Annotated in this window: 51 protein-coding genes (2 of these 51 only partly in view); 17 read left to right on the top strand and 34 right to left on the bottom strand. The window is 67.4% G+C overall.

Annotated features, from left to right (window positions below; translation table 11 throughout):
• The 19 genes from HND92_RS03215 to rfbB form a co-directional block, all read right to left on the bottom strand.
• Positions 1–795: the 5' portion of a glycosyltransferase gene (locus tag HND92_RS03215; RefSeq protein WP_011804014.1), read on the bottom strand. 255 nt of this gene lie to the left of the window's left edge; the window shows 795 of its 1,050 coding nt (coding positions 1–795); it begins with the start codon at positions 793–795; its stop codon lies off the left edge, out of view.
• 36 nt (positions 796–831) lie between these two features.
• Positions 832–1,509: a response regulator transcription factor gene (locus tag HND92_RS03210; RefSeq protein ID WP_041835869.1), complete on the bottom strand. Its 678-nt coding sequence runs from the start codon at positions 1,507–1,509 to the stop codon at positions 832–834.
• Positions 1,510–1,686: 177 nt separating this feature from the next.
• Positions 1,687–3,567 (bottom strand): HAMP domain-containing sensor histidine kinase, encoded by a 1,881-nt coding sequence (locus HND92_RS03205; protein ID WP_172205800.1) that lies wholly within the window; start codon positions 3,565–3,567, stop codon positions 1,687–1,689.
• Entirely contained in the window at positions 3,564–4,508 is a 945-nt protein-coding gene (locus tag HND92_RS03200; RefSeq protein ID WP_011804011.1) for an ABC transporter substrate-binding protein, read from the bottom strand. Before HND92_RS03200 ends, HND92_RS03205 begins: the two co-directional genes overlap by 4 nt.
• A gap of 11 nt (positions 4,509–4,519) precedes the next feature.
• Complete coding sequence (locus HND92_RS03195; protein ID WP_216662903.1) at positions 4,520–6,481, bottom strand: TonB-dependent siderophore receptor; 1,962 nt, start codon at positions 6,479–6,481, stop codon at positions 4,520–4,522.
• Positions 6,482–6,880: 399 nt separating this feature from the next.
• Entirely contained in the window at positions 6,881–8,032 is a 1,152-nt protein-coding gene (locus HND92_RS03190; protein WP_172205796.1) for a DegT/DnrJ/EryC1/StrS aminotransferase family protein, read from the bottom strand.
• A 282-nt stretch (positions 8,033–8,314) separates the two neighbouring features.
• Entirely contained in the window at positions 8,315–8,698 is a 384-nt protein-coding gene (locus HND92_RS03185) for a GtrA family protein (RefSeq protein ID WP_011804008.1), read from the bottom strand.
• Entirely contained in the window at positions 8,695–9,660 is a 966-nt protein-coding gene (locus HND92_RS03180; RefSeq protein WP_011804007.1) for a glycosyltransferase family 2 protein, read from the bottom strand. The genes HND92_RS03185 and HND92_RS03180 overlap by 4 nt, the downstream gene beginning before the upstream one ends.
• A gap of 8 nt (positions 9,661–9,668) precedes the next feature.
• A complete protein-coding gene (locus HND92_RS03175; RefSeq protein ID WP_011804006.1) occupies positions 9,669–11,117 on the bottom strand; it encodes a DUF2142 domain-containing protein in 1,449 nt (482 codons plus the stop codon).
• Between the two features lie 39 nt (positions 11,118–11,156).
• Positions 11,157–11,807, bottom strand: a complete 651-nt coding sequence (locus HND92_RS03170) for an acetyltransferase (RefSeq protein WP_011804005.1) — start codon at positions 11,805–11,807, stop codon at positions 11,157–11,159.
• Positions 11,804–14,254: an ATP-binding cassette domain-containing protein gene (locus HND92_RS19530; protein WP_011804004.1), complete on the bottom strand. Its 2,451-nt coding sequence runs from the start codon at positions 14,252–14,254 to the stop codon at positions 11,804–11,806. Before HND92_RS19530 ends, HND92_RS03170 begins: the two co-directional genes overlap by 4 nt.
• Complete coding sequence (locus HND92_RS03160; protein WP_255580517.1) at positions 14,244–15,152, bottom strand: ABC transporter permease; 909 nt, start codon at positions 15,150–15,152, stop codon at positions 14,244–14,246. The genes HND92_RS19530 and HND92_RS03160 overlap by 11 nt, the downstream gene beginning before the upstream one ends.
• Complete coding sequence (locus tag HND92_RS03155) at positions 15,100–16,458, bottom strand: hypothetical protein (RefSeq protein WP_049756444.1); 1,359 nt, start codon at positions 16,456–16,458, stop codon at positions 15,100–15,102. Before HND92_RS03155 ends, HND92_RS03160 begins: the two co-directional genes overlap by 53 nt.
• 21 nt (positions 16,459–16,479) lie before the next feature.
• Positions 16,480–19,368: a glycosyltransferase gene (locus HND92_RS03150; protein ID WP_172205792.1), complete on the bottom strand. Its 2,889-nt coding sequence runs from the start codon at positions 19,366–19,368 to the stop codon at positions 16,480–16,482.
• A 45-nt stretch (positions 19,369–19,413) separates the two neighbouring features.
• Positions 19,414–20,307 carry a glycosyltransferase family 2 protein gene (locus HND92_RS03145; protein WP_231403457.1) on the bottom strand — a complete coding sequence of 298 codons (894 nt, stop codon included), beginning with the start codon at positions 20,305–20,307 and terminating at the stop codon, positions 19,414–19,416.
• A gap of 100 nt (positions 20,308–20,407) precedes the next feature.
• Complete coding sequence (gene rfbC, locus HND92_RS03140; protein WP_011803999.1) at positions 20,408–20,956, bottom strand: dTDP-4-dehydrorhamnose 3,5-epimerase; 549 nt, start codon at positions 20,954–20,956, stop codon at positions 20,408–20,410.
• Positions 20,957–20,963: 7 nt separating this feature from the next.
• A complete protein-coding gene (gene rfbA / locus HND92_RS03135; RefSeq protein WP_011803998.1) occupies positions 20,964–21,848 on the bottom strand; it encodes a glucose-1-phosphate thymidylyltransferase RfbA in 885 nt (294 codons plus the stop codon).
• Between the two features lie 8 nt (positions 21,849–21,856).
• Positions 21,857–22,735 (bottom strand): dTDP-4-dehydrorhamnose reductase, encoded by an 879-nt coding sequence (gene rfbD, locus HND92_RS03130; protein WP_172205790.1) that lies wholly within the window; start codon positions 22,733–22,735, stop codon positions 21,857–21,859.
• Complete coding sequence (gene rfbB, locus HND92_RS03125; protein WP_172205788.1) at positions 22,732–23,793, bottom strand: dTDP-glucose 4,6-dehydratase; 1,062 nt, start codon at positions 23,791–23,793, stop codon at positions 22,732–22,734. Before rfbB ends, rfbD begins: the two co-directional genes overlap by 4 nt.
• A 188-nt stretch (positions 23,794–23,981) precedes the next feature.
• On the opposite strand from rfbB, the gene HND92_RS03120 reads away from it, so the two are divergent.
• On the top strand, positions 23,982–24,455 hold the full coding sequence (locus tag HND92_RS03120; protein WP_172205786.1) for a phasin family protein: 474 nt from the start codon (positions 23,982–23,984) through the stop codon (positions 24,453–24,455).
• 92 nt (positions 24,456–24,547) lie between these two features.
• Entirely contained in the window at positions 24,548–25,210 is a 663-nt protein-coding gene (locus tag HND92_RS03115; RefSeq protein ID WP_047350084.1) for a TetR/AcrR family transcriptional regulator, read from the top strand.
• 21 nt (positions 25,211–25,231) lie between these two features.
• On the opposite strand, the gene HND92_RS03110 is transcribed toward HND92_RS03115, so the two are convergent.
• Positions 25,232–26,008, bottom strand: coding sequence for a type III pantothenate kinase (locus HND92_RS03110; protein ID WP_011803993.1), 777 nt, complete (start codon positions 26,006–26,008; stop codon positions 25,232–25,234).
• 156 nt (positions 26,009–26,164) lie between these two features.
• Here HND92_RS03110 and lysM point away from each other — a divergent pair, with 156 nt between their 5' ends.
• Positions 26,165–26,653, top strand: a complete 489-nt coding sequence (gene lysM / locus HND92_RS03105; protein ID WP_172205784.1) for a peptidoglycan-binding protein LysM — start codon at positions 26,165–26,167, stop codon at positions 26,651–26,653.
• 93 nt (positions 26,654–26,746) lie between these two features.
• Here lysM and HND92_RS03100 read toward each other — a convergent pair whose 3' ends face one another.
• From HND92_RS03100 to HND92_RS03045, 12 genes are all read right to left on the bottom strand, one after another.
• Positions 26,747–27,196: a rhodanese-like domain-containing protein gene (locus HND92_RS03100; RefSeq protein ID WP_370567729.1), complete on the bottom strand. Its 450-nt coding sequence runs from the start codon at positions 27,194–27,196 to the stop codon at positions 26,747–26,749.
• A 29-nt stretch (positions 27,197–27,225) separates the two neighbouring features.
• Complete coding sequence (locus HND92_RS03095; protein WP_172205782.1) at positions 27,226–28,146, bottom strand: M48 family metallopeptidase; 921 nt, start codon at positions 28,144–28,146, stop codon at positions 27,226–27,228.
• 1 nt (position 28,147) lies between these two features.
• A complete protein-coding gene (locus HND92_RS03090) occupies positions 28,148–28,897 on the bottom strand; it encodes a 1-acyl-sn-glycerol-3-phosphate acyltransferase (RefSeq protein WP_012655569.1) in 750 nt (249 codons plus the stop codon).
• Positions 28,898–28,974: 77 nt separating this feature from the next.
• Entirely contained in the window at positions 28,975–29,550 is a 576-nt protein-coding gene (gene gmhB, locus HND92_RS03085) for a D-glycero-beta-D-manno-heptose 1,7-bisphosphate 7-phosphatase (RefSeq protein WP_012655568.1), read from the bottom strand.
• An 84-nt stretch (positions 29,551–29,634) separates the two neighbouring features.
• Positions 29,635–31,890 carry a glycine--tRNA ligase subunit beta gene (gene glyS / locus HND92_RS03080; RefSeq protein WP_172205780.1) on the bottom strand — a complete coding sequence of 752 codons (2,256 nt, stop codon included), beginning with the start codon at positions 31,888–31,890 and terminating at the stop codon, positions 29,635–29,637.
• A gap of 30 nt (positions 31,891–31,920) precedes the next feature.
• A complete protein-coding gene (gene glyQ, locus HND92_RS03075; RefSeq protein WP_011803986.1) occupies positions 31,921–32,874 on the bottom strand; it encodes a glycine--tRNA ligase subunit alpha in 954 nt (317 codons plus the stop codon).
• 106 nt (positions 32,875–32,980) lie between these two features.
• The gene (gene fabB, locus HND92_RS03070; protein WP_172205778.1) at positions 32,981–34,204 is read right to left on the bottom strand and encodes a beta-ketoacyl-ACP synthase I; all 1,224 of its coding nucleotides are present in this window, start codon (positions 34,202–34,204) and stop codon (positions 32,981–32,983) included.
• Positions 34,201–34,725, bottom strand: a complete 525-nt coding sequence (gene fabA / locus HND92_RS03065; RefSeq protein WP_172205776.1) for a 3-hydroxyacyl-[acyl-carrier-protein] dehydratase FabA — start codon at positions 34,723–34,725, stop codon at positions 34,201–34,203. The genes fabB and fabA overlap by 4 nt, the downstream gene beginning before the upstream one ends.
• A gap of 183 nt (positions 34,726–34,908) precedes the next feature.
• Complete coding sequence (lnt, locus tag HND92_RS03060; RefSeq protein ID WP_011803983.1) at positions 34,909–36,507, bottom strand: apolipoprotein N-acyltransferase; 1,599 nt, start codon at positions 36,505–36,507, stop codon at positions 34,909–34,911.
• A complete protein-coding gene (locus HND92_RS03055; RefSeq protein WP_041835866.1) occupies positions 36,507–37,385 on the bottom strand; it encodes an HlyC/CorC family transporter in 879 nt (292 codons plus the stop codon). Before HND92_RS03055 ends, lnt begins: the two co-directional genes overlap by 1 nt.
• A gap of 93 nt (positions 37,386–37,478) precedes the next feature.
• Complete coding sequence (locus HND92_RS03050) at positions 37,479–38,207, bottom strand: GNAT family N-acetyltransferase (RefSeq protein WP_172205774.1); 729 nt, start codon at positions 38,205–38,207, stop codon at positions 37,479–37,481.
• Positions 38,208–38,387: 180 nt separating this feature from the next.
• A complete protein-coding gene (locus HND92_RS03045) occupies positions 38,388–38,873 on the bottom strand; it encodes an Lrp/AsnC family transcriptional regulator (RefSeq protein WP_011803980.1) in 486 nt (161 codons plus the stop codon).
• 185 nt (positions 38,874–39,058) lie between these two features.
• Between HND92_RS03045 and hppD the strand changes: the two genes are divergently transcribed.
• From hppD to phhA, 3 genes are all read left to right on the top strand, one after another.
• A complete protein-coding gene (hppD, locus tag HND92_RS03040) occupies positions 39,059–40,177 on the top strand; it encodes a 4-hydroxyphenylpyruvate dioxygenase (protein WP_011803979.1) in 1,119 nt (372 codons plus the stop codon).
• A gap of 90 nt (positions 40,178–40,267) precedes the next feature.
• On the top strand, positions 40,268–41,236 hold the full coding sequence (locus HND92_RS03035; protein ID WP_172205772.1) for a tripartite tricarboxylate transporter substrate binding protein: 969 nt from the start codon (positions 40,268–40,270) through the stop codon (positions 41,234–41,236).
• 85 nt (positions 41,237–41,321) lie between these two features.
• Entirely contained in the window at positions 41,322–42,161 is an 840-nt protein-coding gene (phhA, locus tag HND92_RS03030) for a phenylalanine 4-monooxygenase (protein ID WP_172205770.1), read from the top strand.
• 18 nt (positions 42,162–42,179) lie between these two features.
• Here the strand turns inward: phhA and HND92_RS03025 are convergent, their stop codons facing one another.
• Positions 42,180–43,091, bottom strand: coding sequence for a triacylglycerol lipase (locus HND92_RS03025; protein WP_172205768.1), 912 nt, complete (start codon positions 43,089–43,091; stop codon positions 42,180–42,182).
• 140 nt (positions 43,092–43,231) lie between these two features.
• Between HND92_RS03025 and HND92_RS03020 the strand changes: the two genes are divergently transcribed.
• The 7 genes from HND92_RS03020 to HND92_RS02990 all read left to right on the top strand — a co-directional run bounded on the left by HND92_RS03020 (position 43,232) and on the right by HND92_RS02990 (position 51,143).
• Entirely contained in the window at positions 43,232–44,917 is a 1,686-nt protein-coding gene (locus tag HND92_RS03020; protein WP_047350070.1) for an AMP-binding protein, read from the top strand.
• Positions 44,918–44,951: 34 nt separating this feature from the next.
• Complete coding sequence (locus HND92_RS03015; RefSeq protein ID WP_172205766.1) at positions 44,952–45,878, top strand: MBL fold metallo-hydrolase; 927 nt, start codon at positions 44,952–44,954, stop codon at positions 45,876–45,878.
• A 250-nt stretch (positions 45,879–46,128) separates the two neighbouring features.
• Positions 46,129–48,435: a TonB-dependent siderophore receptor gene (locus HND92_RS03010; RefSeq protein WP_172205764.1), complete on the top strand. Its 2,307-nt coding sequence runs from the start codon at positions 46,129–46,131 to the stop codon at positions 48,433–48,435.
• A gap of 52 nt (positions 48,436–48,487) precedes the next feature.
• The gene (locus HND92_RS03005; protein ID WP_172205761.1) at positions 48,488–49,585 is read left to right on the top strand and encodes an alpha-hydroxy acid oxidase; all 1,098 of its coding nucleotides are present in this window, start codon (positions 48,488–48,490) and stop codon (positions 49,583–49,585) included.
• Entirely contained in the window at positions 49,579–50,262 is a 684-nt protein-coding gene (locus HND92_RS03000; RefSeq protein ID WP_103738538.1) for a Fe2+-dependent dioxygenase, read from the top strand. Before HND92_RS03005 ends, HND92_RS03000 begins: the two co-directional genes overlap by 7 nt.
• A 58-nt stretch (positions 50,263–50,320) precedes the next feature.
• Positions 50,321–50,590 carry a PepSY domain-containing protein gene (locus tag HND92_RS02995; protein WP_011803970.1) on the top strand — a complete coding sequence of 90 codons (270 nt, stop codon included), beginning with the start codon at positions 50,321–50,323 and terminating at the stop codon, positions 50,588–50,590.
• Positions 50,571–51,143 carry a cytochrome b/b6 domain-containing protein gene (locus HND92_RS02990; protein ID WP_172205759.1) on the top strand — a complete coding sequence of 191 codons (573 nt, stop codon included), beginning with the start codon at positions 50,571–50,573 and terminating at the stop codon, positions 51,141–51,143. Before HND92_RS02995 ends, HND92_RS02990 begins: the two co-directional genes overlap by 20 nt.
• A 74-nt stretch (positions 51,144–51,217) precedes the next feature.
• Here HND92_RS02990 and HND92_RS02985 read toward each other — a convergent pair whose 3' ends face one another.
• Positions 51,218–53,200 carry a lytic transglycosylase domain-containing protein gene (locus tag HND92_RS02985; protein WP_172205757.1) on the bottom strand — a complete coding sequence of 661 codons (1,983 nt, stop codon included), beginning with the start codon at positions 53,198–53,200 and terminating at the stop codon, positions 51,218–51,220.
• A 14-nt stretch (positions 53,201–53,214) separates the two neighbouring features.
• On the opposite strand from HND92_RS02985, the gene HND92_RS02980 reads away from it, so the two are divergent.
• The 4 genes from HND92_RS02980 to HND92_RS02965 form a co-directional block, all read left to right on the top strand.
• Positions 53,215–53,787, top strand: a complete 573-nt coding sequence (locus HND92_RS02980; RefSeq protein WP_011803967.1) for a 5-formyltetrahydrofolate cyclo-ligase — start codon at positions 53,215–53,217, stop codon at positions 53,785–53,787.
• A gap of 129 nt (positions 53,788–53,916) precedes the next feature.
• The gene (locus tag HND92_RS02975) at positions 53,917–54,603 is read left to right on the top strand and encodes a glutathione S-transferase family protein (RefSeq protein WP_047350066.1); all 687 of its coding nucleotides are present in this window, start codon (positions 53,917–53,919) and stop codon (positions 54,601–54,603) included.
• A gap of 17 nt (positions 54,604–54,620) precedes the next feature.
• Positions 54,621–55,388 carry a metallophosphoesterase family protein gene (locus HND92_RS02970; protein WP_172205755.1) on the top strand — a complete coding sequence of 256 codons (768 nt, stop codon included), beginning with the start codon at positions 54,621–54,623 and terminating at the stop codon, positions 55,386–55,388.
• Positions 55,389–55,693: 305 nt separating this feature from the next.
• Positions 55,694–56,464, top strand: the 5' portion of a protein-coding gene (locus tag HND92_RS02965) for a multifunctional CCA addition/repair protein (protein ID WP_172205753.1). Its footprint extends 507 nt past the window's final position; only the first 771 of its 1,278 coding nucleotides appear in the window; it begins with the start codon at positions 55,694–55,696; its stop codon lies off the right edge, out of view.

Below are 56,464 nucleotides of genomic sequence, written 5' to 3'. Positions count from 1 at the left end.
CACCTGCAGCAGTTGCGCCGGGGGCAGGCGCAGGTAGTGGCGCAGAACGTCGGCACGCTCCCAGGCGTCGCGGCGCACCACCTCGGGCCGGGCGCCGCTGGCGTTTTGCTGGCCGCTGCGGATGCGAAACGCGGTGAGCGGCTCGGGCAGCACGTGGATGTCGTAGCGCATGCACACGCGTATCCATTGGTCCAGGTCGGGCACCTGCGCCAGCCGGGGGTCGTACAGGCCCACGTTCTGGTAGACCTCGCGGCGCAGCAGCGCCGTGGGGTGGCACAGGGCGTTGCCCTGGTCGAAGAAGTGGCGCAGCCATTGGTGGCGGCCGCGGTTGGGCTGGTGGAAGACGGCGTGGTCCTTGTGCGCGGGGTCGTGGAAGGGCTGGCCCTGCTCGTCGATGAAGCTGGGCCAGCCGAAGACGGCGCCGACCTGCGGGTTGTGCTCCAGGAAGTCGATCTGGCGCCGCAGCTTGCCGGGCAGGAACAGGTCGTCGGAATTGAGCACGGCGATGTAGCGGCCCCGCGAGCGGCGCAGGGCGTCGTTCATGGCCAGGCAGGCGCCGCGGTTCTGCGCAAAGGCGTGCAGGTGGATGCGGGGGTCGCCCAGGGCGGCGACGTGCTGGGCGGTGGCGTCGGTGGAGCCGTCGTCGGTGACGAGGATTTCCAGGTCGTCGATGCCCTGGCTCAGCGCGCTGCGCAGGCAGTCTTGCACGAAGGGGGCGTGGTTGTAGCTGGCCACCACCACGCTGACCAGGGGCGCGCGCGCGCGGCGCCGCAGAAGTTGGGCAAACAATGACATCGGACTGGCCCGCAGGATGCCGGGCACGGGGTTGCTTCAGTGGTCCGCGGCAGCGGCCTGCCGAGGCGTGGAGGGAGACGGGCTCAACATGCCGTATTTGGCGATCACCTCGGCGCGGCTGCTCACGCCCAGGGTGCGCAGGATGCCGCGCACATGGATCTTGACGGTGGGCTCCGCCAGGTCGAGTTCGCGGCAGATCTGCTTGTTGGACAGGCCTTGCAGCAGCAGCCGGAACACGTCGGTCTGCCGCGCGGTGAACCCCAGGGACGCAATGGAGACCGGGGCCTGGGGCCCGGCCGCGGCGGGGCGGGCGGCCGGCTTTTGCAGCGCCTCGGGCGGCACGTAGACGCCCCCCGCGGCCACGAGCCGAATGGCCGATACCAGCACCTGGTTCAGCGACGACTTGGGCAGGAACCCACGTGCGCCCTGCTCCAGCGAATGGAGGACGATGCCGGCGTCGTGGTCTGCGGAGAGCATGATCACCGGCAGCTGCGGCAACCGCTGCGTGAGCTCTTCGAGCAGGCTCAGGCCGCTGACATCGGGCAGCTGGATGTCCATCAGCACGAGGTCGATGTCGGCATGCTGCTCCAGCTGCTGCCACAGCGACGCGGCGTCCCACGCCTGCACGCACTCGGCGAGCAGCTCGGAGCGGCTGAGGATGGCTTGCAGGCCCTCCCGGACAAGGCCATGGTCGTCAACGATGAGGATCTTCACGAGGCGCGATATTACAGGCACTCGGCGCCCGTCAATCCCTGGGCGGGGTGGCGGCGCCCCCGGCGCGCCACAGTTGCACCAGCACCTGGCGCAGCTCTGCCGGCTTGACGGGTTTGTAGAGCACGCGCAGGCGCTCGGTGCCCGACTGGCCCAGCGCGGCGTCTTCGGTGTCGCCGGTCAGGATGACCGCCGGCAGCTCGGCCGCCCAGTGGCGGCGCAGCGCGTCGATGAGCTGGCGGCCGTTGAGCGCGCCGCCAAGGCGGTGATCGGTGACGATGAGGTGCGGGCGCCAGCCGTCCTGGCCCAGGGCGGTGAGCACCGCGTCGGCGTTGGCGTGGACGCGGGCCTCGCCCCCCACAGCTGCAGCAGGCGCGCGTAGCCGTCGCGCACCAGGGCATCGTCTTCCACGAGAAGGATGCGGCAGCCCTCCAGGCCGGGCGATGCCGGCGTGGACGCGCCGTGCGGCGGCGGCACGCCGGGCGCCGCCGGGGGCGCGACTTCGCAGCGGGGCAGCTGGATGTGGAAGGTGGCTCCGTGCCCCAGGCAGGAGCGCACGCCCACGGGGTGGTCGAGCAGCCGGGCCAGGCGCTGGACGATGGCCAGGCCGAGCCCCAGCCCCTGGCTGCGGTCTCTTTGCGGGTTGTGCAGCTGCACGAATTCCTGGAACACGGCCGCCTGTTCGTCGGGCGCGATGCCGGGGCCGTTGTCGCGGACCTGGATCACGCAGTGCGCGCCGCGCAGGCGCACGGCCAGCAGCACGCAACCTCCCGGCGGGGTGTAGCGCAGGGCGTTGGAGAGGAAGTTGCCCAGGATGCGCTCCAGCAGCAGGGGGTCGCTGCGCACGCAGGCCTGCGAGCCGTGGATGACCAGCGCAATGCCCTTGCGCTCGGCCTGGCGCTCGTAGGTGTCGCGCAGGCGCAGCAGCAGGGGCTGCAGCTGCAGCGGGGCGCGCTGCAGGCGCACGGTGCCGGCGTCCAGCCGCGAGATGTCGAGCAGGGCGTCGAGCAGCGCGCTCATGGCCTGGCTGCTGGCCTCGATGCGCTCCAGCAGCCTGGCGCGCTCGTCACTACGGCTTTCCTGCTTCAGGGCCTCCAGCAGCAGGTTCAGGGCGTGCATGGGCTGGCGCAGGTCGTGGCTGGCGGCGGCCAGGAACCGGGTCTTGTCGCGGTTGGCCTGCTCGGCGGCATCGCGCTGCTCGCGCAGGGCCTGGGTGGCCTCGAGGACGCGCTGCTCCAGCCGTTGGCGCGACTGTTCGAGTTGTTCGGCCATGCCGTTGATGTCCTGCGACAGACGTGCGAACGAGGGGATGGCGCTGGCGGGCAGCCGGATGCCGATATGGCCCGCGCCGATTTTTTGCGCCGCCTGCACCACGGCCTGGATGCGCTGGTCGAGGCTGGTGCTGATGCGGCGCGCCATGACCCAGCCGCTGAGCAGCACCCCCGCCAGCAGCACCATGACGCGCAGCCCGAAGTCGAACAACTCGGTGCGGATGCTGCGCGTGCTCACTTGCACGATCACATGGCCTTGCGGGGGGGCGTGGCGCTGGGGATGCGCCGCCTCGGGCAGGTCGTCGACGTCCAGCAAGGGGGTGCGCACCGGCTCCAGGTGGGCCACCCAGTGCGCATTGTGTTCGCTGACCCCGCCCCCGCCGCCACGCCTGGAGGCCTCCAGCATGGCCTGCAGCTGGCCGGGGGGGATGGCCTGGCCCTGGGCGGGCGCATGGCGGGTGGCCAGCACCCGCCCGTCAGCAGCGATGATGGTGGCCGAGATCACCGAGGATTCGCGCAGCACGCCCAGGGCGATGTTGTCCAGCGCCGCCTGGTTGAAGGAGAAGATGCCGTAGTCCGCCGCCACCGCCAGTTGCCGCGCCAGCAGCTGGGCGCGCTGCTGCAGCTGCGCCGCCAGGTCGGCGTCGCGCTGGCGGATCACGTAGCTGCCCCAGACCACCGCAAACACCAGCACCGGGAGCATGGCCAGCCACATCAGGCGCCCGCGCAGGTCCATGCGGTGCCACGCCAGCGGGTGCAGCAGGCGCGCGGCGATGCGCCCAGGCGTCATTCGCTGCTCTCCAGCGCTTGCAGGCGCTGCTGCACCGCGGCCTCGTCGGGCAGGTTGAGCCCCAGGCTCTCGGCCAGCGGCCGGTTGATGGCGATGCTGAAGTTGCGCGGATAGCGGGGCGTGGGCAAGGCCCCGCCGCGCCACAACTGGCGCGCCACCTGGGCCGCCTCCTGCCCGATCTGGCGCGGTGTGCTGTAGGCCGCGGCCAGCGCCCCGGCGCGCACGTAGGCGGCCGAGTAGCCGATGACCGGCACCCGGAACCGGAAGGCGGTGAGCAGCAGGTTTTGCGCGGTGGATACGTTGATGACGTAGGGGTCTGGCAGCGCCAGCAGCACGTCCGAGGACCTCAGGACGGACTGGAGCGCCGGGTACAGCTCGGTGTCGCGCGCGGCCTTCTCCGTGACCAGCGCCAGGCCCTTGGCGGTGGCCAGCGCGCGGATGGCGTCGAGGTCGCGCTGGTGGGTCGGTCCCACCACCAGGCCCACGTTGCGGGCGCCGGGCAGCAGGGCGCGGATCAGCTCCACCTGGCGCTGCGGGGGCTGGTCGATGTAGATGGCGGAGAGCCGCCGCGCATTGCGCGGGGGCGGATTCAATGCCTCGAAGGAGGCCCGGGGCACCATGACGCTCAATAGCGGCCAACGCGCATCGGCCGGTGCCAGGGCCACGGTGCGGCGCGTGGCCTGCAGCCCCACGGCCAGCACCATGAAGGTGTCGCCGGGCAGCGGCAGGGCGCTGGCCTCGGCGTCGAGCCCGACCAGCTGGATTTTCAGCCCCGGTACGGATTTCAGTTCCTGGCGCACGGCCTCGACGAACTCATCGTAGGCCGCGCCCTGCCCGCTGGTGACGATGCCCAGGGTGTTGGCCTGCACACCCAGGCAGAGCAGCAGGCCGGCGGCGCCCAGGATATGCCTGAGCAGGGCGCGGACGATTGCGCGGGCCATGAGCGTGCGCCTCAGTATTCCAGGCTCACGGCAAGCCACAGTTTGCGCCGTTCGCGCTGCAGCTCCCGGAATTCGTCGGATTGCCCGAGCGGCTGGAACCAGCGGACGGCGACATGCACATGCGAGCCGTTGACGCGCAGGGAGCGCGCCACGCGCAGCGAGGCAAATCGCTGCGCGCCGACCTGCGTGGGCTCGCCCAGCCAGCGCAGGGAGCTCATGCTGGTGTAGCCCAGCCCCGTGGTCCAGCCCCGGGGCCAGGCATGCGAGACCAGCAGGCCGGTGCTGCGCCGCGCGATGGTCTGCGCGATGACCGCGGGCGAGGCCTGGGGCCGGGCAAAGTACTGGTTCCAGCTTACGATGGTGCCGCCGGCGGGGCGCCAGCTCAGCTGGTACTCCACCCCGCGGTTGATGGCCGAGGCGTTGTTGCGCAGGTCATAGGCCGCCGCATTGGGAGCAAAGGTTGCGCCCATGGGCAACAGGGTCAGCCTGCCGGTGACGATGCGCGAGAGTTTTTCCTGAAACAGCCGTGCATCCAGCGTCAGGCCCTGCTCGCGCCATTGGCCCAGATACACCAGATCCCAGGCGTTCACCCTCTCTGGCAGCAGCCCTCCGCTGGACAGGTAACGGATGTCCAGCGTGTTTCCTTCGTTCTGGATGCGCCAGTCGGCGCGCTGCTCAAAAATGCTGGGGGTGCGAAACGCAGACGAGTAGCCGAGCTTGAAGGTGTGTGCGGCCAGCGGCTTCCAGTTGATCGCCAGCCGCGGCGCCCATTGGGTGGGCGCCAACCGGTCGCGCTCGACCAGGCTGCCGAAGTTCAGCGTCCAGTGCGTGGAGGGTCTCCATTCGGCATTGAGAAAGCCCAGCCATGAGGCGTTGGTTTGGGGGGCGCCGCTGTTGAAGAGCTGGAACGCGGTGACGCTGTCTTGCCGGTAGCCCAGCCCCCACGAGGCTCGCCATTGCGGCGACAGGTCCTTGAAATGCTGGTAATCCAGCGCATAGCGGTTGGCGCGGCGACGGCCGTCGATGTGCAGGGAGCCTTTGTCGAGCAAGGGGATGTCGAAGCTGTCGTCGCCGCTGTCCTGGGTCGAGGACATGGTCACGCTCCACTCCTGCCCGGGGTCGACAGTCTGCCGGTAACGCGCCTGGAGGGAGGCCGATTCCGCGATCTCCGTGCGCGGGGGGTCGCCCACCCGCTTCTCGAAGCCCGAGCCCAGGTGGCTGCGGGTGATGCCGGAGGTGATGGACCACTCCTGGGTACTGGAGGGCTGGAATTCGGCGCGCAGGTCGAGGTAGTTGGTGCGGTAACCGTCGGGACGCCCGGCCAGGCCGTCGTCCGAGCGCTGACCGGCGGCAATCCGCCACTGCGCTGCGGGCTGCGCATGCCCCCAGCGGATGTGCCGGTCGGCCACGCCGGCGCTGCCCTGCACGACCTCGGCCCGCACCCCCACGCTCTGCGCGGCGGCGCGCGTGACGATGTGGATGACCCCCAAAAAGGCGTTGGCGCCATAGGTGACGGAGTTGGAGCCGCGCTGGATTTCGATGCGCTCGATCTCGTCGAGGGGCACGCTCAGGGCGCTCCAGTCGACCCCGCCAAACAGGTAGGGGGCATACACCGAGCGGCCGTCCACATAGACCTGCATGCGCTGCGATATCTGCCCCGACAGCCCGTGGTAGGCCACCACGGGGCGCCCCCCGGCCGAGGTGGCCACCTGGAAGCCGGGCACCCAGCGAAACACTTCCGTCAGCTCGCGCGCGCCCGTCAGGCGGATGAATTCGCGATCGAGCACGGTGAGCGCGCCGGCGGCGTCTTCCAGCTGCTGCGGCAGCCGCGAGGCGGAGTAGATGTGCGGTATCTCGCTCAGGTAGTCCCGCTCCGACAGCTCGTAGCCCAGTTCGTCGGCCTGGGCCGCCAGGGTCACGCCGGTACTCAGAACGATGCAGGCACACCCTGCAGGCAGGCTGCGGCGAGACACTCGGAAATACTTCACGATGGATCCAGGAATCAGGCAGGTATTGACATACGACCTTGCTTACGCGGCGCTGCAGCGATCTTTCCCTTGAAAGCATCTGGACGGTATGGCGTTGCATGGCCAGGCCGGTCAGCCGCGCGGCGGGGTCGATCGCGGACCTGCGGGAATGGGCGTTGGCCGGGTCGGACTGGCCCCGCCCTCACGAAGGTGTCCACCGTGTCAAGGATACCCCATGGCATGGGCACTGTTACCGGAAGTTTCTAGAGCGCCTGTCCCCGCCGGCATGCCGGCACCAAGGGGCTATAACGCAATTTTCATAGCATCAAGCGCTTGCCTGGCAAGCACTACAGGCATGAAACACCTTAATCACTGCTTGCGCCAGCCCATGCATGGCTGCGATGCTCAGGCGCGCAGGCTATGCACGATGGTGTCGCAGATGCGGTGCACGTCGTCGCCGCTGAGAGCGCCGTACAGGGGAAGCGCCAATACCTCGGACGCGACCCGGTAGGCGTTGGGAAGCTGTTGCGGGCTGGCGCTGGGCAACTGCCGATAGCAGCTGTACTCACTGCACAGGGGGTGGAAGTATTTGCGCGTGATGATGTTGTAGCGCTTGAGGCGCTCGTGCAGGGTGTCGCGGCTGCAACCGGCCTGCTCGGCGTTTACACGCAGCACGAGGTATTGCAGGCTGTTGGTCACGCCGGCGGGCATGGCATGCAGGCGCAGGCCCTCGATGCCCGCGAGGCGCTGCTCGTACACCTGGCGCACGGCGGCGCGGCGCTGGCGCTCCTGGCGGACATGGCGCAGCACCACACGGCCCAGCGCGGCCTGCAGCTCGCTCATCTTGCCGTTGATGCCGGGCATGACGACCTCTTCCTCGTTCTTGATGCCGAAATTCTTCAGCAGGTCGATGCGCTGCTTGAGTTCGGGGTCGTTGACCGCCAGCGCGCCGCCCTCGGCGGTGTGGAACAGCTTGGTGGCGTGGAAGCTGAGCATGGTGGCATCGCCAAAGCTGGCGATGGTCTGCCCGTCGATCTGGGTGCCGAAGGCATGGGCACCGTCGTAGACCACGCGCAGGCCGTGGCTGCGGGCGATGCCATCCAGGGCGTGCACATCGCAAGGTACGCCGTAGACATGCACACCGAGGATGCCTGTGGTGCTAGGCGTCACACGGGACTCCACGCCGGCCGGATCGATGCACAGGGTTTCCGGGTCGATGTCGGCGAACACCGGGGTGATGTTGTTCCAGCGGAGCACATGCGGCGTGGCCGGGAAGGTGAAGGGGGTGGTGATGACTTCACCGGCAAGGCGCAGCGCCTGGCAGGCCACGACCAGGGCGATGGTGCCGTTGTTGAAGAGGCTGAGGTGGGGCACCCGCAGCCACTGCACAAGCTCGGCCTCGAGGGCACGGTGCTGCTCGCCACCATTGGCCAGCCAGCCGCTGTCCCATACCTCCTGCAGCAAAGCGGTGTATTCACTCAGCGGCGGCAGCATCGGCCGGGTGACGTAGATGGGCTGGGCGAAGGGAACAGGCGTCGAGGCGTGGGGAGTCAGCATGGGCGGCAGTCTAGCGAGCGGGCTCTGGAGCGCACCAAGCGCGCACCCCAGCGTCGGCTCGGGTTTTCAATCAGGTAATGTAGCAATGCCGCCAAGGCCAGGGTGAGGACGATGTTGGACAGCAGCGCCTGCCAGCCACGCCCCCCCCAACGCGTCAATGGCAAAGATCATTCCCACATGGATGAGGTAGATGGGGTAGGAGATGTCACCCCGCCAGTGCAGGCAACCGGTGACGTTGTTATGGTGCGCCCCGCTCACCATTCGGGGACGATCCCTGCACGCCTAGCGCGCGAACACGAAGCGGCTGGAGGTGTAATAGTTGACCGCCATCCCCGCCAGGGAGCCGAAGGCCACGCCGAGCCAGGGCTGGCGCATGGCCAGTGGCAGCCACAACAAAAGCGCGGCGTATGCGCCATAGTTGACCAACCCGCCCAGCACCATCGTGGTGACGTAGCGCATCCACTCCCCTGCGCTGGCCTGGCTGCCCACGCGAAACGTGAAGCAGCGGTTGAGCCACCAGGTGGCCGTGGCGGCGGCCATGAAGGAGCCCAGGCGCGCCAGGAAGGGGTTGACCCCGCCCCACTGCACCATGGTTTGCAGCAGCCCGGCATCCACCACGAAGCCGGCCGTGCCGACCAGTCCGAAGCGCAGCAGCCGACCCGTCAATCCTGGCTCCCGACTGACGCGCCTACCGTGCCGGGCAGGCCGCTGCACGGAATGCCGAGATAAATCAGCCGGCGTGCTTCCTGCCGGGTGTGGGTGACGTTCTCAAGGATGAGGCCGCAGGTCAGGGACAGGCTGGACAGGAGCCCCAGGCCGGAGGCCAGCACGGCGGTGGGCAGCCGTGGCACCAAGCCAGTTTCGACATAGGTCACGGCCAGCGGCACGGCCAACGCCACGGCCAGCAGGGCGAGCAATGCGCTGATCAGGCTGAAAAACAGCAGGGGGCGTTCGAGCCGGAACAAGCGCACGATGGTGTTCAGAATGCGCAAGCCATCGCGGATGGTGTTGAGCTTGCTGAAGGAGCCTTCTGGCCGCGCCTTGTACGGAGTATCGACTTCCGCCACCGGCATGCGCAGCTCGAGTGCATGCACCGTCAGCTCGGTCTCGGTCTCGAAACCCCGCGCCAGGGCGGGGAAGGATTTCACGTAGCGGCGGGAAAACACCCGGTAGCCCGACAGCATGTCGGTGAAGCGCCGCCCGAACAGACGGGCTACGAAGCCCGTCAGCATGCGATTGCCCAAGCGGTGTCCCAGGCGGTAGCTGTACTCTTCGATGCTTTCGCGGCGCCCGACGACCATGTCCAGGCCCTCGGCCAGCAGCAGGTCAATCATTTGCGGGCTGCTTTCGGCGTGGTACGTGGCATCGCCATCGACCAGGACGTAGATGTCGGCCTCGACGTCGGCAAACATGCGTCGCATGACGTTTCCCTTGCCTTGCAGGGGTACATGGCGCACCACGGCGCCCAGACTGCGCGCGATGGCCACGGTGTTGTCACGCGAATTGTTGTCGAACACGTAGATCGTCGCCTGCGGCAGAACCCGCTGGAAATCACGCACGACCGTCCCAATCGCCACTTCTTCGTTGAAGCAGGGTATCAATACCGCAAGACGCAATTTGTTATTCATAAAAGAACCTAGCTGGCCCAATAAAAGCGGAACTCCCCCATCCCCTGCAACAAGGATACCGTCTGTAACACAAGACCCAAAATCAACAAGGGCGCACGCCACCGCTGAAACACCTTTCCGAACGGCGCCGCACAAACCAGCGCCCAGCCGATCAGCAAAAAGACGAGCTGGAAGTAGCGGCCTTGCACGCCCTGGATGACGGCAGCGTTCGACGGCGAAAAGCTGAGCCAGAAGGCCAGGAAGATGACGCCTGTGAACAGCGCGGCGAGTGCCACCATGAACGCGGAGGCACGCAGATCTCGGGGCTGATGGCCGTCGGATGCGGCAATCGCAAGCATCGTTGCCAAGCCGGCCCAGGACAGCGCCCTGGGCGCATTGGTCATAAAGGGCGGCGGATACCCCCCCATCCGGCCCCAACCGTCCAGCCACATCACGGGCAGTTGATGGAGCAGGCTGTGAACAAAGTATTCCAGGCCGGCAAGCGGGGCATGCACGATGCTCAGCAGTACAGCCTTCGGGGCCGCATCAGTCCCCCAATAACGCCCCGGCATGAAGGGGTAGACGGCATTCCAGGCCAGCGTAAGCACCAACCCTGCACCAATGGCCGCCAGCAAGAAAAAACCTCGCCCACGACGACCGCCGAAATGCCGCGCCGGCACGAGCAGCGCCATGCCGGCCAGCAACAGATAAATCGGTTTCAGCAGGGACAACGACACCAGCATCAGCCCGAGGCCCAAACGCCCGCGGCGTGACAGGCGGGCCGAATCATCGAAGCGCAGCCGGAGGCACCAGGCGAAGAGCAAGGCCGGCAGGGCAAAATTGAGCGGGTCTGCGCTCACCGATGCCGCCAGATACAGCGCGGGGGCCGTGAGCGCCAGCATCACCACCAGGCGCCGCCCGCAGGGTGCCACCCAAGCCGCTGCTGCCATCAGCGCCACATACGCCAGCAGGTTGGCCATACGGCCAGCGATCATCTGCTCGAAGACTCCGCCTCCCAGATGACGCGCCACTGCGATCCCGGAGGCCTGTGGCAGGTACGCCAACGGTGAAAATGAGGCGCTGCTTGGAAACGAGGCCCGTGCCATGCCCTCGTTGTCTGCAAGCGCTGCCGAGACTTGCCTGGCCTGGCTGAGGCTGAACGCGGAGGAGCGTTCGAAGTGGGAATTCGCCCAGCGGGCGAATTCAAGTGCGGCTACGTCTATTTCTCCGCCATAGTCCTGCTCCTCACGCCGGTCAGCAAGAAACTGACCATGCGAGACCTGCACCGCCCGTTGCCAGTGATAGACCTCGTCTGGTGCATTCAGTGCCGGCGACAGGAAGCACATGGCCATGCCGACGCAAACTGCCAGAACCGCCATCGCTCCCAGCAAGCGGCGGGAGTATCGAAATGCGTGTCCGCCGTTGGCGAATGGTTGTCCTGGCTCCGGGTGGACAGACCCATTGGCGTGAAATGCCATGCCCCAAATGCCTCCTCTCACCCATTAGGGATCTTTTCATTAAGGTCTGGTCGGGCGTGCAGGCGCCCCCACCGCCACGCAATTGCCAGGCAAATCATGCACCACGGCGGCGCCGGCGCCGATGACCGCGTTGGCCCCCACGCTGACGCGGGGCCGAAAGCAGGCCCCGGTGCCGACATCGACCGCCTCGCCCAGCGTCACCCCCCCCGGCAGATGCACGCCGGGGCCGAGGCTGACGTATTCGCCCAGCACGCAGTCGTGACTGATGGTGCAGGCCAGGTTGATGCTGGCATGGCGTCCAATGGTGACATCGACATTGATGCAGGCGCCGGCAAACACCACACTGCCGGGCCCCAGGTGAACCCCTTCCGCCAGCCAGGCCCGCGGGTGGACCAAGGTGGCAAAGCGCAGCCCGGGGTGCTGCTGCCGCAATTGGGCTGCGATCCTGCGGCGAGCCCGGGAATCGCCTACGGCGACGATGCAGTGGGCGCCCGGGTGGGCGGCCAGCGCCTGCTGGCTGTCCCCCAGCCAGGGGGCAGGCAGGGGCATGGGATTCCCGGGGGCGGCGCCGGGGTCGGCCATGAAACCGAGCAGCTGCCAGCTGCCGGGCTGGGCCTGGTTGATGTCGCGCACCAGCTGCGCCACTTCGCGCGCGTGGCCTCCGGCACCGAAGAGGATGAGGGGCGTCATGGCAGCGGATTCTCTTCCATCGGCACCGGCAGCCCGAGCCGCTGGGCCACGCTGCGCAGGATGCGCTGGCGTTCGCCGATCTGCCGCTCGGGGGCGTACAGCTCGCGCGTGAACACCTGCCCGGCCTGGCCGATGCGGGTCAGCACCGCGGGGTCCGCGAGTATCTGGCGGATGCGGATTTCGATTTGCTGCGCCAGAGAAACCTCGGAGGCGGCGTCGAGCATCAGCATGGATTCGCCATCGACGTAGCCGGGATTTTGCTGCAGGGCATCGGTGGCCATGACGGCAACGCCGCACAGGGCGGCCTCTACGCAGCAACCGGTGGGGAAACCGTCGAAATTGCCGGGATGCAGGAGGTAGGGCTGGTTGGGCGAGACGATCAGGTCCATGCGGGCATAGAACTGACGCAAGTCCTGCGTGGTCAGCCGGCCGTGGAACTGGATGCGGTCGCCCAGCGCGCTGACGTCGATTTCTTCGGGTGTGAAGCCACCGCCCACGATGTGCCAGCGCAACCGGGCGCAGTCCGCCAACGCCAGGGCCGCCGCGATGAATGCGGGGTAGCCCTTGTTCGCGCCCTGGGGCATGTAACGCTCGGCCACGAAGCAGATGTCCAGCACCGCCTTGTCGGCCATGGCGTCGCGCGCGGGCGCCTCGACCTCGAGATAGAGCGGATTGACCACCACGCCGTCGATGCGGTGCAGGGGGGGCAAGGCCAGGCCACGCCCCGCGGCAAACCGCTGCACATAGTCCTGCGTGACGCCTTGGGTGACGATGAGGGCCTGCAACAGCGGGCAGGCCAGCACCGCGGCCAGCTTGGCGTCGCTCTCCGGCTCATCGAGGCCGAAGCCACCGCCGGGGTACAGGGTCAGCACGAAAGGCACCCGGTACTGCTGCAGCGCCGGCAAGAACTGGTGCGCGTTGTTCAGGAAGTTCAGGAACGCCAGCCCTGCTCCTGCCAGCCAGGCCGGTGCAAACGGCCGCACCCGATGGGCGAGCGCCGGGTAATGCTCGGCATAGCGCGCATGCTGCGAGGCAAAGTCGCCCAGGCTGGAGAGCACCGACAGCTGCGGAAAGGCCGCGAGGTGGGCGTTGTATTCGGCCACCCGAAAACCCGTGAGCAGGTTGGGGAAAAAATCGTCCAGCACGAGCCATGGGGCATGCGGGATGACGCTCAGGTCCTGCGGGGGTTCGATCAGGTCGCTGAGCGGAAAATGCGCACGCGGCATGACGTGCAATGTGGCGACGTCATCGGCCCACAGGTGGAACACGGCGTCGGTGTAATGCGCCACATCGGCCATGCTCGCCGCCAGCACGGTCAGGGCATAGTCGCCCTGGTGCAGGTGCACGGGAATGTCGAAGGCCAGTTCAAGCACCTCGCCCGACTGCCAGGCGCGGCCATGCACCTCGGGGCGGTCGCTGCTGTGGCCGCCCAGGATATGCTGGTTTTGCCGATTCTTGATGTGATACGACACGACCAGGTGCCGGCAGGGCTGGCGCAGCTGCAGGCGCAGGCGCAGGTGCAGGGTGTCGCCGTGCTGGGCTCGGGCTTCGGTGCCGAACATGCCCGCCACGCCCCAGCCGACCGCGAGCAGTGCGACCGCGCCCGTGCCTACGCCGGACGGCAACAGCGCCTCAGCGTCGGACGCGGCAGCGGCGGCCGGCGCATCCGTGGGCAGGTCGTGGGCTGCGTTGGCCTGGCGGATCCAGTCGTGGTCGTAATCGCGCGTGACTTCCGGAGTGGCTCCGAGGGCGCGCACTCGTCCGTGATCAAGCCAGAGCGCGCGCTGGCACAAGGCCTTGACGGCCGCGATGTCGTGGCTGATGAACAGCAGGGTGAGGCCGTCGTCCAGCATCCGGCGCATGCGGGTCATGCACTTGGCCTGGAACAGGGCATCGCCCACGGCCAGGGCTTCGTCCACGATGAGGATGTCGGGGTTGACGTGCACCACCACGGCGAACGCCAGCCGCACATACATGCCGCTGGAATAAGTCTTGACGGGCTGGTCGATGAAGGGGCCGATATCGGCGAAGGCGATGATGTCATCGAGCCGTTCGGCAATCTCACGCTGGCTCAAGCCAAGGATGGCGGCATTGATGACGATGTTTTCGCGTCCGGTGAATTCGGGATTGAAGCCGGTGCCCAGCTCCAGCAGGGCGGCAATGCGTCCGTTCACCTGCACTTGCCCGGCCGAGGGCGTCAGGGTTCCGCAGATGATCTGCAGCAGCGTGGACTTGCCCGCGCCGTTGCGCCCGATGATGCCCAGGGTCTGTCCCCGCGCCAGCTCGAACGAGACGTCGCTCAAGGCCGCGAACTCTCGGAAGTAGTTCTTGCGCCCACGCCACAGCGATTGCAGCAGGCGATGGTGCGGTTTGTCGTACAAGCGGTAGGTCTTGCCCAGGCCCTGCGCGCGGATCGCCCAGCCGCCGGATGGTATTTCAGATGACATCGGCAAACCCCTTGCGCGCGCGCTGAAAAATCCACCAGCCGGCCCAGAGCGTGGCCAGACACCCCGCTGCATGGGCACTCCAGTGAGCCCAATTCAAGCCCTGTCCATGGACCAGCAGGCTGCGGGTTGCCTCGATGGGCACCGTGAGCGGATTGAGCAGCAGCCAATGCTGCCAGTTGGGCGGCAGGCTCTCCAACGGGTAGAAGACCGGGGAGAGAAACAACAGCAATGTCGCGACGAATCCGGTGAGTTGGGCCAGGTCGCGCAAATACACCGTGAGGGCCGCAAGCATGAGGGCAATACCCGCCACCAGCGCCACCAGCGGCAGCCATGCCAGCGGCCATAACCAGGCGGTCGCCGGCAAGCCCTGGGTGAGCACCAGGGCCAGCAGCAGCACGGCCGAGCCAATGAGGAACTGCACGACCGCCGTACCCACCACGGCCAGCGGCAGCAGTTCCATTGGGAACACGACCTTCTTGACATAGCTGGGCTGGGCCAGCACGGCCGCAGGCGCACGCGACAGGCATTCGCCCAGCATGCCGTGCAACAGCATCCCGGCAAACAGGGACAGCGCAAACGCGGGGCTCAGCGCCCCGTCACCCACCTTGCGCACCGGCGTGAAAACATAGCCGAAAACGAATACATAGACCGCCAACATCACGCAGGGCAGCAGCAAGGACCAGAGCAGGCCCATCAGGGAGCCTCGGTACCGGCTGGCGACATCTCGCCGCACCAGTTGGCGGAGCAAAAAACGGTGATGCCAGAGGCTGCGCAGTAACTGCAGCGGGCTGCTCGACGGTCGCAGCCCAATGCTGCTGGAATGAGTGTTCACGATAGGAAGCGGTTCACACGGTGGCGGGGATGGCAGGGGCGTCACCCAGAAGCTTGGCCGCGACATCGGCGGCCCAAGCAAAGCCCGGGCCGCAAGAGTCCAGGAACCCACCCTGCCAGACCATCTCGGAAGCGTTGGCGGGCATGCAGGAGGTTTCGCCATGGTCGAAGGCTTGCGTCAGTGTGCGCAATGCGGCGGAGAACCCTTCCGGGTTGGGCGGCGAAGCCGACACCAATAGCGGCGAAACGCCGGAGAGATCCTTGTTCGCAAAGCGGTTCACGACCACCCGGGCGCCGAAGGCGGCCATCTCCAATGGCGGATAGCTGGGGTGTGGCGAGACCATCAGCGAGAAACCCACCGCCGTGCGGCACAACAGGTCGGCATAGGCTTCGATGCTCAGTTTACCAACGCTGTGCAGCGTGCAGCCGCTGCCGAGATCGATCGGAGCGAACGCTTCGCCTGCGGACAAAATGCGCCATTGGCGGGCCTGAGGGTAGTGCCTGGCCCAGAGTCGCAACGACGCCACGATCAGGCTGAAGGCGTTGCGCTCGGTGCCAGGACGGCCATAGACCAGCAGAATCCGCTCCTTGGCAAAGGTTTCGCAACGCGCGCGGGCGGCCGCAAGGGCGGGATGCAAGCGTGGCTGCAGGACCTCCTTGACGGGAAACGCATAGCCTTGTGCAGCCAGGTAGTCGGCAAGCCAATGCGAGTTCATCAGCGCGATGGTTCTGCCAGGCTGCTCATAGGTCGCCTGGGCCAGCAGGTAGCGCGACGACCATGGGTAGAAGCCTGGCTCGTAGTCCTGGATCAGGTACAGGAGGCGCCGGGCAGACGCCTCGGGCACCTGTGCTCGCTGCCAATTCAACAGTGCAAAGGCGTTGTGGGCCGTCCACCATGCCGTGGCCATGAAATGGTCCTGGGCATGAACAGCCAGCGTCTGTCCCCAGCGGGAGCCTGCGGCAACGATGTGATCGCACGGCGGTGACTCACTGGCCATGGGCACGATGGGCCAGGCACCGTAGTAGGCATCGCTGCGGGGCTCCGGCGTCGCCTCGTCCGTCACGATGATGCGCGCTTGGTCAAAGTACGGCCGCAGGGCATCGAAGACTTGCAGGGCGGTTTCGATGCCGCCAAATACGTGCCGTTGCGAGACCGCGGGCACCATCAGGTTGAGGCGGGTACCGCCCTGCGCCACGGCCGGCCGTGGATCGATCGGCAGGACCTCTGCAATGTCATGGTTTGGCGAGGCCGTGGACATAGCCTGCTGCTGACGGTACGCCACGGCCAGTTTCTGCAGGCCGCTGCGCACGGGCTGGTAGCGCGCCAGTCGCGCCAACACGCGGGCCGTGGTTTGGGTGAATGAGTAAGCCATGCCTTGAACTGCTGCGCCCGCTTACTGCGCCCCGGGCACATGCCCACCGGGGACCCTTGGCCGCGGAGTGCTGGCCGACAGGTCCAGGTTGGGGTTGTAGAAAGGATCGCCCTCCAGGCGGTATGGCGCGTATTTGAGCGCGGACTGCTGGAAATCGACTTCCGGCACATGGGGGCTGCGGGTTTTGCTCTCGAGATGCAGGAGCCTTGCCGCCGGCAGGTAGACGTTGAGCAGGCCTTGCTTGTGCGCGCGGATGCCCAATTCGACATCGCTGCCGCAGATTTCAAAGGCTTCATCGAACCCGCCCAGGGCATCGAAACGCGCGGTCGCCACGGCCACACAGGCGCCGGTATTGGCCAGGACATTGCGCGGCACGACACTGGACACGAAGGGCGTCGGGTAATGCTGAACCGGTTCGCCCTTGAAGACATGGTCGGCCCAGCCCCCCATGCCCACCACCACGCCAGCATGCTGAATGGTGCGATCGGGGTACAGGAGCAGGGCACCGACGGTGGCCACGTCGGGCAAGAGCGCATATTCGACCAGGCGCACCAGCCAATCGGGGGTGATGATTTCGGTGTCGTTGTTCAGGAAGACCAGCACTTGCCCGCGCGCGTGGCTGCGGCCAATGTTGTTGAGTCGGGACCAGTTGAAGGGAATGTCGGCGGCAATGACGCGTACGCGTGCGTCCTGGGTCAGGCGCTGGAAACAGGCCTGGGTTTCTGGTTCGGTGGAGCCATTGTCGAGCACCAGGATCTCGTATGCGATCCCGGTGGTGTGGCGATGGATACTTTGGATACAGGCGTCCAGCAGATCGGCCTTGTCACGCGTGGGGATGATGATGCTGGCCACGGTGCCCGCCGGCACGCGGAACCTCGGTTGGTACACAAAGGCGTGGTCGCCGTCATCGACCCGGTCAAACTGCTCCCCATATCGGCTGGCTAAGTGGCGTGCCACGGCTTGCCTGCCCGCCAGATGTGCGTAAGGCTTGGACTGCGGACTGGCGGAGGTGGAGGCGGCATGGATGCGCCAGTGGTAGAGCACTTCGGGAATGTGCTCGATCTTGGCGCCCTGCGCGGCCAACCGCAAGACGAGGTCGTGGTCTTGGCTGCCCTGGCTTCCCTCCAGAAGCCCTCCCAGTCGCTCCAGCCACGCCCGGCGCACGCACATGATGTGCCCCACATAGTTTTGCGCCCATTGCAACGTGGGGGACCACTGGGGTTTGAAAAGCGGCAGGCAGCGCCTGCCCTGCTCATCGAGCTTGTCCTCGTCGGAGTAGATGAAGTCTGGAGCCGACGGCGCATTGATGGCCTGCGCCAGCCGCAGCAGGGCCTGCGGCGCGAGGACGTCATCGTGATCGAGGAACACGACAAACTCGCCCTGGGCCAGCGCGAGGGCATCGTTCGTGGCGTGGACGATGTGGCCCGCCGTCTCGCGGCGCGTCACTTTGATTTTGTCGCTTTGATCTTGCAGCGTTTGCAGCCGCTGCCGCGTGTCCGCCCGGCTGGAGGCGTCGTCGCAGATGCAAAGCTCCCAATGCCCGTACCACTGGCCTTGCACGGAATCGACGGCCGCCTGCAAAAAATGAGGGGGGGTGTCATGCACCGGCATGACGATGGAAATCAGCGGCCGGCGCGGCAGCTCGTTGATCAGCATGCCGGCCCGCGCATGCAGCCCCTGCAGCTGCGAGGCTTCCGCCTTCAGCCATTGCCCATAGGCCGTCTTGACGCCGCCAGACTGGGCGCGGCGCCACCGAGCCGCCAGTTTCCGGACCACTGCGCGGGGCCCGGTCCTGCAGGCACGCAGAACCTGGGCCAGCTTGCGCAGGGGCACCGTCAGCCTCCATGAGCGCGAGGCTTGCATGCCTTGCGCCGTGGCTTGCCATTGCGCCGCTGCGGTACGGGCCGAATCCAACTCCAGCCGCAGCGCATCGACTTGCTCCAGCCAGCCCAGCTTTTGGCGCTCCAACTGCTGGCGCGCATGCTCGTGGCGAATGACTTGCTCCAGCCAGCCCAGCTTTTGGCGCTCCAACTGCTGGCGCGCATGCTCGTGGCGAATGAAGCGCGCCAGGTAATGCAGTCGATCAAGCGCATGTTCCGGTAGCGCCTGCCCCGCCGCGGCCCATTTTTTCTGGTAGGTGCGCAGCACGTGGTAAGCCTCTGCGTGGTTGCGCAGCGCACCGCCCAGGATGGTGTTGCGCCCATGCAGGCGATATTCCAGCAGGGCCTGGTCATGCAGGAATTGGAACGCCCGTGGCTGCTCCATGGCGACCCGCAGCGCGTAGTCCCAGTCCGGCACGTAACGCAGACGCTTGAAAGGCCCCAGCCGCTGCCAAAGCGTGCGGGACATGAAAAAATTGGACGTGGAAACCGTGAAGTTGCCCCACAGCAGCGTCTGAAGCGCGGGATTCACGCCACTGGACTGCGCGGCCCGCCAGCGCTGCAAGATGTCACCGTACATGGCATTCCACCAGTACGACTCGGGGAAAAAGTTGCCGTCGCCATCGATCAGGCGCAAGCCTGTGACGATGAAAACCTCATCGGCAGCCGCCTGCGCGGTATCCACCAAACGCTGCAGGCGCTCGGGCGCGTAGCGATCATCCGAATTCAGGATCGCGAGATAAGGGGTCCGGGCCATTGCCAGGCCCCGGTTCAGGGTGGCGTGCGAGCCGGCATTGGCCTGGGTCAACAGGCGAATGCGGGGATCACCGTGTTGTGCCGCGTAGGCCTGCAAGACAGCCCAGGTATCGTCGGTGGAACCATCGTCGATCACGATGAGTTCCCAGCGGGTGAAGGTTTGGGCGCGGACACTGTCCATCGCTTCAACCACATACTTGGCGTGGTTGTAGGCAGGCAGGATCACCGTCACCAGGGCAACTGAATCCGCATCTTCGGGACTGATGGCTGTCATTAACTTAGATAATTTTCAATGGAATGATTCGAAACACCCTCAGCCTCAGCGCTCCGCAATACCGCCGGCACGCCCCATGAGGCCATGCAGCAGGCCACGGGTTATTTTCTCCAGGTGCCGCAGCCTGGGTGCGGTGACCAGCACATGAAAACCCATCTTGAGCAGCAACCGCCAGGCAGACACCAATTTCCAATTCAATGGCACCCATGGCTCGCGATAAAGCAGCATGGCGTTTCGCGCATGGAAGTAATGCCGCAGGGGTGAGTGGCTGAGGTACTCACGCCCCAAAAAACGCACGGGCTTGTCGCCCAGCTGATGTTCCAGATGCGCCGCGCAGACACCGTACATGCGGTAACCGGCATGGCGTGCACGCAAGCACCATTCGACATCGACAAAGTCGATGAAAAAATCCTCACGCATGGCGCCCACATGGTCCAACACGCCCATGGGAATGAGACAACCCGAAGCGATGAGATGATCGACCTCCACCGCCTCGCCACCATCGAAGCAGTTCAGCCAGATCCTTCTCAGGCCGACGGTACGGACGAACGGGCTTTTGTTTTTGCCTCTGCGCGCATCGGTGTAATGGGGACCTACGGCACCCGCATGCGGCCATGCCTCGAGCGCGCGGAGCAACTGGGCAACCATATTCTGCGCTGGAATACTGTCATGATCCATGAGCAGCACGTGGCTGCCTCCCATGGACCTTGCCCATTCGATACCGCGATTCTGTGCATGGGCAATGCCCATGTTCTGTCCCAGGGCGATGCAATGCACCTGGCACGCAGGCCACTTTCCAGCCCAATCCAGAACCTCCGCTCCGGGACTGTTGTCCACCACTACGATGGAATGCACTTGTGGCAACAACGCGGCAAACTGCTCATGCAGTTTTTCCAGGTTGGGGCGATAGGCCACCACAACCGCTATGATTTTCGACATGCAGGCCATTGGCGTTCTTATCGTCGAGAGAACCTGACGTAAAGACCTTCGTCAACCCTGCCACCGGCCGAACCGCCGGCGATACAGACCGCCGCCCGATTCACGCGGGCAACTCTGCCTGCTGCAGCAGTTTGCCCGCACCGTCCTTTGCGGACAATGTGGGACGCATTCCCAGATCAGGCCAAGCGATGGCCAATGTTGGATCGTTCCACGCGATGCAGCGCTCGTACTGGGGCGCATAGTAATCGGTGGTTTTGTACAAGAAGTCGGCCGTATCACTGAGCACCACGAAACCGTGGGCAAAACCGGGCGGCACCCAGAGCTGGCGGTGGTTCTCGGCACTCAACTCGACACCGACCCATTGGCCGAATGTCGCAGAAGATTTTCGAATGTCCACGGCAACGTCGAACACCGCCCCCTGCACCACGCGCACCAGCTTGCCTTGGGGTTGTTGAATTTGATAATGCAGGCCACGCAGCACCCCTTTCGTGCTGCGGCTGTGATTGTCTTGCACAAAATGATGGTTGGTACCCGTGACCTCGTTGAAGGCGCGCTGGTTGAAGCTCTCGAAAAAAAATCCGCGTGCGTCGCCGAACACTTTAGGCTCGATCAGCACGACATCAGGAATGGCGAGGCGGGTAGCTTGCATAGGGAGCTCAATAGATTTTTTCGTTCAAAATGCGCATCAGATACTTCCCATAACCATTCTTGGTCAATGGCTGTGCCAAGCGCTCCAGTTGCGCGGCATCGACCCACCGATGGCGCCACGCGATTTCCTCGGGGCAGGCGATTTTCAATCCTTGCCGATTCTCAAGCGTGGCGATGAACTGACCCGCCTCGAGCAGGCTTTCATGCGTGCCGGTGTCCAGCCAGGCATAGCCGCGGCCCATGATTTCCACCTGCAACAGGCCTTGTTCGAGGTACAGCCGGTTCAGGTCGGTGATCTCCAGCTCGCCGCGCGGCGAGGGCTGGAGGCCCTTGGCCAGCTCCACCACCTGCGCGTCGTAGAAGTACAGGCCGGTGACGGCGTAGTTGGACTTGGGGGCCTGCGGCTTTTCTTCGAGCGACAGCACCCTGCCCTGGGCGTCGAACTCGGCCACGCCGTAGCGCTCGGGGTCGTGCACGTGGTAGGCAAAGACGCTGGCGCCCTCGGTGCGGGCGTTGGCATTGGCCAGCAGCTCATGGAAGTCGTGGCCGTAAAAAATGTTGTCGCCCAGCACCAGGGCGCTGGGCGCGCCATTCAGGAACCGCTCGCCGATCAGGAAGGCCTGGGCCAGGCCGTCGGGGCTGGGCTGCACGGCATATTGCAGGTTGAGGCCCCATTGGCTGCCGTCACCCAGCAGTTGCTCGAACCGCGGGGTGTCCTGCGGCGTGCTGATGATGAGGATGTCGCGGATGCCCGCCAGCATCAGCGTGCTGAGCGGGTAGTAGATCATGGGCTTGTCGTACACCGGCAGCAGTTGCTTGCTGATGGCCAGCGTGGCCGGGTGCAGACGGGTGCCGGAGCCGCCGGCGAGGATGATGCCTTTGCGTGTCGTCATGGGGCGTTTCACAAGATTTCGGTCAGCATGCGCGCCACGCCCTGCTGCCAGGACGGCAGGGTGAGGCCGAAGGTGTCGCGCAGCCGGGCGGTGTCCAGGCGCGAATTGTGGGGGCGCGCGGCCGGCGTGGGGAAGGCGCTGGTGGGCACGGGCGCGATCTCTTTCGCTTTGATTTCGATAGCTGCCTGGACTTGCGCGGCGTGCTCCAGCACGTATTTGGCATACGCATGCCAGGTGGTCTCGCCCGCCGCCACGCAGTGGTACAGGCCACCGTCCTCGGGGCGGCGTTGCAGCTGGCGGATGGCGTGGGCGGTCACGTCGGCCAGCAGGTCGGCGCCGGTGGGGGCGCCCCATTGGTCGTCGATGACGGTCAGGCGTTCACGCTCCTGCGCGAGGCGCAGCATGGTTTTGGCGAAGTTGCCGCCGCGCGCGGCATAGACCCAGCTGGTGCGCAGGATGAGATGCCGGCAGCCCGATTGCTGGATGAGCCGCTCGCCCTCGAGCTTGGTGGCGCCATAGACGGACAGCGGCGCGGGCGCGTCGGTTTCCACCCAGGGCGTGTCGCCGCTGCCGTCGAACACGTAGTCGGTGCTGTAGTGGACGAGCAAGGCGCCCAGGCGCGCGGCCTCCTCGGCCAGCACGCCGGGGGTGGCGGCGTTGAGCAGGCGCGCGCGCTCGGGTTCGCTCTCGGCCTTGTCCACGGCGGTGTGGGCGGCGGCGTTGACGATCACGTCGGGGCGCAGGGCGCGCACGGTCTGTGCCACGGCCTGGGGCTGGGTGAAGTCGGCCTCGTCATGGCCCAGCGCGGTGACGCGGCCCAGCACCGACAGGCTGCGCTGCAGCTCCCAGCCGACCTGGCCGCTCTTTCCCAGGAGCAGGATGTTCATGCGGCAGCGTACTGTTTTTGTACCCATTCGCGATAGGCACCGGACTGCACCTGCGCCACCCATTCCGGGTGATCCAGATACCACTGCACGGTCTTGCGGATGCCGGTCTCGAAGGTCTCGGCCGGGCGCCACGCGAGTTCGCGTTCGATCTTGCGTGCGTCGATGGCGTAGCGCCGGTCGTGGCCAGGGCGGTCGGTCACGTAGGTGATCTGCGTCGTGTAGCTCTGGCCGTCGCTGCGCGGGCGCAACTCGTCCAGCAGGGCGCACACGGTGTTGACGATGTCGATGTTGGGCTTTTCGTTCCAGCCGCCTACGTTGTAGGTCTCGCCCAGCCTGCCCGCCTGCAGCACGCGCCGGATGGCGCTGCAATGGTCCTTGACGTACAGCCAGTCCCGGATCTGCATGCCGTCGCCATACACGGGCAGGCTCTTGCCTGCCAGGGCGTTGACGATCATCAGCGGGATGAGCTTTTCCGGAAAGTGCAGCGGGCCGTAGTTGTTGCTGCAGTTGGTGGTGAGTACCGGCAGGCCGTAGGTGTGGTGCCAGGCCCGTACCAGGTGGTCACTGGCCGCCTTGCTGGCGGAGTACGGGCTGTTGGGCTCGTAGTTGTGCTCTTCGGTGAAGGCCGCAGCAGCCGGCGCCAGACTGCCATAGACCTCGTCGGTGCTCACGTGCAGGAAGCGGAATGCTTCTTTTTGTGTAGCTGGCAGCGCTTGCCAGTAGTGCCTTACGGCCTCCAAAAGCCTGAAGGTGCCGACGACGTTGGTCTGGATGAAGTCCTCGGGGCCGTGGATGGAGCGGTCTACGTGGGATTCGGCGGCGAAGTTGATCACGGCGCGTGGCTGGTGCTCGGCCAGCAGACGGTCCAGCAGCGTGCGGTCACCGATGTCGCCCTGCACGAACACGTGGCGGGCATCGCCCTGCAGGCTGTCCAGGTTGTGCAGGTTGCCCGCGTAGGTAAGCTTGTCCAGGTTCACCACCGGCTCGTCACCGACAGCCAGCCAGTCGAGCACAAAGTTGGCGCCAATGAAGCCTGCGCCGCCTGTTACCAGAATCATGGGTGGAAATCCTTCGCCAGAACCGTCTGCAGACCGGACTGCCTGCGGGGACAAAGCCTTGGATTATCCCATCGGCATGCACATGCCTGTAACAAACTCCCGTGACGGGATTTAGGGCGCTGCACCTACATGCGCACGCTGGAGGGCGCCCACAATCACCATTCAGGCCAATGCACAAGGAGTCTCCTATGCCCCACGTTCCTCCCGACGACGACACTGACCCCGCGCGCGAATTCCCACGCATGGCCCGGGAGTCCGCACAGCAAATCTGGCTGGCTGGCCTGGGCGCCTTTGCCAAGGCCCAGGCCGAGGGCGGCAAGGTCTTTGAGGCCCTGGTGCGCGAGGGCATGGCACTGCAGCACAAAACCCAGGACACCGCCCAGGAGCATTGGGGCGAGGCCGCGCAGCGCATGGGGCAGATGGCCTCGGGACTGGGCGAGCGCGCCGCCGGCCAGTGGGACCGGCTGGAGGGCATCTTCGAGGAGCGCGTGTCCAAAGCCCTGCAGCGCCTCGGCGTACCCACCGCGCAGGAAGTGCAGGCCCTGCACGAGCGCATCGACGCCCTCACGCAGGAATTGCAAGCGTTGCAGGAGCGCCAAGCCGACCGCGATGGCGTGACAACCGCGCCGCCGCCGTCGCGCCCATCCACCCACGAGGGTTGAACGACCCTCCGCATCAACCCGGCTGTGCACCCGCGGGCGACTGGAGTAGATTTCCGGAGCACGACAACGCCCCCGATGGGAGGAGACAGCCCATGGCGAAGAAAGCTCCCCGCCGCACCGCCGAGCGCATCCTGGAGTCCAGCCTGGCGCTGTTCAACCGCTTTGGCGAGCCCAACGTCTCCACCACGGCCATCGCCGCGGACCTGCACATCAGCGCAGGCAACCTCTATTACCACTACCCTGCCAAGGACGAGATCGTCAACGCGCTCTTCGCGCGCTACGACGAGGCGCTGAGCGGCCTGCTGCACGCGGGTGCGGACGTGCAGGACGTGGAGGACGCGTGGTTCTTCATGCACACGCTGTTCGAGTTGATCTGGCAGTACCGCTTCTTCTACCGCGACCTGAACAACCTGCTGTCGTGCAACCGCCGGCTGGAAGAGCAGTTCCCCGTGCTGCTACAAGCCAAGACCGCCGCCATGCACGATCTGCTGCAGGCATTGCGGCGCCGTGGCGCCTTGCAGATGGAACCGGCGGACGCCATGCAGCCTACCGCGACCAGCATGGTGGTGGTGCTGACCTACTGGCTCAGCTTCGAGTATGTGCGCGCTCCGCGCCAGGCGCTGGAACCCGAGAGCGCGCAGGCTGCGCTGCTGCACGGCGCGCGGCATGTGCTGGGGCTGCTCATGCCCTACCTGGAGCCCACCCAGCGTGCGCACCTGGCGCGGCTGGTCGGGGCCTACGACCAGGCCGGTTAACACCCGCGCTGGCGGGCCGTGTCAGGCCGGCAGCTCGGCAAACCGGCGCGCCGCGATCTCCAGCAGGCCGTCAAAGATCAGGTTTTCCACCAACTCGAACGGGCGCGTCATGCTTGGCGCCATCTTCCAGCCCGCACCGCCGGTCATCATGCAGGCGGGTTCCTGCCCGCAGTGCTGCCGCAGGTGCTGGTACATGCGCTCCACCGCGCCGGCAATGGCATAGGTGCCGCCGCTGGTCAGCGCATCGCTGGTGTTGGATGGGAAAAGGCGCACCTCGCCCGTGGGCACGTGCAGCCCCGCGGTGCCGGACTCCAGCGCGCGCAGCATGATGCCGTGGCCGGGCAGGATCAGGCCGCCCAGGAAGCGCCCCTCCGCGTCCAGGGCCTCCACCGTCACGGCGGTGCCCACCATCACCACGATCAGCGGCCGCGCGGGCCCCTGGGCCAGCAGGCGGTGGCGCGCACCGATCATGGCCACCCAGCGATCCGCGCCCAGGCGGGTGGGATGGTCGTAGCCGTTGATGACGCCGGCTTCCTGCGCGGACGGCACCACCCAGCGCGCGGGCACGTCCCACAGCTCCATCTGCTCGGCCACGCGGCGCTTGACCGCGTCGCCCGCCACCACGCAGCCCAGCATATGCCGGGGCGCGGGCAGGTGGGACCACGGGCCCTCGGCCAGGCGTTCGATATGGTCCAGGAATTCAGCGCCATGGGCCAGCAGGCCGGCACCGGGCTGCGCTGCGTCGAACAACGCCCACTTGAGACGGGTGTTGCCCACGTCGATGGCCAGGAAAGTCATGGCGCGGATTATCCGTTTTTTGCCTTTGCCTCCCGCAGAGCGCCGCAAATGCACGCGCTGCCGCCGGCGCGGGCGTTTTTCCGACATGGCGGTGCCGGACAGGACGGCTATAGTGGTCCCGACCGTTTCTGCAACCCCCAAGAAGGAGAGAAAGCCATGGGTCTTTTCAGTTTCATCAAGGAAGCCGGCGAGAAGCTGTTTGGCGGCAAGGACGCGCAGGCTTCCACAGCCGCCGCGCCCACGCAGGCCGAGCTCAACGACAAGGCCGGCAAGGCCATCGAGGCCTACATCGCGTCGCAGAACCTGGGCGTGAGCGACGTGCAGGTCCAGTTCGAAGGCCCCGAGGGCAAGGTGACGGTGAAGGGCACCGCACCTACGCAGGCGGCCAAGGAAAAGGTCACCCTGTGCTGCGGCAACGTGGCCAGCGTGACCAGCGTGGACAACCAGATGAGCGTGACCAACCCCGAGCCCGAAGCGCAGTACCACGACGTGGTGCGCGGCGACACGCTGAGCGCCATCGCCAAGAAGTTCTATGGCGACGCCAACAAGTACCCGGTGATCTTCGAGGCCAACAAGCCCATGCTGACCCACCCCGACAAGATCTACCCCGGCCAGAAGCTGCGCATTCCGCCGCTGGCCAAGTAAACTCCGGCAATCTCAAGCCAAAACGGCTGCCAGCGCTTGCACATCAAGCGCTGGCAGCTATTTTTTTGAGAGCAAAAAACTCCAGCAACCCGCTCAGCCCTGCCGCCACGGCAGGCCGCGAAAGCGCCAGCCGCTGCGCCGGTTGCGCTGGCCGTTCTCGTCCGGCTCGCCCTCGAAGCCTTCCAGGATGTTGTAGGCCGTGATGCCCAGCTCGGTCGCGCGCCGCGCCGCGGCCACCGAGCGCACGCCGCTGCGGCACAACAGCACCGCCGTGCCGCCGGGCGGCACTGCCGCGCGCAACTGCGCGTCGAAATCGGCATTGGGCTGCATGCCGGGCCATTGCTTCCAGGCCGCGGCCACGGCGCCGGGCACGAAGCCCACCCAGTCGCGCTCGGCATCGGTGCGCACGTCCACCAGCACCGCCTGGCCGGCGCGCACCCATTGCCACGCCAGCGGCGGGCTCACGTCGCCGGCGTAGCCCTCGGCGGGCAGGGGTTGCTCAGAAGCGTGGAGGTCGGGCGTGGGCGTGTTCATGGCGGCCATTCTGGCAGACCATGGCCGCCGCGCGCCCATCAGTCCCAGGGCGGCGCGGGCTGCTCGCGCAGGCTGCGGCGCAGCGCGGCGTAGTCGGGCACCACGGTGGCCACGGTATCCCAGAAGCGCGGGCTGTGGTCCATCACGCGCAGGTGCGACAGCTCGTGCGCGACCACGTAGTCGATGATGGCCGGGCGGTAGTGCATGAGCCGCCAGTTCAGCCGGATGGAGCCGTCGGCCCGCGCGCTGCCCCAGCGGGTGTTGGCGCTGGACAGGCGCAGCCGCGTCCAGCGCACATCCAGCAGCGGCGCGAAGTGGTGCAGCCGCTCGGTGAAACAGCGGCGCGCATCGCGCATCAGCCAGGCCTGCACCGCGTCGCGCACCTGGGCGGGCGCGGCGCTGCGCGCCAGGGCGATGCGCAGCGCGCGACCGGTTGCGCCGCCCTGCTCCTCGAGCGCTCCACCGCGCGCGGCGAAGCCGTGCGTAGGGTCCAGCACCACGGTGAGCGGCTCGCCCAGGTAGGGCAGCACGGCGCCGTCGCCCCAGACGATGCGCGCGCGCTCTTCCTGCTGGCGGCGCGCCTGCTGCTCGCCAAGCTTGCGCAGGATCCATGGCGCCTTGTCGCGCAACGCGGCATCCACGCCCGCCAGCGTGACCCAGGAGGGCGCGCGCACGGACAGGCCGTCGGGCCCCACGGTGAAGCCGATGGAACGCCGGCGCGCACGCTGCAGCGCATAGGCCACCACCGCGTCGCCCAGCAGCACCTCGCGGCTGGCCGCCGGGTGGCGGAACACGGCGGGCGTGAGCAGATCGCCCAGCGGCGGCGCTGGCGCTACTAATAAAGGAGCTTCTGGCGCTTGTTGGACCGGCGCCATCGCCCGTTTCGGCTGTGGCACCTCGGAATCCGGGCTGCTCCCGCCGCCCAGGAAGTCCAGCGCCAGCTGCACCAGCCGCTGCATGTCAGCCGGCGGTGGGGGGGTAGGCGTCGGGGTCCAGGCGGCGCATCTCGCCCTCGATCCACGCCTCCACCTCGCGCATCAGCTCGTCAGGCTTGCGCCCCTCGGTGGGGATGGGCCGGCCGACGGACACGTGCACCACCCCCGGGCGCTTGATGAAGGCCTTGCGCGGCCAGACCGTGGCCGAGGTCACGGCGATCGGCACCACGGGCACGCCGGCGTCGATGGCCAGGCGCGTGCCGCCGCTCTTGTAGTCGCCCTTGGCGCCGCGTTCCGTGCGCGTGCCCTCGGGGAACATGATGACCCAGGTGCCCTTGGCCAACAGGCGGCGGCCTTGCTGCAGCACCTTGGCGAAGGCGCGGGCGCGCTGGCCGCGGTCGATGTGGATCATGTCCAGGCTGCCGATGGACCAGCCGAAGAACGGCACCGAGAGCAGTTCCTTCTTGAACACATAGGCGAGGGGGTGCGGCATGATGGCCGGCATCAGGAAGGTCTCGTAGGTGGACTGGTGCTTGACCAGCAGCACCGCGCCCTGCTGCTCGCCCTGGGGCAGGTGCTCCATGCCGGTGATCTGCGTGCGGATGCCCAGCAGCCAGCGCGCCGAATCGATGCACAGCTTCAGCCAGGCGCGCGCCACGCGGTAGCGCGCCGCCGGGCTGCCGCCCAGCACACGCACCAGCAGGATGCCCAGGGTGTAGGGGACTACGGTGACGACCATCACCAGCAGATGAAGAATGGAGCGGATCAGTGCCATGAAGCAGTTTTCAGTGTTTTTGGCCTCTAGCGCCTATGCAGTAAGCGCCAGCAGCTATCAATTCAATAGTCTTCGCATCACAGGGCCACGGGCAGGCTGGCGCCGTTCTGCGGGGCGATGAAATCCGCCAGCGCGCCCAGGCTGGCATGGGCGCGCGTGCCGGCGGGCCAGCCGGGCGGCAGGCTCTGGCGCGGGTCCAGGTGGGCCGAGCGACCGGTGCAGACCATGTGCAGTTGCGCGCCCAGCTCGCTCGCCGCCTGCAGGTGGGCCGCACTGCTGCCCGCCACCAGAATTTCCTGCCCCTCCGCGCCGTAGCGATCGCGGATCTGCTCCATCAGGCCCGGAGCGGGCTTGCGGCAGTGGCATTGCTCGCTCTCGGTGTGAGGGCAGTAGAACACCGCGTCGATGCGCCCACCCAGCGTGGCCAGCTGCCGGTGCATCTTCGCATGGATGGCCACCAGGGTCTGCGCATCGAAGAGGCCGCGGCCCAGGCCCGGCTGGTTGGTGGCCACCACCACATGCCAGCCCGCGTGGTTCAGCCGCGCCACGGCCTCCAGCGCGCCAGGCACCGGCACCCATTCGTCGGGCGAAGCGATGAAGCCATCGCCCAGCGCGTTGAGCGTTCCGTCTCGGTCCAGGATGGCGAGTTTCATGGCGCGATTATCAAAGCAACGCTGCCGCGCCGTCCGCGTCCGCCGTCACCGGCGTAACGGTCCAGGCCCCACAGCCGCGCACGGTCACACCGCCAGGCGCGAGAGGTCGGCCACGCGGTTCATCGCCATGTGCAGCTTCTTGAGCAGGCCCTGGCGGTTCAGGCGCAACGCCAGTTCCTCGGCATTGACCATCACGTCGTCGAAGAACGCGTCCACGGGCGCGCGCAGCACGGCCAGGGTTTGCAGGCTGGCGGTGTAGTCGCCGCTGTCGAACTGGGCGTTGGCCTCGGGCACGAAGCGCTGCAGCGCGGCGTACAGGTCCTTCTCGGCGGGCTCCTGCAGCAGTTCCTCATTCACGTGCGGATCCACCTCGCCGGCCTTCTTCAGGATGTTGGTCACGCGCTTGTTGGCAGCGGCCAGCGCGGGCGCTTCTTCCAGTTGGGTGAAAGCACGCACGGCCTCCAACTGGCGGGGCACCAGGGCCAGGCGCTGCGGGCGCAGGGCGATGACGGCGTCCACCTCCTGGGCGCTGTATCCCTGCTCGCGCAGGGAGCCAGCCAGGCGGTCGTAGATGAAGTCGGCTAGCAGATCAGGTGTCTCCGCAGCGAGCTCCCGATGCGTGGTCACCACTGCCGTCTGCAGTTGCCCAGAGGTCTTCGCGATCAGCTTGGCATCTTCCTTCAACCCAACCTCTGTCAACGACCTGTTCATCACGCTGTAGGCATCCTCTAAAAGTGCCTGCAGGTCCAGCGGCAACTCTTTCTCGACCAGCATGCGGATCACGCCCAGCGCATGGCGACGCAGCGCAAACGGGTCGCGGTCGCCCGTGGGCAGGTTGCCGATGCCGAACATGCCCACCAGCGTCTCCAGCTTGTCGGCCAGCGCGACGACCACGCCCACGTTCTCGCGCGGCAGCGCGTCGCCGGCAAAGCGGGGCTTGTAATGGTCCTCGATGGCGTGCGCCACCTCGTCGGGCAGGCCGTCGCTCACCGCGTAGTAGCCGCCCATGATGCCCTGCAGCTCGGGGAACTCGCCCACCATGTCGGTGACCAGGTCGGTCTTGGCCAGCAGCGCGGCGTTGTCCACGCAGGTCAGCAGATAGTCCTGGGCGATCTCGCCTTCCTGGGAGTCCAGCGCCGCGTTGCCTTGCGCAAGCGCCGTGAACAGCTGCGTGGCGATGGCCTTGGCGATATGGCGCACCCGCTCCACGCGTTCACCCTGCGTGCCCAGCTTGTTGTGGTAGACCACCTTGGCCAGTTGCTCCACGCGGCTGACCAGGGTCTTCTTGCGGTCCTGGTCGAAGAAGAACTTGGCGTCCGCCAGGCGCGGGCGCACCACGCGCTCGTTGCCCTGGATGACGGCGCTGGCGTCCTGCGGGCTGATGTTGCTCACCACCAGGAACTGGTGGGTGAGCTTGCCCTCGGCATCCAGCAGCGGGAAGTACTTCTGGTTGGCCTTCATGGTGAGGATCAGGCACTCCTGCGGCACGGCGAGGAACTCCTTCTCGAATTCGCAGACCAGCACGTTCGGGCGCTCGACCAGCGCCGTTACTTCGTCCAGCAGGGCGGCGTCTTCGATCGGCCGCACGCCACCGCCTACACGGTCGGCGGCCGCCTGCAGCTGGCGCGCGATCTCGGCGCGGCGCTCGGCAAAGCTAGCAATCACCGCGCCTTCGCTGCGCAGTTGCTCGGCGTAGCTGTCGGCGCTCTGGATCACGACCGGGTCCACGGAGGCCTCGAAGCGGTGGCCGTGCGTGGTGTTGCCGGCCGTCAGGCCCAGGGCCTGCACGCCGACGAGCACCTGCGTGCCGTGGAGCGCCACCAGGCCGTGGGCCGGGCGCACGAAATGCACGCTGGTCCAACCGTCCTGCAGCTGGTAGCGCATCACCTTCGGGATCGGCAGCTTGGCAATGGCCTCGTCCAGCGCCTTCTGCAGGCCGTCGGCCAGCAGCGCGCCCTTGGCCATGCTTTCGAAGAACAGCACCTCGGCCTTGCCATCGTGCACGCGCTTGAGCTGCGGCACGCTGGCGGCGTCGGCGCCCAGCGCGGTCAGCTTCTTGAGCAGCGCCGGCGTGGGCTGGCCGCTCGCATCCAGACCCACGGCCACGGGCATGAGCTTTTGCGACACCGCCTTGTCGGCCGCGGCGGGCAGCACTTCGGTGATGTGCGCCGCCAGCCGGCGCGGCGAGGCAAAGGCGGTGAGCTGCGAATGTGCCGAGGTCAGGCCCTGCGCCTGCAGTTGCTCCAGCAGCACGCCCGCGAAGGCATCGCCGAGCTTTTGCAACGCCTTCGGGGGCAGTTCTTCGACAAACAGTTCGACAAGAAGATTCTGGTGATTCATGGTGTGTTTCTCGCTGCGCGGCGCGTGCGCTCAGGCGGCCTTCTTGTTCTGTTGTTCCGCGGCCTTGGCCAGCTCGGCCAGCACCTCGTCGGCATGCGCCTTGGGCGCCATGGGGAAGCCCAGGCGCGCACGGCTGTCCAGGTAGGCCTTGGCCACGGCGCGCGCCAGGTTGCGGATGCGGCCGATGTAGGCGGCGCGCTCGGTCACGGAGATCGCCCCGCGCGCATCCAGCAGGTTGAACGTGTGCGCCGCCTTGAGCACCTGCTCGTAGGCCGGCAGCGCGAGCTGCTCGCCCATCAGGTGGTTGGCCTGCTTTTCATGGGCGCCGAAGGCGGTGAAGAGGAACTCGGCGTCGGAATGCTCGAAGTTGTAGGTGGACTGCTCCACCTCGTTCTGGTGGTACACGTCGCCATAGGTCAATTTCGCGCCATTCGGGCCCTCGGTCCAGGTCAGGTTGTAGACGTTGTCCACGCCCTGCAGGTACATGGCCAGGCGCTCCAGGCCGTAAGTGATCTCGCCCGTGGCGGGCTTGCAGTCGATGCCGCCGACCTGCTGGAAATAGGTGAACTGCGTCACCTCCATGCCGTTGAGCCACACCTCCCAGCCCAGGCCCCAGGCGCCCAGCGTGGGGTTCTCCCAGTCGTCCTCAACGAAGCGGATGTCGTTCTTCTTGAGGTCAAAGCCCAAGGCTTCGAGCGAGCCCAGGTACAGCTCCAGAATGTTGTCGGGCGCGGGCTTGAGCACCACCTGGTACTGGTAGTAGTGCTGCAGGCGGTTGGGGTTCTCGCCATAGCGGCCGTCCTTGGGGCGGCGGCTGGGCTGCACGTAGGCGGCCTTCCAGGGCTCCGGGCCCAGAGCTCTCAAAAACGTAGCTGTATGCGACGTACCGGCGCCCACTTCCATGTCATAGGGCTGCAAGAGTGCGCAACCCTGGTCGGCCCAATAGGACTGCAGTTTGAGGATGATTTGTTGGAATGTCAGCATGGCTGTGTGTCTGAGAGAGCGGGCGCGCTCGCACGCGCGAACCGGCAATTTTAGGCGTCCAAGCAAAACGGGGGCCGCAGCCCCCGTCGCACCTGGCCCGAGGCCGTCACTGGCCCTGCCAGCGGCGCAGCACCAGGCTGGCGTTGGTGCCGCCAAAGCCGAAGCTGTTGGACAGCACGTGGGTCAACTGCGCGTCGCGCGTGTGGGTCACCAGCGGCATGGAGCCCAGCAGCGGGTCGGGCGTCTCCACGTTGGCCGAACCGGCGATGAAGCCCTTGTTCAGCATGATCAGGCAGTAGATCGCTTCCTGCACGCCGGTGGCGCCCAGCGAATGGCCGGTGAGCGACTTGGTGCTGGAGAACGGCGGCACGGCATCGCCGAACACCGCCTGCATCGCACGCACTTCCTGCATGTCGCCCACAGGCGTGGAGGTGCCGTGGGTGTTGATGTAGTCGATGGGCGCGCCCAGTCCTTCCATGGCCTGCTGCATGCAGGCGATGGCGCCGTCGCCCGACGGGGCCACCATGTCCTCACCGTCGCTCGTGGCGCCGAAGCCCACGACCTCACCCAGGATGGTGGCGCCGCGTGCCAGTGCATGCTCCAGGCTTTCCAGCACCACGGCACCACCGCCGCCGGCGATCACGAAGCCGTCGCGGTTGGCGTCATAGGCGCGCGAGGCCTTCTCGGGCGTGGCGTTGTACTTGCTGGACATGGCGCCCATGCCGTCGAACAGCAGCGACATGCCCCAGGACAGCTCTTCGCCGCCGCCGGCGAACATCACGTCCTGCAGGCCCCAGGCGATCTGCTGCGCAGCGGCGCCGATGCAGTGCGCCGAGGTGGAGCAGGCCGAGGTAATGGAATAGTTGATGCCCTTGACCTTGAAGTTGGTCGCGAGGCACGCCGAGACGGTGGAGCTCATGCAGCGCGTGACCTGGTAGGGTCCCACGCGGCGGATGCCTTTTTCGCGCAGCGTGTCGGCCGCCTCGATCTGGTTGGCGGGAGAGCCGCCGCCCGAGCCCATGATGAGGCCGGTGCGCGGGTGGCTGACCTGTTCGGGGGTGAGGCCGGCCTGCTGGATGGCGTCTTCCAGGGCAATCTGCGCATAGGCCGCGGCGTCGCCCATGAAGCGCAGCTGCTTGCGGTCGATGCGCGCCTCGACGTCGATCTCAGGCACGCCCCCCACCTGGCTGCGCAGGCCCAGCTCGGTGAACTGGGGCACGGCCTTGATGCCGGAGCGGCTGGCGCGCAGCGCCTCCTCCACGGTCTGCAGATCGTTGCCAATGCACGAGACGATGCCCGCGCCCGTGATCACCACCCGTTTCTTGGTCATGCTGCGCTTCCCTGTGCGTCGCCTTCGCGCAGGAACAGACCCACGCGCAGGTCGTTGGCCACGTAGATTTCCTTGCCGTCGGCCAGCAGGCGTGCATCGCCGATGGCCATGTTGAGTTTGCGCTTGATGACGCGCTTGATGTCGATTTCGTAGGTCACGAGCTTTACGTCCGGGCCCACCTCGCCGGTGAACTTGACCTCGCCCGCGCCCAGCGCGCGGCCACGGCCCGGCAGGCGCAGCCAGGTGAGATAGAAGCCGATGAGCTGCCACATGGCATCCAGCCCCAGGCAGCCGGGCATGACCGGGTCACCCTGGAAATGGCAGGCGAAGAACCACAGGTCGGGCTTGACGTCGAGTTCGGCCACGATCCTTCCCAGGCCATGCGCGCCGCCGTCGGTGTCGATGTGCGTGATGCGATCGAACATCAGCATGGGGGGCAGGGGCAGGCGCCCGCTGTCCGGACCGAACAACCGGCCCTCGCCCGAGGCGATGAGTTGTTCGTACGAGAAGGAATCAGCCATTGTCAATCGTGCTCCAGACGGCCCGTGCCGCCGCGGTAGGTGGTTGTCGTTGATGCAAAAAAATCAGCGCGCGGCCCGCGGCCACGGGCGGCGAAGGCCCTCTATTATCCAGGCTCGCGCGCGCTCTGGCCTGTAACCGTGCCCCGGGAAAGCCCGCTGGCTACCGCGCCGGGATGATCTGGATCAATTTCCAGCCCGCGCCCGCCCTGTGCGCCCGCGCAGGCACCAGGCCAGCCCCGCCACTGCAAACCCGAGCGCCCACAGGGGCCAAAGCCCCCAGCGCGCCACCCACCGGGCGTACGGCGTGGCGGCGCCACCACGCCCCTGCACCTGGGCGCGCAGCACGCCGCGCTGATAGGCCGGCATGCGGTGCGTGACCTGCCCGCGGTGGTCGATCACCGCCGTGGCGCCGGTGTTGGTGGCACGCACCATGGGACGCTCGAACTCCAGCGCGCGCAGACGGCTGATGGCCAGGTGCTGGTCCACCGCCACGGTGTTGCCGAACCAGCCGATGTTGCTCAGGTTCACGAGGATGGTCGGGCTGCTCGCCGGGTCGAGAAAGCGCACGCCGATTTCCTCGCCGAACAAGTCCTCGTAGCAGATATTGGGCGCTATGCGCTCGCCGGCCCACGCCAGCGACGGCTGACCCACCGCGCCGCGGTTGAAGTCGCCCAGGGGGATGTTCATCATCTCGGTGAACCAGCGGAAGAACGGCGGGATGAACTCGCCGAACGGCACCAGGTGGTGCTTGTCGTAGCGGTAGGGCTGCGGCTGCTCTGGCGCAAAGCCCAGCACCGAGTTGGTATAGCCCTCTTCCAGGCTGCCCAGCGGGATGCCCAGCAGCAGCGCCTGGCCGCCCGCGGCATAGCGCTCGGCCATGCCCTCCAAATAGCCGGGCACCAGCTGCTGCGGCAGCAGGGGGATGGCCGTCTCGGGCGCCACCACCAGGCTGGCCTTGGCCGCGTGGATCTGGTCGTAATACCACTGCAGCGCCATCGGCACGCCACTGCCGGGCTGGAACTTCTCGTCCTGCGGGATGTTGCCCTGCAGCAGCGCCAGCGACAGCGGCGCATGCACGGGCGGCGGCGCACCGCAGCCCTCGACGGCGCAGTGGCGCTGCCAGGCGGCCCCTGCCCCCACGGCCGTGAGCGCGAGGACGAGCGCCCAGGCACGTGCGTTGCGCAGGTCGGCGCGGCGCGCCTGCGCCAGCAACATGGCCAAGAGCGCCGCCGCGGCACCGATGCCGTACACGCCCACGCTGCGCGCCAGCGCGGCCAGGGGCCCCTGCACATGCGCGTAGCCGCCTGCGCCCCACGGAAAGCCGGTCCACCATTGGCCGCGCGCCAATTCCGCCAACAACCACAGCGCAGCAAAAACGATAGCTGCCAGCGCTCTATGGACGGGCGCTAGAGCCCAAAAACATGCAGAAACCGCTGCGTAATAACTGCCGAGGAACGCCGCCAGCCCCAGCACCGCCAGCACGGCCAGCGGCGCGGCCAGTCCCCCATACGTGTGCATGGAGATGAACAGCCACCAGAACGTACCCGCGAGCCACGCCGTGGCGAACACCCAGCCCAGCAGGCCGGCCCGGCGTGTACCGCCGGCGCCCAGCAGCACATGCGCCCACAAGGCCAGCGACAGGATCTGCAGCCACCACAGCGGCTGCCCGCCCCAGGGCCAGGCCAGCGATGCGGCCTGCGCCAGCCCGGCCACCAGTGCCAGCACCCAGGGCAACGGGCCGCGGCGCGGTGCGTGCGCGGCCAGGGGCGGTGCGACGGCCATCAGCGTTCGGACTCGGGCGTGGCCGCCGCCGGTGCGACCTTGAACCAGCGCACCGACCCGCCCTTGGTGTGCATCACCACAAACTGCAGGCCGCCGAGCACCACGGACTCTCCCTTGCGCGGCATGCGGCCCAGCTCGTGCGCGATCAGGCCGCCGATGGTGTCAAAGCTCTCATCGGGGTCGCTGCCCTGCAGCGCCACGCCGAAGGCCTCGGCCACGCGCTCCACGGGCGTGTCGCCGCTCACGCGGAAGGTGCGGTCGGCCAGGCCGAAGATGTCGCCCTCGTCCTCGGGGATATCGAACTCGTCCTCGATCTCGCCCACGATCTGCTCGATCACGTCCTCGAACGTCACCAGACCGGCGATGCGGCCGAACTCGTCGATGGCGATGGCCATGTGGTTGCGCGTGTTGCGGAATTCCCGCCCCAGGTCATGCAGGCCCTTGCTCTCGGGCACGAACAGCGCCGGGCGCACCAGCGTGCGCACGTTCAGCCCCGGCGAGCGCCAGAGCTTGAGCAGATCCTTGGCCAGCAGGATGCCGATGATGTTGTCGCGCTCGCCCTGGTACACCGGAAAGCGCGAGTGCGCGGTGTGCAGCACCTGGTGCATGAGCTCATCCACCGGCGCGTCGATGTCCAGCATGTCCATGCGTGGCGCGGGCACCAGCACGTCGCCCGCGGTCATCTCGGCCATGCGCAGCACGCGCTCCAGCATCACCCGCGCATCGGCGTTGATGACGTCGTTGTCCTCGGCCTCGGCCAGCGTGGCGATGAGCTCGGCCGTCGAGTCCGGCCCGGGGTTGATGAACTCGACGAGGCGCTGCAGGAACGTGCGCTTGTCCTCCTTGTCGGAGGCGCGCGCAGGGTGGGGGTCGGACACGGGGACGGGTGCAGGTTGTGCAGGGAGTGGATCAGCCCCCAAGGATAGCGGATCGCCCCGCGCACCCGCGGGGCACGCCGGGGGCGCGCCTGCCTACTCGGCGGCCTGGTGGCGGCCGTCGCGCACGCCCTGGCGGATTTCCTGCAGGTCGGCCAGGAAACGCCAGAACTGCCGCGCCTGCTTCTTGAGCTGGTAGTCCACTTCGCCGAAATGCTCGGCCATGATCTCGGACACGCGCGTGTCGAAGCGCGCGGGCGGCAACTGCAAGTACGCCTCGGACTCGGATCCGTCGCGGCGCACCGTGGCGCCGGCATTGCGCGCGATCTTGAGCATGGCCGTGTTCTCGGTGAGCGCGTGGATGAACATCATGCTCACGCCGCGGTTGCGCGCCAGCATCACCGCGCGCTCGAACAGCCGCGCGCCGTAGCCGCGCCCGCGCGCCGTGGCCGAGACCGAGACGCCGAACTCGGCGCAGCTTTCGTACTCGCCCGATGGCGCAAACGCCACATGGGCCATGGCGATCAACTCCAGGCGGCGGTTGAAGATGCCGAACACCTCGTCGCGCGAGAAGTCCAGCAACTCGGCGTAGCGGCGCGCCTGGTCGTCGTTGGCGGCGTAGCCAAAGCGCAGGTAACGGTCGCGCGGCTCCAGGCGCAGCAGGTGGGCGGCAATGCGCTCGCGGTGCTGCGGGCCGAGCGAACGGATGGGCACCATCACAGTGTTCATGGCAAAACCTCGGTGGAAGCGTCCCTCGGCGGTGGGGCGCAGCATTTGTCGCCCTGCATTCCAGGAAGCGCGAAGCCAGTCTTTGGTTGAAAGCATGATGCGGCCGATTCTAGGGTTTTCCCTAGGAATCTGGGGCGCATATGCTGCAATGCAACAAAAAAGTGGGGGAAATCAAATCCAAGGGAAAAATAGCCTCTAGCCCTTACCCAGTAAGCGCAAGCAGCTATCAATACAGGACTTCCTCTGTCCGCCACGCGACTGCCGTGCCTTTTTTATCTACACCGGCAGGGCGGTAGTGGCCTTGACCCGGTCCAGCACGAAGCTGGTCTTGCAGTCCTGCACGCTGGGGTGCTTGAGCAGCGTGTCCATGATGAAGCGGCTGTAGTGCGCCATGTCGGCCACCACCACGCGCAGCAGGTAGTCCATCTCGCCGGTGAGCGACGCGCACTCCACCACCTCGGGCCAGGTCTGCACGCTGGCGCGGAACAGGTCCATCGGGTTGCGCTTGTGGCTCTCGGTGTGCTTTTCCAGGCGCACGTTCAGGTAGGCGGTCAGTCCCAGGCCCACGCGCTCGGGGCGTACCAGTGCCACGTAGCGGTCGATCACGCCCTCTTCCTCCAGCCGCTTGGCGCGGCGCAACACGGCGCTGGGCGACAGGCCCACCTGTTCGCCGATCACGTCATAGGTCTCGCGGCCGTTGTCCTGCAGGCGGCGCAGGATGGCACGGTCCAGCTTGTCGAGGGCGGGGGTGCGTTCGCTCATGGCGGCGGATTCTAGGCAAGCGCCGCACGAGACGCACCCGCGTGTTCCCTAACGCGAAATGACTGCACATCGCATTGACGTTGCGCAACATTCCTGCATATCCACGCTCAAACCCGTGCGCATTCGCCAGAAACATGAGCCCCGCCCCTCCTACAGTGAAGCGACACACCCTAAGGAGACTGACGATGACTGCCGCCCTGCCCCTTCGCGCCACCCACGACGCCGACGCCTGGGAGAACCCCATGGGCCTGATGGGCTTCGAGTTCGTGGAGTTCACCTCGCCCACCCCGGGGCTGCTGGAAGCGGTCTTCGAGAAGCTGGGATTCACGCTCGTGGCGCGCCACCGGTCCAAGGACGTGCTGCTGTACCGGCAGAACCAGATCAACTTCATCCTGAACCGCGAGCCGGCCAGCCAGGCCGCGTACTTTGGCGCCGAACACGGCCCCTCGGCCTGCGGGCTGGCCTTTCGCGTGAAGGATTCGCACCAGGCCTACCGGCGTGCGCTGGAGCTGGGCGCCCAGCCGATCGAGATCCCCACCGGTCCCATGGAACTGCGCCTGCCGGCCATCAAGGGCATCGGCGGCGCGCCGCTGTACCTGATCGACCGCTTCGAGGACGGCAAGTCCATCTACGACATCGACTTCGACTTCCTGCCCGGCGTGGACCGGCGCCCGGTGGGGCACGGCCTGAACGAGATCGACCACCTCACGCACAACGTGTACCGGGGCCGCATGGGATTCTGGGCCAATTTCTACGAAAAGCTCTTCAACTTCCGCGAGATCCGCTACTTCGACATCCAGGGCGAGTACACGGGCCTGACGTCGAAGGCCATGACGGCGCCGGACGGCAAGATCCGCATCCCGCTGAACGAAGAGGCCAAGCAGGGCGGCGGGCAGATCGAGGAATTCCTGATGCAGTTCAACGGCGAGGGCATCCAGCACATCGCGCTGATCTGCGACTCGCTCGTCGAGGTGGTGGACAAGCTGGGGCTGGCGGGCGTGCCCCTGGCCCCAGCCCCCAACGACATCTATTACGACATGCTGGACACCCGCCTGCCGAGTCACGGCCAGAACGTGGCGGAACTGCAGGCGCGCGGCATCCTGCTGGACGGCACCACGGCCGACGGCACACCCCGTCTGCTGCTGCAGATCTTCTCCACGCCCATGCTGGGGCCGGTGTTCTTTGAGTTCATCGAACGCCAGGGCAACTACCGCGAGGGTTTCGGCGAAGGCAACTTCAAGGCGCTGTTCGAATCGCTGGAGCGTGACCAGATCCGGCGCGGCGTCCTGCAGACCCAGGCGTGAGCCCTGGGCGCGGCCCGGCCATGGAATGACGCACTGCAACAACGGCTTTCTATACTGAGCGCCCTTTCAAAGAGACTCGGGAGAAATTCAATGTTGCGTCGCCGTCAATTGGTGGGTTCCCTTGCGCTGTGCATGGCTTGCGCCGTACAGGCACAGAACGCATCCGCCCCCATGACCATCGTGGTGCCCTACGCGGCCGGAGGCCCGCTCGACAAGAGCGCGCGCATCCTGGCCGAAGGGGCACAGGCCCAGCTCGGGCCCATCCAGGTGCAGAACAAGCCGGGCGCCGGCGGCAACCTGGGCGCAGACACGGTGGCCAAGGCGCCCAAGAGCGGCAACCTGCTGGTGATGGGTGCGGTCGCCACCCATGCCGTGAACCCATGGCTGTACAAGAATTTCCCCTACAACCCGGTCAAGGATTTCACGCCCATCGTGCTCGTCGCCCGCACACCGAACGTGCTGGTGATGAGCGCCGAACGGGCCAAGGCGTTGGATATCAGCACCACCACCGACCTCGTGAAGTACATGAAGGCCCACCCGGACCAGCTCAAGTACGGCTCGGGCGGCAACGGCAGCATCGGCCACATCGCCGGGGAGATGTTCAAGTCGCTCACCAACACGCGCATGCCCCATGCGCCCTTCCAGGGCGCGGGTCCGGCGCTCAAGGCGCTGCAGGACGGCGGCGTGGACATCGTGTTCGACAACCTGGCGTCGTCACTGCCGCTGATCCAGGGCGGCAAGCTCAAGGCGCTGGGCGTGACATCGCTGGGCAGCGACGACGCCCTGCCCCACGTGCCCAGCATCAACAGCGAGGTGCCCGGCTTCAACGTGTCCACCTGGTTCGGGCTGTTTGCCCCCGCCACGCTGCCCGCCGCCGATGCACAGAAGTACGCCACGGCGTTCTCGAAAGCCATGCACTCGCCGGCCGGCAAGGCGCAGTTCCAGAAGATGGGCCTGACGCCCGAAGAACTCACGCTGGGCGGCTTCGGCAGCTTCGTGCGCTCGGAACTGGGCAAGTACGAATTCCTCATCAAGGCCGCCAAGATCCACATCGACTGAACGCCGTCCTGCACTCCCGCCCGCCGGCCCACACCAGGCCGGCGGTGCACGACGACGGCGCGGTTCCAACAAGGAGACAAGCACCATGGGACAAGCCCCCGTCGTCTACGGACAATCCAGCCGCCCGCCGCGCGGCGACTATTCGCGTGCGCAGGAGGATTACACCTGCGCGCAGAACTTCGCGGCCTACACCGCCGCCGACCACGACACCTACCACCGCCTGTACCAGCGCCAGTCGGCCCAGCTGCAGGGCCTGGCGAGCAAGGCCTTCATCCAGGCCCTGCCGCTGCTGGGCGCCAAGGAGCGCATCCCGCGCTTCGATGACGTGAACGAACGCCTGTACCGCGCCACGCGCTGGGAGCTGGTGGCCGTGCCGGGGCTGATCCCCGAGGTGCCGTTCTTCTCGCTGCTGGCGAACCGCAAATTCCCGGTCACCGACTGGATCCGCACGCCCCAGGAGTTCGACTACATCGTCGAGCCCGACGTGTTCCACGACCTGTTCGGCCACGTGCCGCTGCTGTTCAACCCGGTGTTTGCCGACTATGTGCAGCGCTATGGCGAAGGAGGCCTGAAAGCGGCGGGACTGGGCGCCTGCGAGATGCTCTCGCGGCTGTACTGGTACACGATCGAGTTCGGCCTGATCCGCGAGCAAGGCGGGCTGCGCGCCTATGGCGCGGGCATCCTCAGCTCGCGCGGCGAACTGCCCTACGCCGTGCACAGTCCCGAGCCGCAGCGCCTGCCACTGGAGCTGGAACGCACCATGCGCACGCGCTACAAGATCGACACCTACCAGCAGACCTACTTCGTGATCGACAGCTTCGAGCAGCTCTTCGAACTCACGGCGCAGGATTTCGCGCCGATCTACGAACGGCTGCGCGGCCAGCCCGAGTTCGCGGCCGATGCGCGCGAGCCGCTCCCGGCCTGAAGCGCGTCGCCGACACGCTCAGGGCTGCTCGAGCAGCGCCAGGCAGTCCTGCAGCACGCGCGGGTGAAACGCCATCTCCACGTGCGCCACCCCCTCGATGAAGCGGTTGTCCGCGCCCTGCAGCATTGCGGCCGCGGGCGGATAGACCACGTTGTCGCAGTTGGAGTACCAGCACACGAAGGCCGCGGCGCGTGCCGGCGGCTCGTCTTGACCCAACTGGTGCACCCAGGGGCCGTGCAACCGCATCTGCCGGCCATTGGTGCTGCGTGCGCCGCGCGCGGGCCAGGTGCCGTGGTGCGGCGATCCCAGCGTGACGATGCGGTGCACGCGCTGCTCGCTGCCCGGCACGGCGCGCAGCCAGGCGCGTGCGGCCAGACCGCCCATGCTGTGGCCCACGATCAGCGGCGCCCGCCCGGTGGCCTCGGCCACGCGGCGCACGGCATCGTCGATGGTGCGGCAGTAGTCGTCGATGGAGCCGAAGGCGGGCTCCAGGGTCACGGCCACGAAGGCATGGCCGCGCGCACGCAGCAGCGCCAGCCAGGGCGTCCAGAACCCTCGGTTGCACAGGAAGCCGTGCACCAGCACCACGCCGCGCGGGCCGGGCACGTCCGACGCGCGCGGTGGCAGCCAGTCCGCCACGGCCTGGTGGCGGAACGGCTGCCACCAACCGAAGACCAGGCTGGCCCAGCGTGACTCGGCCCACCAGGCGCGCAGCAGCTGCCCGGCGCGCGGACGCGGCGTCGCATCCCCCCGGCAAACCCAGGCCATCAAGAAAAATTGCGGCGCCATGCCCAGGCGGAACATCAGCGGGACCGCGGCCACGCCCGCCAGCGCCAGCGCCGGCGAACGGCCCCAGAACCAGGCCATCCAGCCCGCGATCAACAGCAGATGCACGGCCACCGCCCAGCGTTGCCAACGCGCGTTCGTCATGAAGCTCCCTTGTGGTGGTTGTGGTGTGTCGCTTGGGTGACCTCTGCGGCATCCGGACTAGGACAAGCCCGGTATGGCGCGTGCAAGGCCACTTCCACAATCGGTGCGATCTTGCCCCATACCGCAACGAGGACCCTTGCATGGAACGAATCTGGCTCAAGAACTACCCCGCTGGCGTGCCGCACGACGTGGATGCCGATGCCTACCCCTCGGTGGCGCAGATGCTGGAGGAATCCTTCCACCGCCACGCCGACAGCCCGTTCTCGGTGTGCATGGACCGGTGGATGAGCTACCGCGAACTCGACCGCCTGTCAGCCCGGCTCGGCGCGTGGCTGCAGGGCCAGGGTCTCGCACCCGGTGCGCGCGTGGCCATCATGCTGCCCAATGTGCCGCAGTTCGCGGTGACCATGGCCGCCGTGCTGCGCGCGGGCTACACGTGCGTGAACGTGAACCCGCTGTACACCGCGCGCGAGCTGGAGCACCAGCTCAAGGACTCGGGCGCCACGGCCATCGTCATCCTGGAGAACTTCGCGCACACGCTGGCCGAGGTGATCGACCACACGGCCGTGCAGCACGTGGTGATCGCCTCCATGGGCGACCTGCTGGGCGCCTGGTACGGACGCTGGATCACCTTTGCCGTGCGCCACCTGGCCAAGATGGTGCCCGCGTACGAGCTGCCCCTGACGGGCGGGCGCCAAGTGATCAGTTTCAAGCGCGCGCTGGCCCTGGGCGAGCGGCGCACGCTGACCCCGGCGCGCGTCGCGCCCGACACTCCGGCCTTCCTGCAGTACACGGGCGGCACCACGGGCCTGTCCAAAGGCGCAGTGCTCACCCAGCGCAACATCGTCGCCGCGACGCTGCAGGCCGAGGCCTGGTTCACCCCCGCGCTGGGCAAGATCGGCGACCTGAGCCGCGCCAACAGCATTGCCGCGCTGCCGCTGTACCACATCTTCGCGCTCACGCTGTGCCTGCTGGCCATCCGCCAGGGCTCGCGCCTGACGCTGATCCCGAACCCGCGGGACATCCCCAAGTTCGTGGAGGTGCTGAAGAAGCGCCCCTTCCACATGCTGCCCGCCGTGAACACGCTGTTCAACGCACTGCTGCAGAACCCGCAGTTCCGCCATCTGGATTTCTCGCAGCTGTGCGTGGCGCAGGCCGGCGGCATGGCCGCGACCGAGGCCACGGCCCAGCAGTGGAAGGCCGTGACGGGCGCCACCATGATCGAAGGCTGGGGCATGAGCGAGACCTGCGCCATCGGCACCAACAACCCGGTGAACAGCACCGCCTTCAGCGGCAGCATCGGCCTGCCGCTGCCGGGCATCGACATCGCCATCAAGGACGACGCAGGCGCGAGCCTGCCCATCGGCTCGGCGGGCGAAATCTGCATCAAGGGCCCCAACGTGATGCCCGGCTACTACAACCAACCCGAGGAAAATGCCAAGGCCTTCACGCCCGACGGCTTCATGCGCACGGGCGACATCGGCGTGATGGACGAGGAGGGCTATACGCGCATCATCGACCGCAAGAAGGACATGATCCTGGTGAGCGGCTTCAACGTCTTCCCCAACGAACTGGAGCAGGTGGTGGCCCTGTGCCCGGGCGTGCTGGAATGCGCCGCCGTGGGCGTGGCCGACGACAAGCAGGGCGAGGCCATCAAGGTGTTCGTGGTGCGCAGCGACCCCTCGCTGACCGAGGACGACGTGGTGCGCTACTGCCATGAACACCTGACCGGCTACAAGCGGCCAAAATACATCGAATTCCGCGACGAACTGCCCAAGACCAACGTGGGCAAGATCCTGCGACGGGAGCTGCGCGACGGCAAGTGATGCCGCGCTCCGGTTACTCCAATTTTCATAGCTGATGCCGCTTGTTCCACCTGCCCTACCGCCGGAAATCATTGTCATCGAGCGCGGCTGGCTGTCGGCCAACAACGTGCTGCTGTTGGGGCGCGACTGCACGGCGCTGGTGGACAGCGGCTACTGCGCCCACGCGCCGCAAACCGTGGCGCTGGTGGAGTCGGCGCTGGACGGGCGTGTGCTGGACCAGTTGCTCAATACCCACCTGCACAGCGACCATTGCGGCGGCAATGCCGCGCTGCAGGCGCGCTGGCCGCAGCTTGCCACCCGCATCCCCCCGGGGCAGTGGGCACAGGTGCAGGACTGGGACCCGGTGGCGCTGAGCTACGTGCCCACCGGCCAGGAGTGCCCGCGCTTTCGTGCCGACGGCGTGCTGCCCCCCGGCACCGAGGTGCAGCTGGGCGACCGCGCGTGGCAGGTGCACGCAGCCCCGGGGCATGACACCCATGCCGTGGTGCTGTTCGAGCCGCACGCGCGCGTGCTGATCTCGGGCGACGCGCTCTGGGAGAACGGCTTCGGCGTGGTGTTCCCCGAACTGGACGGCGAGCAGGCTTTTGCCGAGGTGGGCGCCACGCTGGACCTGATCGAGCGGCTGGACCCGCTCACCGTGATCCCCGGCCACGGCAGCGTGTTTGGCGACGTGCCCGCCGCGCTGGCGCGGGCGCGGCGCCGGCTGGCGGGTTTCGAGGCCGACCCGGTCAAACACGCGCGCCACGCGGCCAAGGTGCTGCTCAAGTACAAGCTGCTGGAATGGCAGCAGGCGCCGCTGGCGCAAGTGCATGCCTGGTTGGCTGCCACACCGTACTTCGGCATGCTGCACCAGCGACACTTTGCGCAGCAGACCGCATCCGTCTGGGCCGAGCAGCTGATGCAGGAACTGGTGGACGCCGGCGCGGCCCGGCGCGAGGGCGGCGCGCTGCTCAACGCCTGATCGCCCTGCCGCCGTGTGCCATCCGGTAACGGGGCACGCGCCAGCATTGGCCGAATGCTTGCCGCGCTGGGCGGGACTTGGCGGGACTTCGCGCGCCCAACCGTGTGTTTGTTGCCAAACCACCACAAAACACCACTGCTGCTGACGTTTCCGCCACTGTGGGTGAGGCATTTTTGCATTTATTGACGCAAACGAGATTGATTCGCAACAATAATCCCTGGCGAATAATTCCAACCTCTCGTTTCCAGCAATGCCCTCCTCCTCCCCTCTCAAGAAGCCCAAGAGCCTGCGCATGGCCGCAGCCCTGCTGCCGCTGAGCGCCATCGCCCAGGTGCAGCCCACGCCCGCCCCCGTCACCACGCTGCCCACGGTGACGGTGCAGGAGCAGGCCATCGATCCCAACCCCAACGCCGAGGTCGGCGCGCCCTACAAGGCCAAGACCTCCGCCGACACGCGCCACACCCGCCCGCTGGCCGAGACGCCGCAGACCATCCAAGTGGTCACCGGCGAGGCCATCCGCGACTCCGGCGCCACCGACCTCAAGCAGATCCTGGCCGCGCAGCCCGGCATCACCCTGGGCACGGGCGAAAACGGCAACGCCTTTGGCGACCGCTACATCATCCGCGGCCAGGAGGCGCGCTCGGACGTGTTCGTGGACGGCCTGCGCGACCCCGGCATGACCACGCGCGAGAGCTTCGCCATCGAGCAGGTGGAAGTCACCAAGGGCCCCAACTCCAGCTTCGCGGGCCGCGGCTCGGCGGGCGGCGCGGTGAACGCCGTGACCAAGCAGGCCACGCTGGACTATGACTTCACCCGCGTGTCCGCCGGCGTGGGCACCGACAGCCACCACCGCGTGACGCTGGACATGAACAAGGGCTTCTCCGACAAGTTCGCCCTGCGCGCCAACGCCCTGACCTCGGGCGAGGACGTGCCGGGCCGCAGCCCCTCGCAGCGCCGCCGCGACGGCCTGGCGCTGTCGGGCCTGTGGGAGCTGAACCAAGACCTGTCCGTCACGCTGGACTACTACGGCCTGCGCGCCAAGGACAAGCATCCCGACCTGGGCGGCTACCTCGTGGGCACGGTGCCCAACCGCCGCCCCGCCACGGGTGTGCCGGTCTATGCGCAGAACAGCGACTTCCTGAATTCCGACGTGGACACGGTCACCGCGCGCATCGCCTACCGCTTTGCGCCCGACCTCAAACTCACCAGCCTGACGCGCTACGGCCAGTCGGACAACCGCTACGCCACCACGGGAGCCTCCAACGGCACGGTGCTGGACGCGGCCAACAACCCGATCGGCACGGCCGGCGTGCTGGACGGCGGCCACACCGGCTGGCAGGACGTGAAATATTTCGCGCACCAGAGCAACCTGCGCTGGGACAAGCAGATCGGCAGCCTCAAGCATGAATTCATCTTCGGCTTCGAATACACCGACCACAAGGTGAAGTCCGGCAACTACGGCGTGACCAACACCGGCGCCACCAACTGCCGCGTTTCGGGCCGCAACGGCCCGCAGGCCGGCTGGTGCATCACTGATCTGAACGGCAACCCCGTGAGCAACCTGGGCGACCTGGCCGGCCGCAGCTACGAACGCCGCAGTTGGACACGCGACTGGCGCGTGAAGACCTTCGCGCTGTCGGCCATGGACACGGTGGACCTGACCGACCAGTGGACCGTGTTCGGCGGCCTGCGCGCCGACCACTACGACCTGTCGCTGGACACCCGCAACAACCAGACGGGCGCGATCACGGGCAACTACGGCTTCACCGACACACTGCTCAACGGGCACCTGGGTGTGAGCTACAAGATCAACCCCATGGGTATGGTCTATGCAAGCTACGGCACGGCGCAGGACATCAACGGCGGCGAACCCGACACCGGCACGAGCAGCGGCTACGGCGGCCTGGTGATCCACAACGGCAGCGCCGCCGGCGCCAAGCCCGAGACCTCGCAGAACATCGAGCTGGGCACCAAGTGGAACCTGCTGGACGACAAGCTGCTGGCCACCGCCGCCGTGTTCCAGACCACCAAGGACGACGTGATGGAGGGTGCCAACTACGACACTGAAGGCACCTTCAACACCGGCAAGAACCGCGTGCGCGGCATCGAACTGGGCCTGGCCGGCAATCTCACCAAGAACTTCCAGCTGCAAGCCGGAGCGGCGATCATGAAATCCAAGGTGCTGCGCTCGGCCGTGGCGTCCAACGTGGGCAACCCGCTGTCCAACTTCGCCGACCGCTCCTTCACCGTACAGGGCAAGTACCAGCTCACGCGCGACTTCTCCTTCGGCGCCGTGGCGCGCTACGAGAGCAGCCGCTGCGGCGGCCAGCCCGACACCGGTGCCGGCTACACCAACGGCATGTGCTCGCAGCCGGTGCCCTCGTTCAGCGTGTACGACCTGTTCGCGTCCTACCGCATCAACAAGCACGCCGACCTGCGCCTGAACGTGCTGAACGTGACCGACAAGGACTACTACACCGCCGTGTACCGCTCGGGCGCCTTCCTGTACAAGGGCGACGGCCGCGCAGTGCGCCTGACGTTGAACCTGGACTTGTAATCAAATCGGCCGCTAGCGCCTGATGGACAAGCGCTGGCAGCTATCAAATTTGATGACACCACATATTCCCGCAGGCGTCTGGAACGCCATCGACTACGAACGGCTCGCGCCCCAGCACATGGACGCGGGCCGTCTTGCCTATGTGGCCGGCGGCTGCGGCTGGGACCGCACGGTGGCCGCCAACTGCGCCGCCTTCGCCGCCTGGGCCATCGTGCCGCGCCTGCTGCGCGACGTGCGCGGCGGCCACACGCGGCTCACGCTGGGTGGGCTGGACCTGCCCCACCCGCTGCTGCTGGCCCCGGTGGCGCACCAGCGCCTGGCCCACTCCGAGGCAGAAGTCGCCACCGCCCGCGCCGCCCAGGCCACGGGCACCTGCCTGGTGGCCAGCACGCTGTCATCGTGCACGCTGGAGACGATCGCGGGTGCCGCCGGCCCCGCGCGCTGGTTCCAGCTGTACCTGCAGCCCGAGCGAAAACACACGCTCGCCCTGCTGCGCCGCGCCGAGGCCGCGGGCTACCGCGCCATCGTGCTCACGCTGGACGCCAGCATCCAGCTGGCCAGCCGCAGCGCGCTGCAGGCGGGTTTTGTGATGCCCGCCGACTGCACGCCCGCCAACCTGGCGGCCTACCCACCGCCCGCGCCGCCCGTACTGGGCGCGGACGACAGCCGCATCTTCCAGGGCGCCATGCGCCACGCCCCTACCTGGGACGACCTGCGCTGGCTGCTGGGCGAGACCCGCCTGCCCGTATGGATCAAGGGCGTCATGCACCCCGACGACGCCCGCGCGCTGCAGGCGGCGGGCGCGGCCGGCCTCATCGTCTCCAACCACGGCGGGCGCAGCCTGGACGGCGCGCCCGCGTCCCTGCATCGCCTGCCCGCCGTGCGCGCCGCCGTGGGCGAGGGCTACCCCGTGCTGCTGGACGGCGGCGTGCGCAGCGGCGCCGACGCCTTCAAGGCCCTGGCACTGGGCGCCGACGCCGTGCTCATCGGCCGCCTGCAGATGTACGCCCTGGCCGTGGCGGGTGCGCTGGGCGTGGCCCACATGCTGCAGCTGCTGACCGAGGAGCTGCACGCCTGCATGGCCCAGGCCGGCTGTGCCCAGCTCTGCGACATCACCCCCAATTGCCTCACACCGCAACCACCATGCTGATCTCCATCGACCAGGTCCTCTCCAAGACGGAGGTGCGCGACTTTCGCGCCCAACTGGACGCCGCCGCCTGGGACGACGGCGCCGCCACCGCCGGCACGCTGGCCAAGAGCGTCAAGCGCAACCAGCAGATCACCGACGGCAGCGAACTCTGCCAGCGCCTGGGCCAGCACATCCTGCGCCGGCTGAGCAGCACGCCGCTGTTCATCAGCGCCGCGCTGCCGCGCACCATCTACCCGCCGAAGTTCAACCGCTACGCCGACGGCGGCACCTACGGCGCGCACGTGGACAGCGCGCTCATGTTCCTGCCCGGCAGCCACCAGCAGATGCGCACCGACCTGTCGGCCACGCTGTTCCTGGCCGAGCCCGAGGAATACGACGGCGGCGAGCTGGAAGTGGAGGGCCCCTTCGGCGTGCAGGCCGTGAAGCTGGCCGCCGGCGACATGGTGCTGTACCCCTCCAGCAGCCTGCACCGCGTCACGCCCGTCACGCGCGGGGCGCGCGTGGCATCGTTCTTCTGGATCGAGAGCCTGGTGCAGGACGAGGGCGAGCGCACGCTGCTGTTCGACCTGGACCAGTCCATCCAGCAACTCACGCCGCTGGTGGCGCCCGACGACCCGCGCCTGGTACAGCTCACGGGCGTGTACCACAACCTGCTGCGCCGCTGGGCCAGGCCCTGAGCACACCCGCGAACGATCACCGCAACCCATTCTTTTCCGGCAAGAAAGAGAGCCCCGCATGACATCCTGGATCCCGCACATCGCCGCCCTGGCGCTCGCCGTCTCGGCCAGCAGCGCCTTCGCCCACGGCAAGGTCACCTGCCCCGAGCATCCCCCCGCCGAATGGCGACCGCACACCGAGCTGGAGCAGAAGCTGGTGAAGGAAGGCTGGACCGTGCGCCGCATGGAAAAGACCGAAACCTGCTACGAGGTCTACGGCAAAGACCCGCAGGGCAAGCGCGTGGAAGCCTTCTTCGACCCCAAGACGCTTGAGCGCGTTCAAGACTGACGGTGCGCGCGCCGCTGGCGCACCGCTGCGCGTGTGGGACCGGCCCGTGCGCCTGCTGCACTGGGGCCTGGCCGCGTGCGTGGCCATGGCCTGGTGGAGCAGCGACGACACCGGTCCGCTGCACGAGCGCGTGGGCTACGTGGCCCTGGCCCTGCTGGCCGCGCGCGTGGCGTGGGGATTCGGCGGCAGCCGCTATGCGCGCTTCGCCCAGTTCGTGCGCACGCCTGCGGCCACGCTGGCCTATGCGCGCCTGGCGCTGGCGGGCCATGCGCCGCGCTACCTCGGCCACAACCCGCTGGGCGCCTGGATGGTGCTGGCACTGCTGGCGATCATGGCGTTGCTGGGCTTCACGGGCTGGCTCTACACCACCGACCGGTTCTGGGGCTATGGCTGGCTGGCCCACCTGCACCAGTCCCTGGGCTGGGCCCTGCTGGCCTGCGTGGCCCTGCATGTGGGCGGTGTGCTATGGACCTGCCTGCAGCACCGCGAGAACCTGGTGCGCGCCATGCTCACCGGCCGCAAGGCGCCGCCGCGGGGTGACGATGTGGCATGAAAAATGGCTCCAGCGCTTATCCAGCAAGCGCTGAAAGCTCCTTTTTATATAGCGCAGCAGCCCTCAAGGCAGATTCAAGGCAGATCCTTGTTCGGCTCCGGCGCGCGCGCGTCGCGCGGGCCCACGGTGCCCAGCCGGCTCTTGAGCGACTGCGGCTGGCCGGTGAGGATGGCGGCGTAGTTCACCGTGTTGGCCAGCACCTTCTTCACATAGTCGCGCGTCTCGCTGAAGGGCACGTTCTCGGCCCAGATGGCCGCGTCCAGCACCGGGCCGTTGCGCCAGTTGCGCGGGCGGCCCGGACCGGCGTTGTAGGCTGCCGCCGCCAGGGGCATGGAACCGTCGAAGTCGTCCAGCGCCAGCTTGAGATAGGCGGTGCCGATGGTGATGTTGGTGTCGCGGTCGTAGAGCTGCTGGGGGGAGAAGCCCTCCAGGCCGATCTTGCGCGCCGTCCAGCGCGCGGTGGCGGGCATCACCTGCATCAGGCCCGACGCGCCCACGCCCGAGCGGGCATCCATGATGAAGCGGCTTTCCTGGCGGATCAGGCCATAGACATAGGCCGGGTCCAGCCCGATGCCGCGCGCGCGCTCCACCACGGCGGAGCGGAACGGCATCGGAAAGCGCTGCGCCGCGTCGATCACGCCCTTGGTGCGCTCGCTGGTGTTGATGCAGCGGTCCCACACCTCGCGCTGGCAGGCGAAGTCGGCCGCCGCCAGCAGCTCGCGCTCGCCCATGCCGCCAGGGGTGTGCAGGTTGGTGGTGTAGTTCCACTCGCGCACGCCTTCGCTGCGCAGGCCCATCAGGATGGCGTACAGCGCACGGTTCAGGCCGGGGTTGGCGCGCGCGGTGGCTTTTTCTTCCTCGGTCAGCGGTGCGGGCGCCGGGGGCTGCGTGACGCGCTCGCCCAGCTCCTCCAGCGCCAGCTGTTCATAAAAACCCGTGGTGCCGGCGATGCGCGCATACAGCTGGCGCGCGGCCGCGCGATCCTCGTCGCCGGGGCGGTTGGCCATGAGGGCGCGCGCCTTCCAGTACGTCCAGACGCTTTCCTGGCGCGCCGCGGGGCTCATGGCATCGATGCTGCGGCCCACCAGCTTCCATTGCCCGGCCCGCAGCGCGGCGCGCGCGCGCCAGGCCAGCATGTCGTCGGTCAGGTCGGCATCGCGGCCCACGTTGGCGTAGTAGCTGAGCGCATCGGGCGACAGCGCCGTGGCAGCCTGCTTGCCGATCAGGCCCCAGAGCCAGTTGCGCTCCTCGGCCGACAGGTGCGGCCCCCATTTGCTGTCCAGCAGGCTGGCGGCGTTGGCGACATCGCTCATGGCCATGCGGGTCAGCGCCAGCACCACCAGTTCCTGGCGCTCCTTGCCACGCGCCGTGGCGCGGCCCGTGAGGTACTTGGTGGGCGAATCCAGCGCCTCGCGCAGTTGCGGCAGCGCATCGGGCGCGACGATTTCCACCGCCTTGCGCACCACGCGCAGGCGGTTGGCCTCTGCGCCCAGACGCGCCTTGCGCCACACGTCCAGGGGCTTGATTTTCTTGGCGGCCAGCATCTCGGCGGCGGCACTGGAGCAGCCGTCGTCCAGCTCGCGCAGCGCATACCAGTGGCGCAGCATCTCGGCGCCGGCACTCTCGGCGGCCGTGCCCTTGATCTGCTCGATCGCGAGCGCGTAGCAATGCACCTCGCGGTCATCGCCCATGCGGAACTGCGGGTGAAATTCTGCGAACTGGTCCCAGTCGCGGCGTTGGCCCAGCAGCAGCAGCCAGTCGTTGCGCAGACGGTCTTCCTGGTAGGTGCCAGCCCAGCGCTGCAGGAAAGCGTTCACCTCAGCGGGTTGGGCCTCCTCCAGCCGCGCACGCAGTTCCCAGTACGCGGCCCAGGGCTCCAGGGCATGGCCGCGCGCGCCCGGCAGCAGCGCGGCAAGCCGCTGCTTGTCGCCCTTGCGGAAGGCCTTTTGCATCTCCAGGACGGTGTCATCGCCGCGGTTTTGCGCCCCGGCCCACGGCGCGGCGGTGGCCAGGGCAGCGCCGGCGATCAGCGGTGTCAGAATCTTCATCCAAAGCATTGGGGGATTATGTGATGGACAAAGCAGCCCTGCGCCGCGCATTGGTAGAACAGCGCCTGAATCTGCCGGACCGCCTGCAGCGCGCCGACCAGTTGCAACGCGTGATGCGCATCTGGCTGGTGGACCGCCCGGACACCATCATCGGCGCCTACTGGCCGATCAAGGGTGAGTTCGATCCGCTGCCCGCGCTGCACCGCTGGAAGGAAGATGGCGAGTTGCTGGACGAGCCCCAGCTGCGTCGCATCGGCCTGCCCGTGGTGGACAAGGTGCACAAGACGCTCACCTTCCACGCCTGGTATCCCGGCTGCCCCATGGAGGAAGACGCCTACGGCATCCCCAAGCCCAAGGACACCGAGCTCATCCACCCCACGCTGCTGTTCGTGCCCTGCGTGGGCTACGGCCCGGGCGGCTACCGCCTGGGCTACGGCGGGGGCTTCTACGACCGCACGCTGGCGACGCTGCAGCCCCGCCCCGCCACCGTGGGCCTGGGGTTCACCCACGGCTACCTGGACGACTTCGAGCCCGAGGCACACGATCTGCCGCTGGACGCCATACTCAACGACAACGGCGTGGTCTGGCCGGTTTGACGCTTCAAAAACAAGAGCGGTTTGCGCTTGGCATACGGTGCTTTCAAGCAAATAACGAGCTCAAACCCTGTGATTACGGGCGCGAGCAGCTCTTTTTAACGTAGCACCACAGCATCAAGGAACCCCTCCATGCTCCAGCTCTACATTGGCAACAAGAACTATTCCTCCTGGTCCATGCGCCCCTGGGTGCTGCTGCGCCAGGCCGGCATCGCGTTCGAGGAAGTGCCCGTGCGCTTTGACAGCTTCGATGCCAATTCGCAGTTCAAGCGCCAGCTCAAGGCCGTCACCCCCGTGGCCAAGGTGCCCGTGCTGGTGGATGGGGACATCACCGTCTGGGACAGCCTGGCCATCGCCGAATACCTGGCCGAGCAGTACCCCGACAAGCACCTGTGGCCCCAGGACAAGGCCGCGCGCGCCCGCGCCCGCAGCGTGGTGGCCGAGATGCACAGTGGCTTCGGCGCGCTGCGCAGCCACTGCGGCATGAACATCGAGGCCCGCCTGCCCGAAGTGGGCGAGATCGTGTGGCGCGACCAGCCCGCCGTGCGCGCCGACGTGCAGCGCCTGGTCGACATGTGGAGCGAGCTGCTGGACCAGCACGGCGGCCCCATGCTGTTCGGCCAGTTCAGCATTGCCGACGCGTTCTATGCGCCGGTGTGCATGCGCCTGGCCACCTTTGCCCTGCCCGTGCCTGAACACATCACCGCCTATGTGCAGCGCGTGCAGCAGTTGCCGGGCGTGAAGGCCTGGATCGACGGCGCACTGGCCGAGCAGGACTTCGTGCCGTTCGACGAGCCCTACCGCGCGCGGCGCGGCTAGCCCGCCGGCGCGGTGCCATGAAACTGCACATCCTGTCCGACCTGCACCTGGGCGTGCAGGGCATGGAGCACCCGCGCACCGACGCGGATGTGGTGATCCTCGCGGGCGACATTGCCCGCCCCGCGGCCGCCGTGGCCTGGGCGCAGGGCTTCGCCAAGCCGGTGCTGTACGTGCCGGGCAACCACGAGTTCTACGGCTCCAGCCTGCAGGACACCGCGCAAGAGCTGCGCCGTCTGTGCGAGGGCAGTCCCGTGCACCTGCTGGACAACCGGAGCCTGGTGCTGCAGGGCGTGCGCTTCATCGGCAGCACGCTGTGGAGCGACTTCCGCGTGGCCGGCGATGGCGCCGCCCGCACCGAGGCCATGGCCCAGGCCCAGCAGTTCATGCGCGACTTCAGCCGCATACGCGCGGGTGGTGAAGACGGCGGGGCGCTCTTCACGCCCCAGCATGCGGCCGAACTGTTCGACGCCAACGCCCGCTGGCTGGCGCGCGAACTCGCCCAGCCCTTTGCCGGCCCCACCGTGGTCGTCACCCACCACGCGCCTTCGCCACACAGCATCCACCCGCGCTTTGCGGGCTCGCCCATCAACGCCGCCTTCGTGTCCGACGCACAGGCCCTGGTCGAGGGCAGCGGCGCGCGGCTGTGGGTGCATGGGCACACGCACGACAGCTTCGACTACCGGCTGCACGGCACACGCGTGCTGTGCAACCCGCGCGGCTATGCCAAGGATGGGCAGGTGGAGAACACGCGGTTCAACCCCCACCTGGTTGTAGAGGTGGCGTAACCACCAGTCAGGCCAACGCGCCGAAAGGCCTGCACCACGGCCGACGACATCCCCCACCTGCGTGCCCGCGTCCCGCTGGCCGAGGGCACATGGCTTTTCACCTGGACAAGCCTGTGGGTTGCGCCTGCAAACCGGCCGTGGTCGCACGCTGCGCGCGGCGGACGACGCCGGCATCGACGAGGACGATCTGCGCAGCGAAGAATGCTTCGGCTACTGCCACCTGCGCCCTGCCTCGTCCAGCGGGGCGGCAGTCCTGGCGATGACGTGCGGACAGCGACCGATTCCAGGTTGAATACACTGCCCCCATGCAGATTTACATGGTGGGCGGCGCCGTGCGCGACCGGCTGTTGGGCCGCCCCGTCAATGACCACGACTGGGTCGTCGTCGGCGCCACGCCCGACGACATGGTGGCACGCGGCTACCTGCCCGTGGGGCGCGACTTCCCCGTCTTCCTCCACCCCGAGACGCGCGAGGAATACGCGCTGGCGCGCACCGAGCGCAAGAGCGGGCGCGGCTACCGCGGCTTCGTGGTGCAGACGTCGCCCGACGTGACACTGGAAGAAGACCTGTCACGGCGCGACCTTACTATCAATGCAATAGCTGCCAGCGCTGACTGGACGGGCGCTGAAGACCTATTCGACCCTTATGGCGGCGCGCGCGACCTGCAGGCGCGGGTACTGCGCCATGTGACCGACTCCTTCCGCGAGGACCCGGTGCGCATCCTGCGCGTGGCGCGCTTTGCGGCGCGTTTCACCGACTTCACCGTGGCGCCCGAGACGATGCAGCTCATGCGCGAGATGGTGCACGACGGCGAGGTCGACCACCTGGTGCCCGAGCGCGTGTGGCAGGAATTGGCGCGCGGGCTCATGGAGCCGCAGCCCTCGCGCATGTTCGACGTGCTGCGCGACTGTGGCGCGCTGGCCGTGGTGCTGCCCGAGGTCGAGCGCCTGTGGGGCGTACCCCAGCGCCCCGAGTACCACCCCGAGGTGGACACCGGCGTGCACCTGATGATGGTGCTGGACATGGCAGCCCATTTGCAGGCCCCGCTCGCCGTGCGCTTCGCCTGCCTCACGCAC

This window comes from Diaphorobacter sp. JS3050, assembly GCF_013154915.1.
Lineage (GTDB): Bacteria > Pseudomonadota > Gammaproteobacteria > Burkholderiales > Burkholderiaceae_C > Diaphorobacter > Diaphorobacter nitroreducens.
The sequence above is the reverse complement of the archived record's forward strand: the minus strand, read 5'-3'. Positions and strand labels throughout refer to the sequence as shown.

Excerpts from the sequence above, each read along its gene's own strand:
- HND92_RS03205 (WP_172205800.1), bottom strand. The coding sequence starts at position 3,567 with ATGACGCCTGGGCGCATCGCCGCGCGCCTGCTGCACCCGCTGGCGTGG.
- HND92_RS03200 (WP_011804011.1), bottom strand. The coding sequence starts at position 4,508 with ATGGCCCGCGCAATCGTCCGCGCCCTGCTCAGGCATATCCTGGGCGCC.
- HND92_RS03190 (WP_172205796.1), bottom strand. The coding sequence starts at position 8,032 with ATGCTGACTCCCCACGCCTCGACGCCTGTTCCCTTCGCCCAGCCCATC.
- HND92_RS03180 (WP_011804007.1), bottom strand. The coding sequence starts at position 9,660 with ATGAATAACAAATTGCGTCTTGCGGTATTGATACCCTGCTTCAACGAA.
- HND92_RS03175 (WP_011804006.1), bottom strand. The coding sequence starts at position 11,117 with ATGGCATTTCACGCCAATGGGTCTGTCCACCCGGAGCCAGGACAACCA.
- HND92_RS03170 (WP_011804005.1), bottom strand. The coding sequence starts at position 11,807 with ATGACGCCCCTCATCCTCTTCGGTGCCGGAGGCCACGCGCGCGAAGTG.
- HND92_RS19530 (WP_011804004.1), bottom strand. The coding sequence starts at position 14,254 with ATGTCATCTGAAATACCATCCGGCGGCTGGGCGATCCGCGCGCAGGGC.
- HND92_RS03160 (WP_255580517.1), bottom strand. The coding sequence starts at position 15,152 with ATGTCGCGGCCAAGCTTCTGGGTGACGCCCCTGCCATCCCCGCCACCG.
- HND92_RS03155 (WP_049756444.1), bottom strand. The coding sequence starts at position 16,458 with ATGGCTTACTCATTCACCCAAACCACGGCCCGCGTGTTGGCGCGACTG.
- HND92_RS03150 (WP_172205792.1), bottom strand. The coding sequence starts at position 19,368 with ATGACAGCCATCAGTCCCGAAGATGCGGATTCAGTTGCCCTGGTGACG.
- HND92_RS03145 (WP_231403457.1), bottom strand. The coding sequence starts at position 20,307 with ATGTCGAAAATCATAGCGGTTGTGGTGGCCTATCGCCCCAACCTGGAA.
- rfbC (WP_011803999.1), bottom strand. The coding sequence starts at position 20,956 with ATGCAAGCTACCCGCCTCGCCATTCCTGATGTCGTGCTGATCGAGCCT.
- rfbA (WP_011803998.1), bottom strand. The coding sequence starts at position 21,848 with ATGACGACACGCAAAGGCATCATCCTCGCCGGCGGCTCCGGCACCCGT.
- rfbD (WP_172205790.1), bottom strand. The coding sequence starts at position 22,735 with ATGAACATCCTGCTCCTGGGAAAGAGCGGCCAGGTCGGCTGGGAGCTG.
- rfbB (WP_172205788.1), bottom strand. The coding sequence starts at position 23,793 with ATGATTCTGGTAACAGGCGGCGCAGGCTTCATTGGCGCCAACTTTGTG.
- HND92_RS03120 (WP_172205786.1), top strand. The coding sequence starts at position 23,982 with ATGCCCCACGTTCCTCCCGACGACGACACTGACCCCGCGCGCGAATTC.
- HND92_RS03115 (WP_047350084.1), top strand. The coding sequence starts at position 24,548 with ATGGCGAAGAAAGCTCCCCGCCGCACCGCCGAGCGCATCCTGGAGTCC.
- HND92_RS03110 (WP_011803993.1), bottom strand. The coding sequence starts at position 26,008 with ATGACTTTCCTGGCCATCGACGTGGGCAACACCCGTCTCAAGTGGGCG.
- lysM (WP_172205784.1), top strand. The coding sequence starts at position 26,165 with ATGGGTCTTTTCAGTTTCATCAAGGAAGCCGGCGAGAAGCTGTTTGGC.
- HND92_RS03100 (WP_370567729.1), bottom strand. The coding sequence starts at position 27,196 with ATGGCCGCCATGAACACGCCCACGCCCGACCTCCACGCTTCTGAGCAA.
- HND92_RS03095 (WP_172205782.1), bottom strand. The coding sequence starts at position 28,146 with ATGCAGCGGCTGGTGCAGCTGGCGCTGGACTTCCTGGGCGGCGGGAGC.
- HND92_RS03090 (WP_012655569.1), bottom strand. The coding sequence starts at position 28,897 with ATGGCACTGATCCGCTCCATTCTTCATCTGCTGGTGATGGTCGTCACC.
- gmhB (WP_012655568.1), bottom strand. The coding sequence starts at position 29,550 with ATGAAACTCGCCATCCTGGACCGAGACGGAACGCTCAACGCGCTGGGC.
- glyS (WP_172205780.1), bottom strand. The coding sequence starts at position 31,890 with ATGAATCACCAGAATCTTCTTGTCGAACTGTTTGTCGAAGAACTGCCC.
- glyQ (WP_011803986.1), bottom strand. The coding sequence starts at position 32,874 with ATGCTGACATTCCAACAAATCATCCTCAAACTGCAGTCCTATTGGGCC.
- fabB (WP_172205778.1), bottom strand. The coding sequence starts at position 34,204 with ATGACCAAGAAACGGGTGGTGATCACGGGCGCGGGCATCGTCTCGTGC.
- fabA (WP_172205776.1), bottom strand. The coding sequence starts at position 34,725 with ATGGCTGATTCCTTCTCGTACGAACAACTCATCGCCTCGGGCGAGGGC.
- lnt (WP_011803983.1), bottom strand. The coding sequence starts at position 36,507 with ATGGCCGTCGCACCGCCCCTGGCCGCGCACGCACCGCGCCGCGGCCCG.
- HND92_RS03050 (WP_172205774.1), bottom strand. The coding sequence starts at position 38,207 with ATGCTTTCAACCAAAGACTGGCTTCGCGCTTCCTGGAATGCAGGGCGA.
- HND92_RS03045 (WP_011803980.1), bottom strand. The coding sequence starts at position 38,873 with ATGAGCGAACGCACCCCCGCCCTCGACAAGCTGGACCGTGCCATCCTG.
- hppD (WP_011803979.1), top strand. The coding sequence starts at position 39,059 with ATGACTGCCGCCCTGCCCCTTCGCGCCACCCACGACGCCGACGCCTGG.
- HND92_RS03035 (WP_172205772.1), top strand. The coding sequence starts at position 40,268 with ATGTTGCGTCGCCGTCAATTGGTGGGTTCCCTTGCGCTGTGCATGGCT.
- phhA (WP_172205770.1), top strand. The coding sequence starts at position 41,322 with ATGGGACAAGCCCCCGTCGTCTACGGACAATCCAGCCGCCCGCCGCGC.
- HND92_RS03025 (WP_172205768.1), bottom strand. The coding sequence starts at position 43,091 with ATGACGAACGCGCGTTGGCAACGCTGGGCGGTGGCCGTGCATCTGCTG.
- HND92_RS03020 (WP_047350070.1), top strand. The coding sequence starts at position 43,232 with ATGGAACGAATCTGGCTCAAGAACTACCCCGCTGGCGTGCCGCACGAC.
- HND92_RS03015 (WP_172205766.1), top strand. The coding sequence starts at position 44,952 with ATGCCGCTTGTTCCACCTGCCCTACCGCCGGAAATCATTGTCATCGAG.
- HND92_RS03010 (WP_172205764.1), top strand. The coding sequence starts at position 46,129 with ATGCCCTCCTCCTCCCCTCTCAAGAAGCCCAAGAGCCTGCGCATGGCC.
- HND92_RS03005 (WP_172205761.1), top strand. The coding sequence starts at position 48,488 with ATGACACCACATATTCCCGCAGGCGTCTGGAACGCCATCGACTACGAA.
- HND92_RS03000 (WP_103738538.1), top strand. The coding sequence starts at position 49,579 with ATGCTGATCTCCATCGACCAGGTCCTCTCCAAGACGGAGGTGCGCGAC.
- HND92_RS02995 (WP_011803970.1), top strand. The coding sequence starts at position 50,321 with ATGACATCCTGGATCCCGCACATCGCCGCCCTGGCGCTCGCCGTCTCG.
- HND92_RS02985 (WP_172205757.1), bottom strand. The coding sequence starts at position 53,200 with ATGCTTTGGATGAAGATTCTGACACCGCTGATCGCCGGCGCTGCCCTG.
- HND92_RS02980 (WP_011803967.1), top strand. The coding sequence starts at position 53,215 with ATGGACAAAGCAGCCCTGCGCCGCGCATTGGTAGAACAGCGCCTGAAT.
- HND92_RS02975 (WP_047350066.1), top strand. The coding sequence starts at position 53,917 with ATGCTCCAGCTCTACATTGGCAACAAGAACTATTCCTCCTGGTCCATG.
- HND92_RS02970 (WP_172205755.1), top strand. The coding sequence starts at position 54,621 with ATGAAACTGCACATCCTGTCCGACCTGCACCTGGGCGTGCAGGGCATG.